The sequence below is a fragment of the Streptomyces beigongshangae genome, assembly GCF_019710745.1.
Lineage (GTDB): Bacteria > Actinomycetota > Actinomycetes > Streptomycetales > Streptomycetaceae > Streptomyces > Streptomyces beigongshangae.
In genome coordinates this window covers 1-56166 of sequence record NZ_JAHKJW010000030.1, presented here as the reverse complement: position 1 = coordinate 56166, position 56166 = coordinate 1, and the positions used below count along the sequence as shown (strand labels likewise).

The following is a 56166-nucleotide window of genomic DNA, read 5'->3' as shown; positions in this document are numbered from 1 at the left end:
CGATGGGTACCGGGCCCTTCGGTCATCCCGTACGACCGTGACCCGGTGTCCCCGTGACCCTCGTGCCCCCCGTGTTCCCCGTGTCCCTCACCAGTCCGGGTCGGGCTTCCCCCGGCCGGACTTCTCCTTGTCCCCCCGGCCGAAGAGGTTCGGCGAGAGGCGTGCGGCCTGGACCACGTTGACCCCGACGATGCCCGTCCAGGCGACCAGGAGGCCGGGCAGCTCGCCGATGCCGCCGCCGATCGCGGACAGGGGGATCGCGAGGACGAGGGAGACGATCCCGAACCCGAAGCGTTCGCCCCAGGAGTCCGAGGACCCCTGCGGGGAGCGCGCGTCGCGGGCCACCACCATCTGCTGCTCCGCGAGCTGGCGCCGTACCCGGCGGTCGATCGCGCCGTCCAGGCGCTGCTCGACCTTCTCCAGGAACGAGTCGACCAGCGCGGACTCGTACTCCTCGCCCAGTTCCTTGCGGATGTGCAAGGTGGCGTCGAGTTCCTTCTTGAGTTCGGCGTCGCGGGCTTCCATACCGGTCATGGGGACCACGGTAGGGAGGCGGAATGCGCTTGGCACGGGGGTTAGCCCCCCTGTCCGCACCGGGCCGTCCCCACCCGGCCCGGCGGCTCCGGGGCCGTCCCTTGCCCCGGCTGCATATCGTCATGCAGAGTTCTCCCTACTTGAATAACCCGGCAACGGTGCGGCGCCGGCCGCGGGCCTCCCGCGGCCCCGGCCGAGATCCCCTGCCCGGACCGAGGGGAGTTCGCGCTCCATGTCGCACCACACGTCGCATCACACGTCCCACCGCACGTCGCACCGCGTGTCCCGTTGCGCGTCGTACCAGGACGTGGACACGTCCGGTGCGGGGACACCCGGCCTCGTGGTGCTGGACGGCCACAGCACGGGGATCGCCGACGTCGTACGCCTCGCCGACGGGGCCGCCCGGCCCGTCCCCGGCACCGACGCGATGAAATGGGTCGAGGAGTCCTGGGACGCGGCCCGGCAGATCGCGGCGACCGGCAGGGTGTACGGCCGCTCCACCGGCGTCGGCGCCAACCGGAACGAGGACGTGCCCACCGAGGCCGCCGCCGAGCACGGCCTGCGCCTGCTGCGCAGCCACGCCGGGGCCGTCGGGGCGGAGCTGCCCGCCCGGGAGGTCCGGGCGATGCTCGCCGTGCGGGCGAACCAGCTCCTCGCGGGCGGGGCGGGCCTGCGCCCCTCCGTCGTCACGGCACTGTGCGAGGCGCTGGAGGCGGGGCCGCCCTCGGTGATCTGCGGGCCTTCTCCGCGCCCGCCTCGCTCGGCCACGCCGTGCTCTCCCGGGGTGTCGAGGAGCAGGCGAGTTTCGCCTCGCTCGCCGCCCGCCAGACCCTGCGCGCGTGCGACGCGTACCGTCTGGTGGTCGGCTGCGAACTGGTCGCCGCCGTACGGGCGCTGCGTCAGCGCGGCCTGCGTCCCGAGCCGGAGCTGCCGGTGGGCAGGGCACTGGAGACCGCCGAGTCGGTGCTCGACGCGGACCCGGCCGACCGGGCGCTCACGGACGACGTGACGGCCGCGGCCGCACTGCCCGACCGGTTCACGGACATCTGGAGTGGGAGCACGGCATGAGCGCGGACGGGAACCCGGACGTGAACGTGAACGTGGACACGGGCAGCGACAGCGGTAACGGCAGCGGCGGTTACAGGGACAGGGACAGGGATGTGGACAGGGACATGCACGGGGCCGGGGGCGGGGCCGGGGACGGGACCGGAGGGCCGGACGATCGGGCGGGTGCGGGTGCGGGTGCGGGTGCGGGTGCGGACGGCGGGGGCGGTGGTTCCGCCGGGCGGCTGCAGTCGCTCTTCGAGGGGCACCGGCTGACCCCCACCCAGCGGCGCATCGCCCACAGCATGGTGCGCCGGGCCGCCGACGTGCCCTTCCTGTCGAGCGTGGAACTCGCCGAACTCGCCGGGGTCAGCCAGCCCTCCGTCACCCGCTTCGCCGTCGCCCTCGGCTTCGACGGCTACCCGGCGCTGCGCAGGCACCTGCGCGAGATCGCCCCGGCCGAACCCACCGCGGACGCCGGCTCGTACAACGAGTACCAGCAGGCCGTCGAGGCCGAGATCGAGAACCTCCGCCATCTCGCCTCCGTGCTGGCCGACCCGCGCCCCGTCGAGCGGGCCGGCCGGCTCCTCGCCGCCTCGCGTCCGCTGCCGGTGCTCGGACTGCGGGCCGCCGCGTCCCAGGCGTACGGCTTCGCGTACTTCGCGGCCAAGGTCCACCCCGACGTACGGCTGCTGCACGAGGGCGGGACCATGGCGCACGACCGGATCGACGCGGCGGTGCGGGCCGGGGCGACGACCCTGCTGTGCTTCGCGCTGCCCCGCCACCCGCGGGAGGTCGTGGAGACCCTGGCGTACGCGAAGGAGGCCGGGCTGAACGTCGTCACCGTCGCGGACTCCGCGTTCGCGCCGGTCGCCAAGGTGTCCGATCTGCTGCTGCCCGCCGCGGTCGGGACGGGGCTCGCCTTCGACACGGCCTGTGCGCCGATGCTGCTGGGGCGGGTGCTGCTGGAGGCGATGTGCGACGGCCTGCCGGACGCGCAGGCGCGGCTGGAGGAGTTCGACGCGCGGGCCGCCGCACGGGGGCTGTTCGTGGAGTAGCGCGGTGCGGTTTCTCAGATTCATCTCACCTTCGGGCGCTAATCTCCCGCCGACCGCAGACATCTGGTGAGGAGGCGGATCGTGGCGCGCGGAGAACGCAGGGAGCGCGGAGAGCGCGGAGGGCAGGGCCTGGCTCGGGTGGCCGTCGTCGTACGGGCCGGAGCGGCACCGCTGGGCTGGCTCGGAGTCGTGGCGGCGGGCGTGGGCGTACTGGTGCCCGGGTTCACCGGGCGGCGGATCGGGGTACTGGCGGGCGCCGCGCTCTTCCTGATCGCGGCGGCGGTCGTCCTGCTGGCACGGCGGAAGCGGTACGTGGCGCTCGCCCGGGGAGCGGCCCGCGCGGGCAGGCACGACATGCTCCAGGACCGGGCCGTCTCCGTACGGAACTGGCGCCGGGGGCACCGGTGGTGGGTGCTGCTGGCCTTCGCGGCGGCGCTGGGGTCCGCGTTCGCCGTACCGGCCGCCGGCGGGATGCTGCTCGCCGGCGCCGGGGTGGGGCTCCGCCTCAAGGCGGCCTGGATCGGACGGCTCGAACAGAAGGCCGAGTCGCTGCTGTGGGTCCGCGTCGACTGGCTCGGCCGTGGTGCGGGCGCTCCCGTGGGCAGACGCGTCCTGGGCTACCGCGCCACCGGTGTCGCCGCGGGCGACGCCGCGCCCGGTGGGGCGCGGCGCCGGGCCGGGGTCCTGGTCTGATCAGCCTCGCGGACCCCTTTCCCGCTGGACCTCGCGGGTCTCGCGGGTCTCGCGGGGCGCTCGGGTTGCCCGGGTCGCTCAGACCTTTCAGACCTCCAGGTCGCTCTCGATCCTCTTCAGCTGGTGGCGGGCCATCGCCAGGTTGGAGCGCTTGGCGTCGAGCACCAGGTAGAGGAAGAGCCCGTTGCCGCCGCGGCCCTGGATCAGCCGGATCAGGTGGTACTGGTCGGACAGCGTGATCAGGATGTCCTCGATCTCGCCCTTGAGGCCCAGGTGCTCCATGGTGCGGAGCTTGGCGCGGACGACGTCGGTGTTGCCGGCCGCCGCGACCGTGAGGTCGAAGCCCTTGCTGCCGCCGATCGTGCCCAGTGCCATCCCGCTGGTGTAGTCGACGAGAGCGACTCCGGTCGCACCCTCGATGGAGGCCAGGGCCTCTTTCAGCGCGGTTTCGGTGTTGGCCATGGTCGTGCCTGTCCTTTCGGTTCGGTGAACCGTGCTCAACGGCTTTCGCCGGTCGGCCCGGTGACGGTGCGCGCGGTGCGCGCGGTTCTGGTGCGGGGCGCGGTGGGCTTCGGGGACGGCCGTGGCACCGGGGCCGGCGGGGCCTCCGCGGCGGCCTCGACGAGTTCGCCGATCCGGGTGCCGGCGCGGCGCCCTTCGAGGTGCAGCCGGCCGACGTTCGCCCGGTCGCCGGCCAGCAGCGTCAGCACGGCGGAGGGTCCCGCCGCGTAGGCCGCCACATAGCCGTGCTCGCCGCGCACCAGCAGTTCGCGGAAGGCGCCCCGCCCGGTGGCGTCCGCCATGCGCAGGGCGACCCCCAGCGCGGCGGCGGTGAGCGCGGCCAGCCCCTCCGGCTCCACGCCCGGAGTGTCCTGGGCCAGCACCAGACCGTCGACGCTGGCCGCGAGCGCACCGGTCAGCTGGGGCACCCGGGCCCGTAACCGGTGCAGTTCGTCGCGGACTTCGGCCTCGGCCGCCATCAGCTGTCTCCTCTCGGCACGCTGTCGGAGCGCGCGGATCACAGGGCCTCCAATGCGTCTCTGAGCCGGCGCAGCAGGACCACGTCGGGATCCGCCGACGCCTGCACGGCCCGTGCGGCCCGCGCCGCGTGCGCCCCCCGTGCGGTCGCGGCGGAGGCGGGGGAAGGGACCGCGGGCGGTCCGTCGGCGTCCGGCGTCCGGGGTCCGGCCGTCCGCGTGCGGGCCGCCACGATCCCGGCCGCCGCCAGCCGGCGGACGTCGACCAGGGTGTGGAACCCCGGACGGCCGAGGACCAGTGAGATGTCCGAGGCCGTCCGCACCCCGTCCACCTGGTCGAGAACCGTGCGCTGACGTGGGGGGAGGACCGCGTCGACGGCCCGGCCGGTCCGGACGAGTTCCGCGGTGTCCGTGCCCGGGTCCGGCCAGATGCGGTGCAGCAGCGCGCGGCGCCGCAGCGTCTCGCGCTCGACCGCGTCCACGGTCACCGGCCGTACGGGGCCGATCCAGTGCGCGACCCCGTACCTGAACCGCGCGGGACCGCTGCCCGTGCCGAGCGCGAAGAACGCCGCGTCGTACAGCGCCCCCAGGTGGCACAGCTCCAGGGCGCCCGCGGCGAGCCGCCCGCTGTCCACCAGGAACCGCCCGACGCGACGCTCGGCCCCCGCCTGCGAGACCGCTTCCCACCAGCCCTCGGAACCCAGCGCCCCGCGGCTGGTGAGCAGGACGTCGAGCCCCGGTGTCGCGGGACTCTCCGCGTGCACCACCTGACCCTCGACCAGATACAGCACCCCGCGCTCCCGCGTCAGGACACCGGTGGCCCGCTCCTCCGCCAGACGGCCGAGCATGGGGCTGGACACGGGCGGTACCCCGGCACGCTCACCCTTGCGGACCGCCCCGTCCGCCCCGTCCGTCCCGTCTGATCCGCCCGTCCCGTCTGCTCCGTTCGCCGGGCCGCGGCCGGATCCGTCCAGCCCCGGCAGGGAACGTGCTTCCGTCGTGGTCACCCCACCACCAGCCGCTCCGCCATCTCGCCCAGACGGATACGGGCCAGTGCGAGATTGCCGTCCGAACGCCCCAGCCACAGATGCAGGAACACACTGCTGTCGAAGGTCGTCCGGACGAAACGCAGGACGTGGTAGCTGTCCCTGTTGGAGACGATGAGGTCCTCCACCGGCGGCTGCCCGCCGGACCAGTCGGCTCCCTCCTCGGGGGCGAACGCCTTGTGCTCCGCGGCGAGCCGGGCGAGTTCCGCCGCCTCGGCCGCGCTGGCCTCGTGGTCCCCGTTGGGTGAGTCCCCGACCGTGCCCAGAGCCAGCCCGCTGGTCCAGTCGACCACCGAGGCTCCCCGGGCTCCGGGCAGCCTCATGGCCTCCAGCAGGCACTCGTCGATTCCGGGCACGGTGCTCCCTCCCGCCCGTCGGTTCAGCTGAGTGACGCCGAAGCTACGCACCGTGTGCGAGAGGAGTGAGGGATAGGGCGTTTTCCCGTGGAACGTGCCGCCTGCTGACTAATGTGGGTCGATTGCCCGGCCCGATCGTCGGATCTTCCGATCTCCGTCTCGGGGCGGGCCGGTCAACGCCACGTGAGTGCCTCCACGTGGGCCCCTCCCGACTCCGCCACGATCTCGTCCGGCGTCTGTGCCGTACGGACCACCGCGAACCGCACCCCGCCCGCCCCGTCGGGACCGAAGCCGTAGACGCCGGGCCGGGCGAGCGAGTTGTAGCCGTAGTGGTGGGCGAAGTAGTACGCCCCCGTGTCCAGCACGGCCGCGTGGTCGCCCTGTCCGAGCGATGGCATCGACCGGCCCTCCGCCAGCAGGTCGCCCGCGAAGCAGGCGGGCCCCGCCACGTCCTGCACGACGTCGGGCCCGGTCCTGGGCCGGCCCCCGGCGTCGTAGGCGGCCACCCGCAGCGGCCAGGACCGCGGCGCGTACACCGTGCGGGTCGCCACCTGCACCCCCGCGTGCGTCACCGCGATCGCCCGGCCGCCCGCCGACTTCGCGTACTCGACCCGCGCCAGCACGGTCCCGTGCTTGGCGAGCAGGGACCGCCCGAACTCCGTGACCAGCCCGTACCGCCCGTCGAAGAGCCCCGGCACGGTCGCCGCGAGGAGCCGCGCGTACTCCCCGTACGTCGGGGTGTGGGCGTCCGAGCCGAAGTTCACCGGCAGCCCGCCGCCGATGTCGAGCGTGTCGACCCGCCGGTGCCCGGCGCGCCCGTTGATCTCCTCCGCCAGCCCGTACACTTCGGCGACCCCGCGTGCCATCAGCTCCAGCGGCATCCCCTGCGAACCGGAGTGCGTGTGCAGCCGGGTCAGCCACGGCCGGTCCAGATACGCCCGCACGACCCACTCGCGCGCCCCCTCGTCCCGCAGCGCCACTCCGAACTTCGAGGTGGCCGTCGCCGTCGACAGCGCCCCGATGGATCCCCCGCCGATCTGCGGATTCACCCGCAGGCCCAGGGGTGAGCGGGTCGACGTGGAACGGACCAGCGCGTCGAGGCGCGTCAGCTCCTGCGGGTTGTCGGCGTTGACGGCGATCCCCAGCGCGAGCGCCTCCCGCAGTTCGGAAGGGGTCTTCGCGGGCGAGTCCAGGACCGTACGGGCCGGCGGTACCCCGGCCGCGCGGGCGAGGGCCAGCTCACCCGGACTCGCGACCTCCATTCCGATGCCCTCCCGGTGCAGCAGCCGCAGCACCGGCACGAGTGGGGTCGCCTTCACCGCGAAGGCGTGCAGCACGGCCGTGCCCGGTGCGGCCACCGCGTCGAAGGCCGCCCGCAGGGCCGCCGCGGAGGCCCGGATGCCGACGGTGTCGAGAAGCCCGACGAGGGGCGCGGCGGGACTCACGAGTCCTCGTTCCACGGCCGCGCGAACGGCGTCGTCACGCCGCGCGGCGCCGTCCGGCCGACCCTCTGCCGTGCCGTCCGCCATGTCGTCCGTATTCCCCGCGCCTGTGTGTGCAGCCATGCGCCCAGCCAAACACCCGTACGGCGGCCATGTCGGCCCAAGAGTATTGACTAGTTCTATTCAGAAGATCAGGATGTGAATATCCACTGTGCCGCTTCGCCAGGAGGCAGACCATGTCGGGACCCCGCCCCGTCCGAGCACCGCGCGGTACGGAACTGAGCGCTCTGGGATGGCAGCAGGAGGCCGCGCTGCGGATGCTGCAGAACAACCTCGACCCCGAGGTCGCCGAGCACCCCGACAAGCTCGTCGTCTACGGCGGCACCGGCAAGGCGGCCCGCGACTGGCGCTCCTTCGACGCCATGGTCCGCACGCTGCGGACGCTCAAGCAGGACGAGACGATGCTGGTCCAGTCCGGCCGGCCGGTCGGCGTCCTGCAGACCCACGAGTGGGCGCCGCGCGTCCTCATCGCCAACTCCAACCTGGTGGGCGACTGGGCGAACTGGGAGGAGTTCCGCCGCCTCGAAGCCCTCGGCCTCACCATGTACGGGCAGATGACCGCCGGTTCATGGATCTACATCGGCACCCAGGGCATCCTCCAGGGCACCTACGAGACCTTCTCCGCCGTCGCCGCGAAGAAGTTCGGCGGCACCCTCGCCGGGACCATCACCTTGACGGCCGGTCTCGGCGGCATGGGCGGTGCCCAGCCGCTCGCGGTGACGATGAACGACGGCGTCGCGATCTGTGTCGACGCCGACCCGCGCGCCATCGAGCGCCGCATCGAGCACCGGTACCTGGACGTGCGCGCCGACTCCCCGGAGCACGCCCTCCAGCTCGCCGTCGAGGCCCGTGACGCCCGCCGCCCGCTCTCCGTCGGCCTGCTGGGCAACGCCGCCGACCTGCTGCCCCGGATGCTCGCCGAGGGCGCCCCGATCGACATCGTGACCGACCAGACCTCGGCCCACGACCCGCTGTCCTACCTGCCCTCGGGCGTCGACTTCGACGACATGGCCGCGTACGCCGCCAAGGACCCGGCCGGCTTCACCACCAGGGCCCGCGAGTCCATGGCCCGGCACGTGGAGGCCATGGTCGGCTTCATGGACGCCGGCGCCGAGGTCTTCGACTACGGCAACTCCATCCGGGGTGAGGCGCAACTCGCCGGGTACGACCGGGCGTTCGCCTTCCCCGGATTCGTACCCGCCTACATCCGGCCGCTGTTCTCCGAGGGCAGGGGCCCCTTCCGCTGGGCCGCCCTGTCCGGCGAGGCGTCCGACATCCACAGGACCGACAGGGCGATCCTCGACCTCTTCCCGGAGGGCGACTCCGTCCAGAACGCCTCCCTGCACCGGTGGATCAAGCTGGCCGGCGAGCGGGTGCGCTTCCAGGGGCTGCCCGCGCGGATCTGCTGGCTCGGCTACGGGGAGCGCGACAGGGCGGGCGAGCGCTTCAACGACATGGTCGCCTCCGGGGAGCTGGCGGCCCCCCTGGCCATCGGCCGCGACCACCTCGACTGCGGTTCCGTCGCCTCCCCGTACCGGGAGACCGAGGCCATGCTCGACGGCTCGGACGCGATCGCCGACTGGCCGTTGCTGAACGCGATGGTGAACGTGGCGTCCGGCGCGTCCTGGGTGTCGATCCACCACGGCGGCGGCGTGGGCATGGGGCGCTCCCTCCACGCGGGGCAGGTGACGGTGGCCGACGGCACGGAGCTGGCGGGCGAGAAGATCCGCCGCGTGCTGACGAACGACCCCGGGACCGGAGTCATCCGGCATGTCGACGCCGGTTACGACATCGCGGAGTCGGTCGCGGCCGAGCGGGGCGTGCGCGTTCCCATGCGGGAGGGCGAGTGAGCCTGCCCCCGCCCGGCGGGGGCACCGCCCCCGGACCCCGCCGGGAGATCCGCCCGCAGGAGGCCCGGGCGGATGCGGCACCTCCCTCCTTCCAGGAGATGTGGCGGCAGCTGGGGTCCATCGGGCGCCACCCCGGTTCCGGCGGCTACCGCCGGTATGCCTGGACCGGGGCCGACACCGACTGCCGGGCCTGGTTCCAGGAGCAGGCCGAGGCGCGCGGCCTCGTCCACGAACTGGACCGCAACGGCAACCAGTGGGCCTGGCTGGGCGACCCCTCGGCGGGGGACGCCGTCGTCACCGGGTCGCACCTCGACTCGGTGCCCGACGGCGGCGCCTTCGACGGACCCCTCGGTGTGGTGTCCTCCTTCGCCGCGCTGGACGAACTGCGCGGCAGGGACGGGCGGTTCACCAGACCCTTCGCCATCGTGAACTTCGGCGACGAGGAAGGGGCGCGCTTCGGGCTGGCCTGCGTGGGCTCGCGGCTCGCCGCCGGACAGCTCACCGTCGAGCAGGCGCACCGGCTCACCGACGCCGACGGGACCACCCTCCCGCAGGCCATGGCGGCCGCGGGGCACGACCCGGACACCATCGGACCGGACCCCGGACGCCTGGCCCGCATCGGCGCCTTCGTCGAACTGCACGTCGAACAGGGCCGTGCCCTCGACCTGGCGGGTGACCGGGTCGGTGTCGCCAGCGCCATCTGGCCGCACGGGCGGTGGCGGTTCGACTTCAGGGGCGAGGCCAACCACGCCGGTACCACCCGTCTCGTGGACCGCCGCGACCCCATGCTGTCGTACGCGGAGACCGTGCTCGCGGCCCGCCGGGAGGCACAGCTCGCGGGCGCCGTGGCGACCTTCGGCAAGGTCTCCGTCGAGCCGAACGGCGTCAACGCCGTCCCCTCCCTCGTGCGCGGCTGGCTCGACTCCCGCGCCGAGGACCAGGCGACCCTCGACACGGTCGTCCGCGGCATCGAGGAGGCGGCCCGCGGGTACGCCGACGCGCACGGCATCCACCTCGACGTCGTCCGGGAGTCGTTCACCCCGGTGGTCGAGTTCGAGCACGCCCTGCGGGACGAGATCGTCCGCCTCCTGGGGAAGGAGGGCGAGGAGAGGGACGCGCGCCTGCGGGTCCCCGTCCTGGGGACCGGTGCGGGACACGACGCCGGGATCCTCTCCGCCTCCGTCCCGACCGCCATGCTGTTCGTACGCAACCCCACGGGCGTCTCGCATTCACCGGCCGAGTACGCCGCCGAAGACGACTGCGCGGCCGGGGTGACCGCACTCGCCGACGTACTGGAAGGGCTGGCCTGCACGTGAGCGCGCGAGGTACGACGTACTGGCTGGAGCACGCCTGGCTCGACTCCTGGGTGGAGCCGGGCGTGGCGCTGGAGGTGGGTGCGGACGGCCGGATCGCCGCCGTCCGCACCGGCGTCGCCGGCCCGCCGCCCGGAGCGGAGATCCTGCGCGGCCTGACCGTCCCGGGCCTCGCCGACACCCACAGCCACGCCTTCCACCGGGCCCTGCGCGGTACCGTCCAGGTCGGTTCCGGCACCTTCTGGACCTGGCGCGAGACCATGTACTCCGTCGCGGACCGGCTGACCCCGGACACGTACCACGCGCTCGCCCGCGCGGTGTACGCCGAGATGGCCCTGGCGGGCATCACGGCCGTCGGCGAGTTCCACTACGTGCACCACGCGCCCGGCGGTACCCCGTACGCCGACCCGAACGCCATGGGCGAGGCGCTCGTCGAGGCCGCCGCGGAGGCGGGCATCCGCATCACGCTCCTCGACACCGTCTACCTCGCCTCCGGCCTGCTCGACGCACGCAGGGGGCAGCCCCCGAACCGGCACCAGCTCCGCTTCTCCGACGGGACCGCCGAAGCCTGGGCAGCACGCTGTTCAGTTCTCAAGGACCGGGATCACGCGCGGATCGGGGCCGCCGTGCACTCCGTACGGGCGGTGCCGGCCGGGGAGCTGGCGACGGTGGCGCGGTGGGCCGGGGAGCGGCGGGCCCCGCTCCATGTGCACCTGTCCGAGCAGACGGCGGAGAACGATGCCTGCCTGGCGGTCCACGGCCGCACCCCCACCCGGCTGCTCGCCGACCACGGGGTGCTCGGCCCGCGCACCACGGCCGTGCACGCCACCCACCTCACGGGCGAGGACATCGCGCTGCTCGGCGGCTCGGGGACCGGCACCTGCATGTGCCCGACCACCGAGCGCGACCTCGCCGACGGCATCGGACCGGCCGTCGCGCTCCAGAGGGCGGGCTCCCCGCTGTCCCTCGGCTCCGACAGCCACGCCGTCGTCGACCTGCTCGAAGAGGCGCGCGCGATGGAGCTGAACGAGCGCCTGCGCAGCCGCACCCGGGGCCACTGGACGGCGGCGGCCCTCCTGCGCGCCGCCTCCGCGGACGGCCACGCGGCCCTCGGCTGGGCCGACGCGGGCACGCTCGAAGCGGGCGCGCTCGCCGACTTCACGACGATCGCGCTCGACTCGGTCAGAACAGCGGGGACGCTGCCGCGGCTCGGCGCCGAGACGGCCGTATTCGCCGCGACGGCCGCGGACGTGCGGCACACGGTCGTGGGCGGCCGGCACGTGGTGCGAGACGGGGCGCACGTCCTGGTCCCGGACGTGCCCCGCGCACTCGCGGACGCGATCGAAGCGCTGCGCGCCTGACCGCCGCCCCGGTCCCGGTCCCGGCTTTCGTTGCGGGTCCGGGTCCGGCTCCCGCCCCCGTCGCCCAGACAGCTCCGAAGGACGCCATGAGCAGCACGACCGGCCGTACGACCCTCATCACCAACATCGCCAGTCTGGTCACCAACGACCCCTCCCTAGGTGACGGCTCCCCCCTCGGCCTGATCCAGGACGCGGCCGTCGTCATCGACGGCGACCGCGTCGCGTGGACCGGTGACTCAAGAGAAGCACCCGCCACTGACAATCGCGTCGACGCCGGTGGCCGGGCGGTGATCCCCGGCTTCGTCGACTCCCACTCGCACCTGGTCTTCGCGGGCGACCGCACGCAGGAGTTCAACGCCCGCATGTCCGGCCGGGCCTACAGCGCCGGCGGCATCCGCACGACGGTCGCCGCGACCCGGGCGGCGGGCGACGAGGAGCTGGAGCGCAACCTCACCCGCTACCTCGACGAGGCCCTGCGCCAGGGCACCACCACGTTCGAGACCAAGTCCGGCTACGGGTTGACGGTCCAGGACGAGGCACGGGCCCTGCGCATCGCGTCCGCGCACACCGAAGAGGTCACCTTCCTCGGCGCGCACATCGTCCCCCCGGACCACGCGGACGACCCCGCCGCGTACGTCGCGCTCGTCACGGGCGAGATGCTCGACGCGTGTGCTCCGTACGCCCGTTGGATCGACGTCTTCTGCGAGAAGGGCGCCTTCGACGGGGACCAGGCCCGCGCGATCCTCACGGCGGGCATGGCGAAGGGGCTGCACCCGCGCATCCACGCCAACCAGCTCTCGTACGGCCCCGGTGTGCAACTGGCCGTCGAGCTGGACGCGGCCAGTGCCGACCACTGCACCCACCTGACCGACGCCGACGTCGACGCCCTCGCGAGCGGCGGCACGGTGGCGACGCTGCTGCCCGGCGCCGAGTTCTCCACCCGGGCGCAGTGGCCCGACGCCCGCCGCCTGCTCGACGCGGGCGTCACGGTCGCCCTCTCGACGGACTGCAACCCGGGCTCGTCCTTCACGTCGTCCGTGCCGTTCTGCGTCGCGCTCGCGGTACGGGACATGGGGATGACCCCGGACGAGGCGGTGTGGTCGGCCACGGCGGGCGGGGCGGCGGCCCTGCGCCGCGAGGACGTCGGCCGCCTCGCCCCGGGCGCTTACGCGGACCTGGCGGTCCTCGACGCCCCGAGCCACGTTCACCTGGCCTACCGGCCGGGGGTGCCGCTGGTCCGTGAGGTGTGGCGCAGGGGCGTACGGGTGTGATCAGGCGCCGGTGGGCACTGAGCCCGCTTTCACCTCACGTATCAGGAGGGCCAGCGGGCCGGTGGTGGTGACGAGTTCGGTGCCGGGGGTGTCGCTCTCGCGGAGGTGGAGGGCGGTGGGGGTGGCGGCGATCTCGACGCAGGTGTTGCCGTCGCCGCCACCCGAGAACGTGGACTTCTGCCAGTGCAGGCTTTCACTCATGGTGTGCCTCACGGTTCCTTCGTCAGGCAGTTGTTCGGACGGCGTCCGTCTTGAGGGCGCGTATCAGGTGGACCAAGGGTGTTGTGGTGGTGATGAGTTCGGTGCCGGGGGTGTCGCTCTCGCGGAGGTGGAGGGCGGTGGGGGTGGCGGCGATCTCGACGCAGGTGTTGCCTTCACCGCCGCCCGAGAAGGTGGACTTCTGCCAGCGCAGGGTGTGGTTCATGGCTCGCCTCACAGTTCCTTCGCCAAACGGTGGATGAAGTCCTGTGACGCCGTGAGGTCCAGCGACGCCGTCTCCACTTTACGGAAGAGCGTTCGGAGCCGTTTCAACTCCGCCTCTGCATCGACGAACATGGTTCCGGTGGGTGCGTCGAGAAGGCCGGTGTCCAGCAGAGGCAGTGGCCCACCCATGTACATCATCGACGCGTCGGCACCGCCGAAGCCGTTCTGTTCGGTCGGGATGACGCGTACGGCGACGTGCCCCTGTTCGATCCGGTCCAGGATTCGACGGAGTTGGAGGAGCGACGCCCGGCGGTCGGCTACACGGATGCGCAGCGCGAACTCGTGCAGGATCGTCTCGTACGGCGTGGGACTGCCTCCGTCGACGACCGCCTGACGTCTCATCCGGTGCTCCACCCGGAGTGTCAGTTCGCTCTCCGGCAGCTCCGGGCGCATGTACCGGAACACCGCTCGAGCGTAGTCGGGGGTCTGCAACAGGCCGGGAACGTGGGTGATGACGATCTCGCGCAGGTACGTCGCGTGGTGTTCCGCTTCAGCCACGTCAAGGTTCACCTGCGGGAGCACTCCCCGGTACTCGTCCCACCAGCCCCGTGTGCGGTCGGTCGCTATCGCGGTGAGGGCATCGATCAACGCCTCGTCCGTACACGCGTAGTGGACGGCGAGGCGCCGTACTCGTTCAGTGCTCACGCCCGCGATGCCCGCCTCCATCTGGCTCATCTGGGTCGAGGTGGAATCGAGGAACGCTGCGACATCGCGTGCCTTCATGCCAGAAGCCTCACGCAGCCTGCGTAATTCAGTTCCCAAACGCACCTGACGCGCCGTGGGATGACTCCTTGGCGGCATACGCCCTCCGTTTCCAACAACTATGCGGTCGCGCCACGTTCGGGTGTCAGATTACGCAATCAGTTGCAATGGCATAAATTAATGCCATACCGTCGGTGACGTAATGCACACGCTGCGGAAGCGCACCGTACCGTCCTGTAGCGACGGCTACGGCATGCCACCGCCAGTCATCCACCCAATGACCCCACCCCTGGAGCTGACGTATGCCCGAAACCGAGATCGAACCCTGGGAGTACTCCCTCTCCATCCCCAACGACCCCCGCGCGGTCACCGTCTGCCGCCGCACCCTCCGCCTCATCCTCACCCTGCACGGCCTGATCCGCCTCGCCGACACCGCCGAACTCCTCGCGGCGGAGCTGGTCGCCAACGCCGTGCTCCACACCAAGGGTCCCGCGACCCTCCGTGTCCGCTGGTCGACGGGGGTCCTCCAGGTCGGCGCATGGGACGCGGACCCCGAACCGCCCGAGCCTCCGGGAGGAGCGGAGTGCCTGGCGGACGGCGAGGGCGGCAGGGGTCTCCACCTGGTCCGCGCGTGCTCCGACGCCTGGGGCTGGCACCCGCTGTCCGGGTTCGGCAGCCGGGGCAAGTACGTGTGGTGTGACCTGGCCGCCGTGTAGCTCGTTGAGGCACAGCAGATGTGGAGGGACCTGATGACGGCGATCCAGTACTTCTGGCGACACCCGCTTGCCGAGCAGGTGCGCGAGGAAGGCCGGGAGGAAGGCCGAGAGGAAGGCCGGGAGGAAGGCCGTGAAGAGGGCCGGGCCCAGGAGAGGGCGGAGAGTGTTCTGCGCACTCTGCGGTGGCGTGGCATCGACGTACCGGACGCCGTCCGGGCGCGTGTTCTCTCCTCCGGCGACATGGACGAACTCGGCGTCTGGCTCGAACGCTCCTACCGGGTCGGTGACGCCGGGGAACTGTTCGCCGAGGTGTCCTGAGCCGTACCCGTACCCGTAGTACGGCCAGAAGTTCATCTGTGGGGCGCTCAGTCGATGCGGATGATTCCGCGGCCCAGCGCGGCGGTGACGGCGGCGGTGCGGTCGGCGACGTCGAGCTTGGCGTAGATGTGCAGCAGATGGGTCTTGACCGTCGCCTCGGACAGACGCAGGACGCGGGCGATCTGTTTGTTGCTCTGCCCGCGGGCCACGGCGGACAGGACTTCGAGTTCCCTGCCGGACAGACCGGCCCTCCGGTCACCGCGCATATGGGCGAGGACCTTGGCGGCCACCGTGGGGGACAGTGCCGCTCCGCCCCGGGCGGCGGTGCGCACGGCCTCGCACAGCTCGTGTCGTCCGGTGTCCTTGAGCAGGTAGCCGACCGCGCCGGCGTCGATGGACGCGGTGATGTCGGCGTCCGTGTCGTAGGTGGTCAGGACGAGGACCCGGACCCGGGGATGGGCGGCGCGGATGGCGGCGGTCGCGGTGGTGCCGTCCATGCCGGGCATCTGCAGGTCCATCAGGACGACATCGGGCGCGAGCGACGCGGTCTGGCGCACCGCCTCGGTACCGGTGGCGGCCTCGCCGACGACCGTGAGGTCGGGCTGGGTGGCCAGCATGGCGGCCAGCCCGTCGCGGACCACGGGGTGGTCGTCGGCGAGGAGGACCCGGATCGGGGGAGCGGCCGGAGTGCTCATGGCGCCGGGGCCATCCGCTGGGTACCGGCCGCGAGTGAGGGTGAGGGTGAGGGTGAGGGGGCGGAGACCTCGGCCGGGGCCGAAGGCCCGTCCGGGAGCGGCACCGTGACGGTGACGGTCGTACCCTCGCCCGCGGCGCTCTCCAGCGTGAACGTGCCGTCCAGGGCTACGACGCGCTCGCGCATGGTGGTCAGGCCGATCCCGGCATGCCGGGCGACGGGCGCGAAGCCGGTGCCGTCGTCCTGGACGTCGACGGCCAGGGCGTCGCCGAGGTAGGACAGCGTGACGGACACGCTCGCCGCACGGGCGTGCCGCCGGGCGTTGGTCAGCGCCTCCTGCACGACCCGCAGCAACTCGCCCTCGCCGCCGGCGGCCAGGGCGACCGGCCGGCCGGTCACGACCGTGTATGCCTCGATGCCGGTCTCCTCCGTCAGCCGGGCGGTGAGCTCGCGGACCGCTTCCGCCAGGTGCGTGCGGTCCAGCGGCGCCGGGCGGAGGGCCTGCACGAGGCGGCGGCTCTCGGCCAGGTTGTCCCGGGCCGTCCGCATGGCCTGCCCGACGCGGAGGGCCGCCGGAGAGCCGGGTGGCAGGTCGTCGCGTGCGGCGTCCAGCAGCATGCCGATGGACGCGAAGCCCTGGGTCAGGGTGTCGTGGACCTCGCGGGCCAGGCGCTGGCGTTCGGCCAGGGTGCCCGCCTGACGTTCCGCCGCCGCTCGTTCCGCCTGGGCGGCGGTGAGTTCGTCCAGGAGCCGCTGGCGCCTGTGGCTCTCGTGGTCGAGGGTGGCGACGTAGCAGGTGATGGTGACCGCCAGCGCGACGCCGAGCACGCAGCCCGTGAGTGTCTGCACGTCGACGGAACCGCCGGTGGTGAGACGCTGCCACGACCAGGCGCTGCCCAGCACCAGTACCCCGCCGGCCGACCACCAGGCCCGTCGCAGCCAGTACGGGGTCAGCACGGCCACGGCGACCGGGAGCAGCGCGAAGTCCACCACGGACATGGCCACCCACGCCGCCGACGCCCCGACGAGATAGGGCAGCGGAGGGCGGCCGACGCCGCCGCGCAGCGCGACCCAGTACGCGTACCAGACGGCGAGTGCCAGCGCCGGACCGATCCGCAGCAGTGCCGTGCCGGCCGTCAGGTCCGTTCCGGCCAGCGCACCCAGTACGGACAGAGTGAGCACGACGGCGAAGAGGGCGTGCTGTGCCACGGTCTTCCACCGTGCCCTCTCCCGTGCCTGTCGCGGTGCCATGGGCCTCAGCGTACGCGCGGCCGAGCACCCGGAGGATCAGCCGACCGGTGCGAACGGGGTCCACCGATCGGTGGACGGACGATGCGTCGACCGGTCGATGTGCCAGGCCCATGCGGGCGGCGAGGATCGGCACCGCACCCGGCCGCCGAGCCCCGCCGCACCCCGTGAGGAACCATCAGTGCCCCTGGCCTTCATTCCCAGCCCGCCCGTCGGCGAGATCCACCTGGGTCCGCTGCCGCTGCGCGGCTACTCGCTGATGCTGATCCTCGGAATCGCCGCGGCGGTATGGCTGGGCGGTCGGCGCTGGGCCGCCCGCGGCGGGGAGAAGACCGTCGTGGCGGATGTGGCCCTGTGGGCGGTCCCCTTCGGTGTGGTCGGCGCCCGCCTCTACCACGTGGTCACGTCCGGCGAGCCGTACTTCGGCAGGGGCGGCGATCCGCTCAAGGCCCTCTTCGTCTGGGACGGGGGCATCGGCATCTGGGGCGCCCTCGCGGGCGGTGCCGTCGGAGCCTGGATCGGCTGCCGCCGCCACGGTGTCCCGCTGCCCGCGTTCGCCGACGCGGTCGCCCCCGGCATCGCCCTGGGCCAGGCCGTCGGCCGCTGGGGCAACTGGTTCAACCAGGAACTCTACGGGCGGGCCACCACCCTCCCCTGGGCGTGGGAGATCGACCCCGCGCACCGGCCCGGAGGCACCCCCGGCCCGGCCACCTACCACCCCACCTTCCTGTACGAGTCGCTGTGGTGTCTCGGGGTGGCCGCCCTGGTCGTATGGGCGGACCGCCGCTTCCGCCTCGACCGGGGCCGCTCCTTCGCGCTGTACGCCGCTGCCTACTGCGCCGGCCGCTTCTGGATCGAGTACCTGCGGATCGACGAGGCCCACCACATCCTCGGCCTGCGCCTGAACGGCTGGACCGCTCTGCTGGTTCTCGCGGCTGCCCTCGCCCACCTCCTGGCTGCGACACGACATGCGGTCGACAGCCGCGGTGACGCCGGGGCCGGGGCCGACGCAGACTCCGACCGGCGCCGCGGCGGCTCCGGTTCCGGTTCCGACCATCTCCTTCCGCGCCTGGACGCGACCGGCGGTTCCAGGAACTGACCACCCCAGGAACTGACCACGTCCCCTTTCGGTCCCCTCCCGCACATTTCACGAGCCCACGAGTCTCACAAATTTCACGAACTGGAGTTGCCATGTCCGCTGTCTCCGAGACACTGCCCTCCCGGCGGAGCCCGCTGGTGGTGGCGGGAGGCGTTCTCGTCGCCTTCCTGCTCGCCTCCTCGGTGAACGCGCTGGTCGCCGTGCTGGCGCACACGATGGGCGCGCCGGACGACTTCGACGCGCTGGAGCCCGCGTCGTATGTCTTCGCGACCGCCTTGGGTGTACTGGCGGGAGCCGTCGGATGGGGCGTCGTCCGCAGGTTTTCCCAGGACCCCGGACGCCTGCTCCGCCGACTCGTCCCGTCGGTCGTCGTCATCTCCCTCGTCCCGGACTTCTTCCTGTTCGACGAGGGGGAAGTGACCGGTGTGGTGGCGCTGCTGGTGATGCACCTCGCGGTCGCGGTGATCGCGGTGGAGGTGTACCGCAGGGTCATGCCGCTGGGCTCGGTGCGGCGAACGGTGAACGGTGAACGGTGAACGGTGAATGCGCGCGGGGCCGAACCGGACTGTCCGGTTCGGCCCCGCGCGCATTCACCCGCGCATCACATGCGACGAAGGTGTCACTCCTCGACGGTCAGTCCCCTGCGCAGCCGCACCAGCGTCCGCGACAGCAGGCGTGACACGTGCATCTGCGAGATGCCCAGCTCCTCGCCGATCTCCGACTGGGTCATGTTGGCGACGAAGCGCAGGGACAGGATCTGCCGGTCGCGCTGGGGGAGTTCGGCGATCAGCGGCTTCAGGGACTCGACGTACTCGATGCCCTCGATCCCGTGGTCCTCGTAGCCGATGCGGTCCGCCAGCGCGCCCTCGGAGTCGTCCTCCTCGGGCTGGGCGTCCAGCGAGCTGGCCGTGTAGGCGTTCGACGCCGCCATGCCCTCGACGACCTCGTCGTTCGACAGCCCGAGGCGCTCCGCCAACTCTCCCACCGTCGGGGCGCGGTCCAGCTGCTGTGCGAGTTCGTCGCCCGCCTTGGCCAGGTCGAGGCGGAGTTCCTGAAGCCTGCGCGGCACGCGCACGGACCACGACGTGTCACGGAAGAAGCGCTTGACCTCGCCGACGATGGTCGGCATCGCGAAAGTCGGGAACTCGACGCCACGGCTGAGCTCGAAGCGGTCGATGGCCTTGATCAGGCCGATGGTGCCGACCTGGATGATGTCCTCCATCGGTTCGCTGCGGGAGCGGAACCGGGAGGCGGCGAACTTCACCAGGGCGAGATTGAGTTCGACGAGCGTGTTGCGGACGTACGAGTACTCGGTGGTGCCTTCCTCCAGCGACTCCAGCCGCTCGAAGAGAGTCTTGGACAGGGCCCGCGCGTCCACCGGCCCCACCTCGGCGAAGGGAGGGATCTCCGGAAGCCCCGCGAGGCCGGCGTTCTCGTGGACGCCCTCGTCGCCGGATGTGTCGCCGGACGCGTCGGCGATCTCGGCGGCGGTCTCGGCGGCGGTCTCGTCCTCCGGTTGTTCCAGGGGGAGTGTCGACGTCGCCCTCTGGGTATGCGATTCGTCGAGCCGGGGTGACATGATGTCCTCCATCGTTCTCGGCATATGGCTGCCGATGCCGATACGTGCACTGCGGTGTGCGGCGCCTCCAAAGCCGGCCATGTCGAAAACTGTCCCTACTAGCCCTACCTGCTTTCGTGACCGACTCGCAAGTGTGTTTTACGGGCAAATGTCCGATTCTTGGCGGTTGTTCGGGTGTCAGAGTGTGCGGGGAGGGCGTAGGGTTCGAGGGCGTCAATCAGTAATCACATTGGTCGGAAGAGAGACGGCATGGACCGCGGGACGGTCGGCAACACACAGTCGGGCCGGCTTCTGGTCGAGGTGCGAGAAGAGGGCACTAGTGCCGTCGTCACCCCGGCGGGTGAGCTGGATCACCACACGGCGGATCTTCTGCGTGAGCCGGTCGAGGGCTGCCTCGACCGCGGGTTCGCGCTTCTGGTCGTGGACTGCTCACGGCTGGAGTTCTGTGACTCCACGGGGCTGAATGTGCTGCTCGGTGCCCGTCTGCGGGCCGAGGAGGCGGGCGGCGGGGTCCATCTGGCGGGCATGCTGCCGGTGGTGGCCAGGGTCTTCGAGATCACCGGGGCGGAGGCCGTCTTCACCGTGCACGACACGCTCGAAGCGGCATTGGCCGCGCTGGCGGAAGGCGGCGGGACGGGCGGTTCCGGCGCGGCCGGTGCGGGAGCCGGTACCGCGGAGGCCGGGGGCAGTGCATCCGGTGCCGACCGGCCCGCGGCCGGTCGGGGTGAATAGCCGCCCCGGGGTGCCGTTGTGCGGCAGAGTTATGCTCAGGTTGCCTCTATGTGATCAACGCGTTATCAGAGTCACATCATCCGTACCGAATAAGTGGGTGTTCTGACGGTTCGGTCGGGCAGGAGTCATCCTGAATATGTCAACAGACCGAACGGCAAGCGCGCGGCAGTCCCGGACGACTCCCTGACCCCGAGTCTCCTGAGCTTTCCCGGCGTGCTGAGTGTGCTGGGAACTGTGTCTTGAATCGTGAACTGGTGAATCGGTGAGGTGAAGCGCTGATGAGCACCACCCGGCCTTACTCGCCGGGCGACCGCGGCCCGGAACCGGGTGACGGCGGCGCTTCCGGGGCCTCTCCGGGCGGTACACCCGCCGGGCGGCGGGCCCGCCGGCTGAACTTCGACGGGGAGAGCGGAGTCGTGCCCCTCGCTCGCGACTTCGCCCGGCAGGCGCTGTACGAGTGGGGCTGGCTGCCCGCCGACACCGCCGACCAGAGAGCCGCGGCGGAGGACGTCCTGCTGGTCGTCTCCGAACTCGTCACCAACGCCTGCCTGCACGCCGAGGGACCCGACGAGCTCTGGATCTCCTGCGACAAGAAGGTGTTCCGGGTGGAGGTCTCCGACCGGGGCGCGGGCCAGCCGGCTCCGCGGACCCCGCACAGAGCCGGGCGCCCCGGCGGCCACGGCATGTTCATCGTGCAGCGGCTGTGCCTGGACTGGGGTGTGATCCGTACGGCGGGGGTCGCCGGGAAGACGGTCTGGGCGGAGCTCGGAGCGCCCGCGTAGCGCTCCGCCGGATTCGGCGTCGCCCCGCCCGGTGTGTCGTCCGCCGGGATTCCGGCCGCGGGGCCGGTGGGGGCAGGTCGTGCGGTTCCCCGCGCCCCTTCAGGACGCTCCGTGGTCCTTCAGGGTGCTCCTCGTCCCTTCGGAGCGGTTGCCGCTCGCTCTCTGCGCGTCGGATCCTGTGGATCCGGCGCGCATTTTGTCTTCCCTCGGTAAGGCCCCGGGCGTACCTTGACGGCCGATCTGATGTGCCGTCAGGAACGCCTTCGGGAATGAGGGGACCGTGTCATACCGGACGTACCGGAAACGAACCGCCGCGCTGGCGTCCACCGCGGCCCTGGCCGGCTCCGCGGTGCTGATGGCCGCCCCCGCCGCCCTGGCCGACGTGGTGGACGTCAACTACCAGTGCAAGACCCCGATCGGGGACAAGGCCGCCGTCTCGCCCATCGACATCAAGAGCGTGCGGAGCGGCAGCGGCTACCGGCTCACGATGACCTTCGAGAAGGGCGTCTCGTCCAGCCCCGTCGAACTGGGCAAGGGCGCGATGAACCCGAGCGCGGTCATCCGGCTCGGCGGCGCCGACAGCGGCACCGTGGCGGTCGAGGGCCCCGCCAACCCGGAGGCCGTCCCCGCCAACACCCCCATCAAGATCACCGATCTGAGCGGGACGTACACCCCGGAGAAGACCGGCAGGGTCACCTTCACCGCGGGTGTGCTGACCATCGAGGCCCTCGGTACGACGACCACGTGCACGCCCTCCAACAACCCGAAGCCCTCGCTGGAGCTGGACGTCACGGCAGCCGGCGGCGGCACCACCGGCGGCGGCACCACCGGCAGCACCACCGGTTCCTCGCAGGACACTTCGGCGGGCGGAGAGGAACTGCCGCGGACCGGTCCCGAGGACTCGGCGATCGCGCTGGGCACGCTCGGTGGCAGCGTGCTGCTGGCGGGCGCGGTGGGCGTGCTGTGGCTGACCCGGAGGAACCGGGCTCGCGGCTGACCGCCCTGTCGCCCGGGGCCGCCCCTACCGCCCGGGGTCGCTGATGCCGCCCGGAGCTGCCGATGCCGCCCGGAGTCGTCGATGCCGTTCGTCGTCGTCCGTGCCCTTGGCGCGGCCCTCGCGGCCCTCGCGGCCCTCGCGGTCGCCGGGCTGCCGGGCTGCCGCGTACGGAAGTCGAGTCGACGGGAGCGGGGACGTGAACGGCGATGTGAACGGTGACGGAAGCGGTGCCGTGGACGGCACACCCGCGGGGGCGTGCCGGGGGCGGGCGGGCGCGGGAGTGCGGATTCCCGCGGTGGCGGCGCTGCTCGCGCTCGTCCTGTTCCCCCTTGCGGGGGCGGCCGGTACGGCTGCTTCCGCGGCGGGGAAACCGACGGTGGAGCTGTCCAGGTCCCAGGCGGGCACGGGCGGCTCGATCACGGTGCGCGGTACCGGATGGCGGGCGGACGCGCTGCTGATGATGCTCATCTGCGGCCGGTCCTCGACCGACCGCGGGGTGATCGGTGGCACCGGCTCCTGCGCCAACGCGGACGGACGGGCCGTCACCACCGACGCGAAGGGCCGGTTCAGGAGGGAACTGCCGGTCGCCGAACCGCCCCAGCCGTGCCCGTGCGTGGTGCACGTCGCGACGGTCACCGGGGCGAAAGCGGCGGCGGACGCCCCCTTCCTGGTCGCGGGCCACGACGTCGAACCCCTGCCGAAGGAGGACAGCGGCGAACGGCTCTCGGCGCTCTCCGGCACCCGGCTCGACGGGTCGAGCGGACTGCTCACCCGATTCGGCGCCCCGCCCTCCCGGAAGCTGGTCCTCACCGTCGGCAACGTCGGCACCAAGGCCGTGAAGGACCCGGTCTTCCAGGTCGGCACCTCGCACGGCGTGTTCGCCCCGCAGTGGGAGGAACGGCGGTGGCGCGGCACCATCGCCCCCGGCGAGAAGGAACGGATCACCCTGCCGGTGGAGCTGACGGGCGGTGCGCACGGCGACTACACGGTCTCCCTGAAGTACGGCGGCAAGGTGCTCGCCGAGCAGCCGTGGGACGTGGGCCGGCCCTGGGGGGTGACCCTCTTCTGGATCCTGGTCTGCGTCGTCGTACCGGCCGCGCTGTTCCGGATCGGGATGGCCGTGGTGGACCGGTTGAGGCCACGCGCGCCCGCCACCCGTGCCGGGCGCCTTGCGGAACGGGCCGAACGGCCGGGGCGGCCGGGGCGCGGCGCACACGGCGTCCGGCGCGGAGGGCTGCGGCTGCCCGAAGGCACCTTGCGGGTGTCGAAGCAGGCGCCGAAGAAGGCGCCGAATCGGGAGTCGCGCCCGACCCTGCCGCCGGACTCCACAGGATCCGCCGACACCGGCGCCGACACCGGCGCCCACTCCGACACCGGCGCCCACTCCGGCGCCGGCGTCGGCGCCGATCCCGGTACGCGTGCACCGGCCCGTACGGATTCGGCGCTGCCCTGGTTCACCCCCGACACCGATCCGGGCGCCACCGGGGCCCGACGGCTCTCCGCGCCGCACGAGAACACCTCGACGACCCCCACAGGAAAGAGAAACACGTGAGCACGCAACGGAGAGCCCGGCCGAGAGGCGGCCGGAGAGCGAGGGCGGCCGGAGTCGCGATGATGCTCGGCGGTGCGGGGATCCTGCTGGGTGCGGCGGCCACGCCCGCGCAGGCCGCCGAGGTGTCCTACGCGACCGACTGCGCACCGCCTCCGGTCTCCGGGCTGCCGACGGTCAAGGGGACGACGAAGGCGGAGATCACCGCGCCGGCCACGGCGAAGGTCGGTGACGAGGTCGAGGTCGTCTGGAACTTCACGCAGGCCGCGTCGCGGAATCCCGACCTCGTCGACCTGCCCGCGAACTCCGTCCAGCCCTCCGGCACGCTCAGGGCCGCCGGTGCGCAGACCGCGTCCGTGGCGATGCTGGGGCCGCGCGAGAACCCGCCCATTCCCAAGGGCGGGGCGATGGTCCTGTCCGACATGAAGGGCACGCTGAGACTGACGGCGGCGGGCAGGGTGACGCTGACGCCGGACGCGTACGCCGTCAACGTCATGTCGACCGACACGAAGTGCGCGCCCACGGAGACGGTGATGCCCGCGGCGACCATCGAGGTCGCGGCGGGGGAGGGGGATCCGCCGCCCGGATCGCCCGATCCCACCGATCCCACCGATCCGCCGGATCCCACTGGTCCGCCGGATCCCACCGGACCGCCGTCCACGAGCCCGCCACCCCCGAGCCCCCCACCCACCGGTGGTGACGGGCGGACCGACTTCACCGGCAAGGAGGTGGAGGTCCCCTACGCGTGCAAGACGCCGATCGGGGACAAGAACGCGACCTCTCCTGTGCGGATCGACGCCAGGAAGAGCGGTGGGAACTACGACCTCACCGTCCGGTTCGGGGGGTCCGTGATGGACAGTCCCGCCGACATCCCCGCCGACTCGGTCAAGCCGTCCATGGAGGTCGTGCTGGGCGGGGCCGACGAGGGCTCGGTCGCCGTGGAGGGGCCTACCAACGCCGAGCCGATCAAGGCGGGGGACCCGATGGTGATCCCCGACCTGACCGGTACGTACAAGCCGGGGGCGGACGGGAGGTCGACGCTGTCGCCGGGCGTGCTGACGGTCGAGGCGCTCGGGACGACGACCACGTGTACGCCCACGAAGTCATCGGTCTCGTTGACGCTGGACACGTCGGCGCAGCCGGGAGGCGCCGCGGGTGGGACCGGTTCAGGTGGCTCCACCGGCTCCAGCGGCTCCGGTGGCGCCGGTGGTACTGGCGGATCCAGTGGCTCCGGGGGAGAGCTGGCGGACACCGGAGCCGGTGACGACGGTGTGCTGAGGGCGCTCGGGTTCGTCGCCGGGACCGCGGTCCTGCTGGGCGGGGCCGTGTTCACGTTCATGCCGGGGGCCTCGCGGCGGGCCGCACGGCGGATCTCGTAGGACCGGGCGCTGTAAGGGCTGAGTGCTGTAGGGGCTGAGTGCTGTGGGGAACCGGGGTCCTCGGGCCGACGGCCATGCCGACCTGCCCGTGCCGGACACGATCGACCTGGGCGAGTACTCGGTGGTCGACGTGTCCGTCCAGCTCCTCGGCCCCGCGCCGCAGGACCCGGTCCCGCGAGCGGTCAGGGCCGTACGGGCCCGCGCGGTCGCCCGTTCCCCGCTACGGGTCGTGCCTGCCCGCACTCACCGGGTGCGCCGTGCCGACGTCAGGCCCCACAGGCCCAGGGCGATCACGAAGACGGACAGCACCAGCGCCAGGACGGGAAGGATGGCCGTGCCGTCGCGCAGCGATGTCGCCGAGCCGGTCAGGCCGATGACTCCGAGGCACAGGACGAGCACGGCCTGCACGCGGGTGGCCGGGATCAGCTTCGAGTGGGTCTGGCCGGTCATGACGGTCTCCTTGTCCGGGGGCTGTGGTCCCCCGCTGCCCCCGGAGAAAACAATCATGCTGACAACTCTCCCGCGAATGGAAGGAGTTGGCAGGCCGGGGGATCCGCGCCAGGGCGGACGCCCCCGGCCCGGCGGGCACCAGGTCGCGAGCCCGCAGGTCCTGCACACCCACCGCCAGGCCACTGACGACGAAGGCGGCGCCGTCCTCCTCATGGACCACGAGTTCCTGCGGGGCGGAGGGAGCCGGAGGAGACGGGGAGGAAGGCCGAGTGCAGGGCGGACGGTTCCACCATCACGCCTCAGGCCGCCGTCGGACGCGGTTCCCGTGCCGTGCGACGGTGTTCGGCGTTGATGCGCTGGGCTTCTTCGAGCTGGTCCTCAAGGATGACGATGCGGCAGGCCGCCTCGACGGGGATGCCCTGGTCGACGAGTTCACGGGCGCGGGCGGCGATGCGCAGCTGGTAGCGGGAGTAGCGGCGGTGGCCGCCCGGGGAGCGCAGCGGGGTGATGAGGCGGGCTTCTCCGATGGCGCGCAGGAAGCCGGGGGTGGTGCCGAGCATGTCTGCGGCCCGGCCCATCGTGTAGGCGGGGTAATCGTCGTCGTCGAGACGGCCGTATGCGTCGTCTGCTGTCACTTGCACCTCTCCGTGGAGCGTGTGCGGGCACGCATGGAGGGGCCCTGGTGCTCATGGCACCAGGGCCCCGAAGGAACTGCTACACCATCTGCCGGCCCTGGTAATGCGCCGGCCTTCTGTTTCCGCCCGTCCGACCCAGTCGCTGTCGGGGATGCGGGGATCGCGGTTGCTTGACCGGAGACCACCTCACTATCGATGTCCTGCGGTACCCGGACTCAAAAGTTCCGTCCGGGCGATCCTGATGGCGCCTCAACTCCTCCGTTCTTCCCTCGATGATCAACTGCTTGCCGAACGCGACACCGCGTCCTGCTGGTGGTGCGTACTGCTCGGCGGCCTGTACGAGCACCGCCCTTTCGGCAGCCAGCCCCGTCGCCCGTCCTGCACCTGCTCTGGCTTGGAACCCCACTGCCGAACCTCCCGGCACGCGCGCCCGCAGCCGACGCCTTTACCGAGGTACCGCTCTCTTGCCGCGCTGCTGGATCCTGCGAACTGCACTTGCGGGAATGCCACCGCATCAAGTGCGGTCCCGCTCGTGGCGGCCCCTGATCACTGCGGGCCACCCGATGCGGTCGTCAGTCCCGTCACCGTCCTGCAACCGCTCTGGCTTCGAAACTCCACCACCGCATCGTCCTGCGTCCTGCGTACTGCTTCCCGGCAGTTCATCTCTGCCGGGCCTGGTCGATCTCGGCTACAAGAGAAACCATAAACACTTCGCGCCCCAATGTCTACTCTGGCGAGCATAGATTTTCGTGTGGCCGGCGATGGGGTAATCCCCTTCGAGCAGACACGGGCGGCTGCGCTCCGCCGCCGGACCGATGGGCCGCAGGTCGGTGCTCCCCGGGGAGGGGGCACGGAGGGATCACGGTTCCGGCTGGTCGCAGCCACCAACGAGTGGCTGTGGCCGGCACGGTCGCAACGGGCTCTAGTTGACGTCGCCCATCAGGGACTTGACCTTGTTCCGGTACATGTGGACCGCGATGCCGGCGACCACCGCGAGGGTGGCCTCCAGGGCCACGACGCCCCTGCCGTTCAGGTCGACGCCCGCGATGGAGAGCAGGCCGGTCGTGGCGTCGCCCGCGGTCACGGCGAGGAACCAGACGCCCATCATCTGGGAGGCGTACTTCGCGGGAGCCATCTTCGTCGTGACGGAGAGGCCGACCGGTGAGATGGTCAGCTCGCCGACGGTCTGGACGAAGTAGATGGCGACCAGCCACATCGCGGCGGCCTTGTGACCGCCGTCGGCGATCGACAGCGGAGCCAGGAAGAGGAAGAACGAGGCGCCGACCAGGACCAGGCCCGACGCGAACTTCACGATCGTGCTCGGCTCCCGGCCGGCCCGGTTCAGCGCCAGCCACGCCCAGGCGAAGACCGGGGCGAGCGCCATGATCATGACCGGGTTGACCGACTGGTACCAGGAGACCGGGAACTCCCAGCCGAAGACGCTGTTCTCGGCCGACGACCCGGCGAAGATCGACAGCGTGGAGCCGCCCTGGTCGTAGATCATCCAGAAGACGGCCGCGGCCACGAAGAACCAGATGTACGCGGACATCCTCGACTGCTCGACGCGGTCGAGGGACTTGTCGCGCTTGATCCGGGCGATGACCCAGATCGGGACGATCAGGCCGATGAGCGTGAGCGGGACCAGGATCCAGTTCAGCGTGTAGTGGCCGGAGAGGCCGACGACGCCGTAGAAGACCGCGGCGACGGCCAGCCACAGCAGGCCCTTGCGCAGGGTCGAGGCCCTCTCCCCGGCGGACAGCGGCGTCGGGACGACCTCGGAGCGCGCGTCGAGGTGGCGGCGGCCCAGCAGGAACTGGATCAGGCCCAGCGCCATGCCGAGCGCGGCGAGCGCGAAGCCCAGGTGCCAGTTCACGTTCTCGCCGATGGTGCCGATCACCAGCGGGGCGGCGAACGCGCCCAGGTTGATGCCGATGTAGAAGACGGTGAAACCGCCGTCGCGGCGCGGGTCGTCCGGACCCTGGTACAGGTGGCCGACCATCGTCGAGATGTTGGCCTTCAGCAGGCCCGAGCCGATCGCCACGAGGCCGAGGCCCGCGTAGAAGGTGCCGGACGAGGGCAGGGCCAGCGTCAGGTGGCCGAGCATGATGACCAGTCCCGCGACGGCGACGGTCCTGCGGGGGCCGAGCACACGGTCCGCGAACCAGCCGCCGGGCAGGGTCAGCAGGTACACGAGCGACAGGTACACCGAGTAGATCGCGGTCGCGGTGGTGGCGCTCAGGTTCAGGCCGCCGGGTGCGACCAGGTAGAGCGGGAGCAGTGCCCTCATGCCGTAGTAGGAGAACCGCTCCCACATCTCGGTCATGAAGAGTGTGGCCAGTCCGCGGGGGTGGCCGAAGAAGGTCTTCCCGGAACCGGGGGTGCCCGGTGGGACCGAGTCCTTCGTCAGGCTGGACGCCATGGTCGTTCCTTGCTGGTCGGGACGCGCGCCGCTGGAGCGGAGGGGGTTGCGCGCCCGGTGGGGGAGGCGGCCGGCACCGGCGGGACGACCGTCCCGCCCCACGCCCACGGGGAGTCCGCCCCGGTCCGGATCCGATCTCGGATCCGGCCCCGGACCGGTGGACGACGACCACCGGGATCCACGCCCGTCGCGCGTCCTCGCGCTCGGGGCCCGGCCACAGGTCATGCCTTTCGAGGCTGGTGGGTACCAGCCCGCACACGGAAGGGACCTTCAGTGCGAAGTGCGCGCCGAAGGTCCCTGTGTGGTGCCACAGGCGTGTGGTCACCATAAGCCCACACTCCATGTCAATGCCGCATATGCCACGACTTGAGAGATGAATCACAGGTGAAGGGGTGTTTGTGCGGTTGAATCAAAGGTCGTTTGCGCATTCCACTCCTTGGCTCGGAGGGTCGTGCCGGCCGTGCGGTACGGGACCGCCACAGATGTCGATCACTCTCACTGCGCTGGTCCGCAGCGGACTACCATCGGTTCATGACCCGAGTACTGCTCGCCGAGGACGACGCGTCCATCTCGGAACCCCTGGCCCGCGCCCTGCGCCGGGAGGGGTACGAGGTCGAGGTACGCGAGGACGGACCCACCGCGCTCGACGCCGGCACCCAGAGCGGTATCGACCTGGTCGTGCTCGATCTCGGACTGCCCGGCATGGACGGTCTGGAGGTGGCCCGGCGGCTGCGCGCCGAGGGGCAGACCGTGCCGATCCTCATCCTCACCGCCCGCGCCGACGAGGTGGACACCGTCGTCGGCCTGGACGCGGGCGCCGACGACTACGTCACCAAGCCGTTCCGCCTCGCCGAGCTGCTGGCCCGGGTCCGGGCGCTGCTCCGGCGCGGCGCCGCCGAGCCCCAGCAGCCGCCCGCCACGCACGGGGTGCGCATCGACGTGGAGTCGCACCGGGCGTGGATGGGCGACGAGGAGCTGCAGCTCACCGCCAAGGAGTTCGACCTGCTCCGGGTACTGGTCCGGGACGCCGGCCGGGTCGTCACGCGCGACCAGCTGATGCGCGAGGTCTGGGACACCACGTGGTGGTCGTCCACCAAGACCCTCGACATGCACATCTCCTGGCTGCGGAAGAAACTGGGCGACGACGCCGCGAATCCGCGGTACATCGCGACGGTGCGGGGGGTCGGGTTCCGCTTCGAGAAGAGCTAGTTCCCTGCCATCGGGTTCCACGTCCTCGCGGTCGTGTCCTCGGACCGCAGGGCCGTAGGGTCGTCGGTGGTGCGCGGCCGCGGGCCGTGTGGGGGGCGGCCGCGCGGTTCCCGCGCCCCTCACGGGGCGCGGCTCCAGCCCGGACAGTCAGCCGCCCGGAGGGCCCAGTGCGTCGCCGTCTCATCAATTCCACGCTGGCCGTCGTGCTCGTCGTGATCGCCGTGTTCGGGGTCTCGCTCGTCATCGTCGAGACCCGCACGATCAGCAACAGCGCCCAGGAACGGGTCGACTCCGAAGTCGTACGGCTGATCAGCATCGTCGACAGCCGCATCCTCGGCGACGAGCAGATCAACGCCCGCGTCCTGGAGAACCAGGTCACGGGCGACCGGTTCGCACGGATTGAGATCCCGGGCCGCGCCCCGATCCGCATCGGCACCGAGCCCACCGGTGACGTCATCACCGCCAGCCGCAAGGGCGAGGAGGGCGAGACGGTCACGGTGGAGGAGGCCAGCTCGGCCGTCACCCGCGAGGTCGGCCGGACACTGCTGATCATCGCGGCGGTGGCCCTGCTGGCCGTGGTCGCCGCCGTGCTCCTCGCGGTGCGCCAGGCCAACCGGCTCACCTCCCCGCTCACCGACCTCGCGGAGACCGCCGAACGGCTCGGCTCGGGGGACCCGCGACCGCGGCACAAGCGGTACGGGGTTCCGGAGCTGGACCGGGTCGCGGACGTGCTGGACGGCTCGGCCGAGCGCATCGCCCGGATGCTGACGGCCGAGCGGCGCCTGGCGGCCGACGCCTCGCACCAGCTGCGCACACCGCTGACCGCGCTGTCCATGCGGCTGGAGGAGATCACGCTGACCGACGACCCGAGCACGGTCAAGGAGGAGGCGGCCATCGCGCTCGGGCAGGTCGAGCGCCTCACCGACGTGGTGGAACGGCTGCTGACGAACTCCCGCGATCCCCGTACCGGCTCCGCCGTCACCTTCGACCTGGACGAGGTCATCAAGCAGCAGCTCGCGGAGTGGCGCCCGGCCTACCGCAACGCGGGGCGCGCCATCGTCAGCTCGGGCAAGCACCATCTCCAGGCCGTCGGGACGCCCGGGGCCGTGGCCCAGGTCCTCGCCGCGCTGATCGAGAACTCGCTGATGCACGGCGGCGGCACGGTCGCCCTGCGCACACGTGTCACCGGAAATCAGGCCGTCATCGAGGTCACGGACGAAGGGCCGGGCGTGCCGGCCGACCTGGGCGCGCGGATCTTCGAGCGGGCCATCAGCGGGCGCAACTCCACGGGGATCGGTCTGGCCGTGGCGCGGGACCTGGCCGAGGCGGACGGAGGGCGTCTGGAGATGCTCCAGGCGCATCCGCCGGTCTTCGGGCTGTTCCTGTCGCGCACGCCTCTGCGGCGGCCGTCGGAGGGGGACGAACCGACCGTGCGGTAGCGCTCCGCTGGGTCTTGCGCCGGGTCTGCGCTGGATCTGCGCCGGGTCTGCGCCGGCTTGGGGCGTTGAGGGCGGCTGCTGGCCGGTGGGGGCTGGTCGCGCAGTTCCCCGCGCCCCTAAGAGGCGCCCCGCGCCCTCGGGGAGCCCGGCTAGCGGACGCGTTGGATCTGGCGGAGCCGGCTCGGGGGGCGGTCCTCGTCGCGGAGGTACGCCGCCGGGTCCTCCAGGAACGATTCGGCGCCGGCCACCGCCTCATGGGCCGGGGCGACCCGGAAGACCCAGGTGCGGTAGGACCAGAAGCGGAAGAGCGTCGCGACGCCGATGCCGACGAACTTGAAGACGTTGCTCGCGAGGGGGCTGTCGAAGCCCAGGCCGTACGTGGCGACGAAGAGGACGCCGTTCTCGATGACCAGGCCGATCGCGCTGAACAGCACGAACAGCGTCAGTTCCTTGGTCCGGCCGCTCTTGTCGCGGTCGCGGTACGTGAAGTAGCGGAAACCGATGTAGTTGGAGACGATCGCGACGACCGTGGCGATCACACTGGCCCGGACGACCTGGAGGTCGGTGGTGCTGCGGACCAGGTTGAACACGATCAGGTTGACGAGCAGACCGGCGCCGCCGACCGCGCCGAACTTGGCGATTTCCCTGGTCAGACGTTCGATGCGCATGCGGACGGCACTGGGTGGTCTGGCATGGGCCCTGCGTGTACCACCTTTTCCCATGGTGCCGCCCAGCCCCCGTCTCGTCGGATACGTCATTTTCGTCAACCTTCGTCGACACCGCCATGCTAACCAGCGGTTCCCCCGGTCGCCCGGCCCGGAGTCCAAGATGTGGCCGGGATGTGACGAGCACGCGGAGCCCGTGGTGATCACGCCCGCGGTGGTCACCTCCGGGCGGCCGGGCCCGCGGCGGCCGGTCCTGCGGCGGCCGGTCCTGCGGCGGCCGGGCCCGCGACGGGGGTGGCTCGATGTGGCCGATACCCTGGGGGCGTGACATTCCCGGTGGTCGGCATGGTCGGCGGGGGCCAGCTCGCTCGTATGACACACGAGGCGGGCATCCCTCTCGGCATCAGGTTCAAGCTTCTCAGTGACACGCCCCAGGATTCTGCGGCGCAGGTGGTCGGCGAGGTCGTCGTGGGCGACTATCGCGACCTCGCCACGCTGCGGGCCTTCGCGCGGGGCTGCGACGTGATCACTTTCGATCACGAACACGTGCCCACCGAGCATCTGCGGGCGCTGGAGGCGGACGGCATCCCCGTGCGCCCCGGACCCGACGCGCTCGTGCACGCCCAGGACAAGGGCGTGATGCGCACGAAGCTCACGAGCATCGGTGTGCCGTGCCCGCGGCACCGGATCGTGAGCGATCCCGCGGACGTGGCCGCGTTCGCCGCCGAGGGGGACGGCTTCCCGGTCGTCCTGAAGACCGTCCGCGGCGGCTACGACGGCAAGGGCGTGTGGGTCGTCCGGTCCGCGGCCGACGCCGGGGACCCCTTCCGGGCGGGCGTCCCGGTCCTCGCCGAGGAGAAGGTCGACTTCGCCCGCGAGCTGGCCGCCAACGTCGTACGGTCGCCGCACGGCCAGGCGGTGGCGTACCCGGTGGTCGAGTCCCAGCAGGTCGACGGGGTCTGCGACACCGTGATCGCGCCCGCGCCCGGCATCTCCGAGGAGCTCGCGCTGCGGGCCGAGGAGCTGGCCCTGCGCATCGCGAAGGAGCTCGGCGTCGTCGGCCACCTCGCCGTGGAGCTCTTCGAGACGCGCGACGGCCGCCTCCTCGTCAACGAGCTGGCGATGCGCCCGCACAACTCCGGCCACTGGACCCAGGACGGCGCGATCACCTCACAGTTCGCCAACCACGTCCGCGCGGTCCTCGACCTGCCGCTCGGCGACCCGCGCCCCCGCGCGCCCTGGACGGTCATGGTCAACGTCCTGGGCGGCGACTACCCCGACATGTACTCCGCGTACCTGCACTGCATGGCCCGCGACCCCCGGCTCAAGATCCACATGTACGGAAAGGACGTGAAGCCCGGCCGCAAGGTGGGCCACGTCAACACCTACGGCGACGACCTCGACGACGTGCTGGAACGCGCCCGTCACGCAGCCGGCTACCTCAGAGGAACGATCACCGAATGAGTCCTGTCGTAGGCATTGTCATGGGGTCGGACTCCGACTGGTCCGTCATGGAGGCGGCCGCGAAGGCCCTCGACGAGTTCGAGATCGCGTACGAGGTCGACGTGCTCTCCGCGCACCGGATGCCGCGCGAGATGATCGCGTACGGCGAGGAGGCGGCCGGACGCGGCCTGAAGGTGCTCGTCGCCGGTGCGGGCGGCGCGGCCCACCTGCCCGGCATGCTCGCCTCGGTCAGCCCGCTGCCCGTGATCGGCGTGCCGGTCCCGCTGAAGTACCTGGACGGCATGGACTCGCTGCTGTCGATCGTCCAGATGCCCGCGGGTGTCCCGGTCGCCACGGTCTCGGTGGGCGGTGCGCGCAACGCCGGCCTGCTCGCCGCCCGCATCCTGGCCACGCAGGACGGGGAACTGCTCGGCCGGATGCGCGAGTTCCAGCAGGACCTGAACGACCAGGCCACCGAGAAGGGCAGGCGGCTGCGCTCCAAGGTCGAGGGCGGCACGGGCAACGGCTTCGGCTTCGGGAAGTGACGGACATGGTCTCTCTCACGGACACGCCCTCCCTCGACGGCGCCCGCGCGTTCCTCGCCGAGTTCCCCGTGGTCGACGGGCACAACGACCTCCCCTGGGCGCTGCGCGAGCAGGTCCGCTACGACCTCGGTGCCCGCGACATCGCCCAGGACCAGAGCGCCCACCTGCACACCGACCTGGCGCGGCTGCGCGCGGGCGGTGTCGGCGCGCAGTACTGGTCGGTGTACGTGCGCTCGGACCTGCCCGGCGCGGTGACGGCGACCCTCGAACAGATCGACTGCGTACGGCAGCTCATCGAGCGCCACCCGGCGGACCTGCGCGCCGCCCTGACCGCCGCGGACATGGAGGCGGCCCGCGCCGAGGGCCGGATCGCCTCGCTGATGGGCGCCGAGGGCGGGCACTCGATCGACAACTCGCTCGCCACCCTGCGCGGCCTGTACGAGCTGGGGGTCCGGTACATGACCCTCACCCACAACGACAACATCGCGTGGGCGGACTCGGCGACGGACGAACCGGCCGCCGGCGGTCTGTCGCCCTTCGGCCACGAGGTCGTGCGCGAGATGAACCGCCTGGGCATGCTGGTGGACCTCTCCCACGTGGCCGCCACGACCATGCGGGACGCGCTGGACACGTCCGTCGCGCCGGTGATCTTCTCCCACTCGTCCGCGCGCGCGGTCTGCGACCACCCGCGCAACATCCCGGACGACGTGCTGGAGCGCCTGCCCGCGAACGGCGGTGTGGCGATGGTGACGTTCGTGCCGAAGTTCGTCCTGCAGGCCGCCGTCGACTGGACGGCCGCGGCGGACGAGAACATGCGTGCGCACGGCTTCCACCCCCTCGACTCGACCGCCGAGGCGATGAAGGTGCACCACGCGTTCGAGGAGTCCCGCCCCCGCCCCGTCGCGACCGTCTCGACGGTCGCCGACCACCTCGACCACATGCGCGAGGTGGCGGGTGTCGACCACCTCGGCATCGGCGGCGACTACGACGGCACGCCCTTCACGCCCGAGGGCCTCGGTGACGTCTCCGGGTACCCGAACCTGATCGCAGAGCTCCTGGACCGCGGCTGGTCCAGGGCCGACCTCGCCAAGCTGACCTGGCAGAACTCGGTGCGGGTGCTGTCCGCAGCGGAGGACGTGGCACGCGACGAGCAGTCCCGCAGGGGCCCGTCGAACGCCACGCCGGAGCAACTGGACGGCTGACGCACGCGGCCGGCGCACGCATGCCGCTGACGCACGCACGCCGCTGACACCCTGCACGGCTGTCATCAGCGGCGTCAGCGCCGTCAGCCGTCAGCCGTCGACTGACGGCCGCGGCTGGCCGCCGAGCGCGGCGGGGTGTCCCAGGAGCATGGTCGGGGCGCCCTGCACGCGCGTCAGGAACACGGTCGCGGAGTGCGGCCCCTGCGGCTTCACCTTGCGCCGCAGTTCCTCCGGCTCGACCGCCGATCCGCGCTTCTTGACGGTCAGGACGCCGACCTCGCGCTGCCGCAGGAGGGCCTTCAGCTTCTTGACGTTGAACGGCAGCCGGTCGGTGATCTCGTAGGCGGTGGCGTACGGGGTGGGCGTTGCGGAGTCCGCCGTGATGTAGGCGATGGTCTCGTCGACCAGTCCTCCGCCGTCCAGTTCCCCGGCGACCTCGGCGACGAGGTGCGCGCGGATGACGGCGCCGTCGGGCTCGTACAGGAACCTTCCCACGGGCCGCACCGCCGGATCGGGCAGGCCGCGGCCGAGGAGGGTGCGCGGTCCGGGCAGCAGGGTCGCGCGCACGGAGCCCGCCTCCCGCGTGGCCTCCCGCGTGCCGAACCACAGCACGGCCTCCTTCACGTCCCCCGAGTCCGAGATCCACTCGGCCCCGGCCTCGGCGGGAACGGCCTCGTGGGGGATGCCGGGGGCGACCTTCAGCGCGGCGACAGGCGCCTTGAGGGCCGCCCGGACGGCCCAGGACAGCGGCGGTGAGTATGCCTCGGGATCGAAGACGCGCCCCCGCCCGCCCCGGCGCCCGGGATCCACGAACACGGCGTCGTACCCGTCGGTGGAGACCTCGGTGACGTCCGCCTCGCGCACCTCGATCAGCCCGTCGAGGCCGAGCGCCTCGGCGTTGGCCCGCGCAACGGCCGCGGTCAGCGGGTCCCGGTCGACGGCCAGGACCCGGATGCCGGCCCGGGCCAGCGCGACGGCGTCACCGCCGATGCCGCAGCACAGGTCGGCCACGGACCGCACGCCGAGCTCGCGGAACCGCGCGGCGCGGTACGCGGCGACGCTCGCCCGGGTCGACTGCTCCACCCCGTTCGGCGTGAAGAACATCCGGTCCGCGTCGGCCGCGCCGAACTTCACGGCGGCCCGCTGCCGCAGCCGCGCCTGCCCGAGCGCGGCCGACACCAGCGCGGCGGGATGCTTCCGCCGCAGCCGCGTCGCCACGGCCAGCTCCCGCTCCGGTTCGGTACCGCGCACCTCGTCGAGGAGCCCGCGCCCCTCGGGGGTGAGCAGCGCGGCGAAGGAGGCGAGCGGGTCGAGCGGGTCGAGATCGTTCACGGCCCCATTGTGGGCCAGCCGGAGGACGGCATGCGTCCACCGGATGTGTCGGGGGCGTGCGGGGAGTGCGACCCGCGAGGATATGCCGCCATGCGACTCGTACGACAAAACGGTGATAATCCGGCGAATGGAGGTGGCGCGGATGCCCCCTCGGGGGCGCGGGGAGCCGCGCGGCAAGCCCTCGCGGGCCCGCGGCCGCGGATCCGGCCATGAGGAAGCGGAGGATCACCGCCCCCCGACGGGCGATCACCGTGAACGCCGGACGGGCGATCACCACGACCGCCGGGGGGACGATCGCCGCGACCGCCGGACGGGCGGTTGCCGCCGCCCTGCTCGCCGGAACGCTCTGCCTCTCCGGCTCCCTCTCCGGCTGCGCCCCTCCCGCCGATCCCGCTGATCCCGCCGATCCGGTCGCCTCCGCCGATCCGGTCGCCTCCGCCGATCCCGCCGACTCCGTCGGCCCCGTCGGACGGCTGGGCGGGAAGGCCGCGCGGGAGGCGGCCGCGCACGGGCCGCCCGAGGACGCGTACCGCCGCTGGGGTCTGGACGCCCCGCTCGCCCCGGCGCCGTCACCGCCCGCCCGGCGGCCTCCGGTACGTGCCGCCGGACCCGGTCTGCCGCCCGTCGTGGACCGCGTCCCGACCCGCGACAAGGTCGTCTTCCTGACCTTCGACGACGGAGCCGAGAAGGACCCGCGGTTCGTCGACCTGGTACGCGAACTGCGGCTGCCGGTCGGCATGTTCCTCACGGACAGCGTCGCCGGGCCGGGGTACGCCCACTTCGGCAGGTTGCGCGCGGTCGGCGCGAGCGTGCAGAACCACACCCTGCACCACCCGTACCTGCCGGGCCTGTCGTACGCGGGCCAGCGGGCCGAGATCTGCGGCCAGCAGGACAAGCTCAAGCAGCGCTTCGGTATCCGTCCCCGCCTCTTCCGGCCGCCCTACGGCGAGTACGACGCCGACACGCTGCGAGCGGCGGCCGGCTGCGGGATCACGGCGGTCGTCCTGTGGCGCGACGGGGACCCGCTCCGGCCGGGCGACATCCTCCACTGTCCCGAGGGCCGGAGCGGTACGAGTCTCACGGCGTCGACGACCGCGCTGCTGCGCCGCGTCCAGGAGGCGGGCCTCACGCCGGCCCGCCTGGAGGACTACCTCTAGTGGAGAGGTCTCGCCCGCGGCCATCCGGGGGCGCGGGGAACCGCGCGAGCAGCCCTCCACCGAGCCCGCGGACGGAATCGGCGGGGTTGCGGGGGCGCGGCCACAGGGCGTTCGCGCGGACCGGGTGAGCCCCGAATCTCCGCCATCCGCCGGAGGCAACTGGCACTCCGCTTGACCGAGTGCTAATCACAGTCATAGTCTCAGCTCTGGCACTCACCGCAGGAGAGTGCCAATAGCGACGGGCAGGTCCGGCACCCGCGACGACGGATCCACCTGGTCGCCACCTCAGACAGTTAACCCCGTGAGATCTCCGAAGGGGGAGGTCGGATCGTGACGACCACCAGCTCCAAGGTTGCCATCAAGCCGCTCGAGGACCGCATTGTGGTCCAGCCGCTCGACGCCGAGCAGACCACCGCCTCTGGCCTGGTCATCCCGGACACCGCGAAGGAGAAGCCCCAGGAGGGCGTCGTCCTTGCCGTGGGTCCGGGCCGCTTCGAGAACGGCGAGCGTCTTCCGCTCGACGTGAAGACCGGCGACATCGTGCTGTACAGCAAGTACGGCGGCACCGAAGTGAAGTACAACGGCGAGGAGTACCTCGTCCTCTCGGCTCGCGACGTGCTCGCGATCATCGAGAAGTAATTCACCCGGGTTTGCTCCGAACTGCGCCCCCGGCCCCCGCGAGTACTGCAGCACGAGTACGGAAAAGCCGGGTGCTGGGGGCGCCGTTCGTTTTTTTCGAGAGGACTGAATCAGCTCCATGGCGAAGATCCTGAAGTTCGACGAGGACGCCCGTCGTGCCCTCGAGCGCGGCGTCAACAAGCTTGCCGACACGGTCAAGGTGACGATCGGCCCCAAGGGCCGCAACGTCGTCATCGACAAGAAGTTCGGCGCCCCCACCATCACCAACGACGGTGTCACCATCGCCCGCGAGGTCGAGCTCGACGACCCGTACGAGAACCTCGGTGCCCAGCTGGTGAAGGAGGTGGCGACCAAGACCAACGACATCGCGGGTGACGGTACGACCACCGCCACCGTGCTCGCCCAGGCGCTCGTGCGCGAAGGCCTGAAGAACGTCGCCGCCGGCGCGTCCCCCGCCCTCCTGAAGAAGGGCATCGACGCCGCCGTCGCCGCGGTCTCCGAGGAGCTCCTCGCGACCGCGCGCCCGATCGACGAGAAGTCCGACATCGCCGCCGTCGCCGGTCTGTCCGCCCAGGACAGCCAGGTCGGCGAGCTCATCGCCGAGGCGATGGACAAGGTCGGCAAGGACGGTGTCATCACCGTCGAGGAGTCCAACACCTTCGGTCTGGAGCTCGACTTCACCGAGGGCATGGCCTTCGACAAGGGCTACCTGTCCCCGTACATGGTGTCCGACCAGGAGCGTATGGAGGCCGTCCTCGACGACCCGTACATCCTGATCCACCAGGGCAAGATCTCCTCGATCCAGGACCTGCTGCCCCTCCTTGAGAAGGTCATCCAGTCCAACGCCTCGAAGCCGCTGCTGATCATCGCCGAGGACGTCGAGGGCGAGGCCCTGTCGACCCTGGTCGTGAACAAGATCCGCGGCACCTTCAACGCGGTGGCCGTCAAGGCCCCGGGCTTCGGTGACCGCCGCAAGGCCATGCTCGGTGACATCGCCACGCTCACCGGCGCCACGGTCATCGCCGAGGAGGTCGGCCTCAAGCTCGACCAGGTCGGCCTGGACGTGCTGGGCTCCGCCCGCCGCGTGACCGTCACCAAGGACGACACGACCATCGTCGACGGCAGCGGCAACAGCGCCGACGTGGCCGGCCGCGTCAACCAGATCAAGGCCGAGATCGAGACCACGGACTCCGACTGGGACCGCGAGAAGCTCCAGGAGCGCCTCGCGAAGCTGGCCGGCGGCGTGTGCGTGATCAAGGTCGGTGCCGCCACCGAGGTGGAGCTGAAGGAGAAGAAGCACCGTCTGGAGGACGCCATCTCCGCGACCCGCGCCGCGGTCGAGGAGGGCATCGTCTCCGGTGGTGGCTCCGCGCTCGTCCACGCCGTGAAGGTCCTGGAGGACAACCTCGGCAAGACCGGCGACGAGGCGACCGGTGTCGCCGTCGTCCGCAAGGCCGCCGTCGAGCCGCTGCGCTGGATCGCCGAGAACGCCGGCCTGGAGGGCTACGTCATCACCTCCAAGGTCGCCGAGCTCGACAAGGGCCAGGGCTTCAACGCCGCGACCGGCGAGTACGGCGACCTGGTCAAGGCCGGCGTCATCGACCCGGTCAAGGTCACCCGCTCCGCCCTGGAGAACGCCGCCTCCATCGCCTCCCTGCTCCTCACGACCGAGACCCTGGTCGTCGAGAAGCCGGCCGAGGAAGAGGCCGAGGCGGGCCACGGCGGTCACGGCCACTCGCACTGACGCAGTCCGCTGATCCACACCTGAGGGCCCGGTGTCCTGTCACACGACAGGACACCGGGCCTTCGGACTGTCAGAAGCTCCCGCACACGCCCCCGGCCACCCCTGGGGCCGGCCCCGCCCTCTGGGACCGGACCCCCTTCCGGCTCGGAACGAGTCATGATCCAGGGCTTATCGGGGTGTATCGGTATGTGTCGGTATGTATCGGGGAGGGTTGATCAGGTAGCCGAGCCGACCTGGGTGAAAAGCAGTTGCAGCGCAGGAGACGGAGGGCAGTGCGCCGAGGTCGCTACGGCAGGGCCCACCGTGCACGTCCGAGACTCCAGGCGGCCGGACGTGGCGGGCATCGGTGTCCCCGCCACCCAGTGGACGGCGTTCGTGCGGACGGCCGTACGCGGTTGAGCGGAGGCGGTCGCCTCCTTGGACGGGGCGTGGCACCGGGCCGATGCGGCGGAGGCAGTGGTTCGCTGCGGCGGAGGCAGCGGTTCGGTTGGTGTGGTGGTCAGGTCTGCAGATGCTCCGGCACGATCTGCCGGACCAGCCGCCACATGCCGCTCGACGGGTTCACCTTGTGCTCCTCACCCGGCAGGGCGAGTTTTTCCGCTCGCTCGACCGCCGTCGGCCATCCCGCGCGGTAGCGCTCGAAGTCGAATTCACGGGCGATCTTGCTGTAGCCGGGATGGTGGGGGAGAAGGCGCTCCCTGGCCTGCCGGAAATCGGTCACGGCGGCCCGGTGGTCGCGGAAGTGGAGGAGCAGCCACAGCTCGAAGCAGGGGTTGGACAGGGCGACGTCGATGCGCTCGGATTCGGCGAGGCGGAGGGCTTCTTCGAGGTGGGCGAACTCGTCGACGTCCAGGACGCACCACGTCCACTTGTAGTGGCCGCGCGCCCTGTCCCGTTCGTCCTTGGCGTGCCGGACCACCGAGACCGGGTCCTTGTCACATATCTTGATCTTCACATCGACGGCCCGGTTGTCGACGTTCTTCAACAGCCCGCGCAAATAGGCCGGTTCGGTGTTCCTCGCGCCGCACACCACCAGGACGGGCGGTAACGGTTCACGGTGGGGAGGTCTGCGGCGCAGGCTCGACTCACGTCTCGGAGCCCTCCGGCCGTCCGGTTTCGGCTGCCTCGCCATCCGCTCCCCCTCGTCCGGCGACCGCGAACGCGAACGTGTCGTCGATCCGCGGCACCGCCCCATAACTTCCGTCCAGATAACGGCGCTCCCGGTTCTCCTCCTGCCGGGGCCGGAAATCCGAGAGCGGGTAGAGCGACGTCTCCCCGTACTCGTTCTTCGTCGCGAACCAGATCTGGTCGCGTTTCAGGATGTCCTCTCCGGCCCTGCGGCCGAGCAGGCTCGCGTCATGGCTGGTGAAGAGGAGCTGGGCGCCGAGCGGATTGCGCTCCGGATCCTGGAAGAGGCCGACGAGGAACGCGCTCAGGCGTGGGTGCAGACTGCTGTCCAGTTCGTCGACGACGAGGGTGCCGCCCGACCGGGTCACCTGGTCCAGCGCGAAGGCGTAGTCCACGAGCGTCTGGGTCCCGGCGGACTCCGCGGACAGCGGCAGTTCGAACGAACCGTTCCGACCGGTGTGCCGCAGCAGCAGCTCGTGGCGCATGCGCCGTGGTCTCGACGCCGGCATCTCGGACAGGAGATCCTGCTGTCTGCCGTCCGGAGGGGGCTGGGCCTTGAGCCGCGGCCTGGTGTCCGCGTACATGTCCTCCTCGACCGACTCCACCCGGTAGTCCTCGATGCCGAGGTCGGCGGCCCGCAGCAGTTCCCGCAGATGTGCCGGCTCGCCCAGGCTCTCCAGACGGCGCGCCAGATGCCGGGTGAAGAGGGGACGGCCGCGGAGAGCCGTGCTCACGGCGGGACCGCTGAAGATCACGTCGCGACGGAACCAGCGGTACACCCGAGCCACCGGACCGACCGACGCCCGGGACCGTGCCGCCATCGACAGGAAGAGGGCGTTCGGAGCGGTCACGTCCGCGACCGTGTGCAACTCCTTCTGCTCCTGCTGCGTGCTGCCGACGTGGAACTTCTCCCCGTCCCTCTCGAACACCACCCGCTTGCGGCCCTCGGGATAGGAGTAGAGCCACTCACCGGTCACGGACTCGTCGTCGAGTTCGAAGCCGTACACGTACCGCACCCCGCGCAGCAGCAGGTCGGCGGCGTACCAGGACGAGTCGGCGGGAGCCACGGTGTCCAGGAGGAAGGGGTGCCGCCCGACGCCCTCGCCGTCCTCCGCCAGCAGGTGGGAACGGCTGACCATGTCGGCCATGAAACGCAACGCGTCCACCACGTTCGACTTGCCCGCCGCGTTGGAACCGAAGATGCCCGCCACCGGGACGGCCCGCCAGGAGGTGCCCGCCGGCCGGTCGCTGTCGTACACCGGATGGAGCTGCCACTCCAGCTCATCCCGTATCGACCTGTGATTGGCCACCCGGAAGTTCAGCAGCATGAGCACCTCCCCTGTCGGCTTCCCGCCCGTCCTTGTCGGTCACCCCGTACGGTTCCGCGCCGACGGTTCCCCCACTACTAGTTTCACCGCACTTCGTGCAAGTGAATCGTTCGAGAGGGAGGCTGGCAAGCGAAACCGGGCAATCGGGCGGGCGAACGCGCCAGCGGTTGACGCGCTTCCGGGGCCGGCCGGACGGCGATCGTGGATCCCTGGTCCGGCTTCCGGCCGGCTAGCTGTCGTACCGGATGCACAGGAGCCGACGCGTTCGCCGCACGAGGAGCGGTGCCCGGGGGCGGTACCGACACCGATACCGCTCCCGCGCGCTCACTTCGGTCCGTACCTGCGGCCCGCCTTCGAGCTGATGCCGCCGAGCAGTCCCCGCGGAGCCACCTTCGCCACGCCCATCAGGGTCTTGTAGCGCGGGTCCGGAATGGACAGCACCTTGCCGCGCGCCAGGTCGGCCAGCGCGGCGGCGACCACCTTGTCGGCGTCCAGCCACATCCAGCCGGGGATGTTGTCCGTGCCCATCCCGGCCCGCTCGTGGAACTCGGTCCGCACGAACCCGGGACACAGCGCCATCAGCCGGACACCGCTGCCCGCCAGGTCCTTCGCCACGCCCTGGGTGAACTGCACCACCCACGCCTTCGACGCCCCGTACGTGCCGCGCGGCAGGAACGCCGCCGTCGAGGCGACGTTGACGACACCGCCGCGCCCGCGCTCGCGCATCGCTCCGGCCGCGGCCGACGTCAGCCGGAGCACCGCCTCGCAGTGCACCTTGAGCATCCTCAGCTCGTCCGCCATCGGTACGTCCAGATAGAGGCCCTTGTTGCCGAAGCCCGCGTTGTTGACGAGCAGGTCGATCGCGGCTCTGGGGTCCGAGAGGCGGGCGGCCACCGCCTCGATGCCCGCGTCCGTCGCCAGGTCCGCCGTCAGCACCTCCGCCTCGATGCCGTGCCGGTCGTGCAGTTCCGTCGCCTGCTCGCCGAGCCGCTCCGTGTCGCGCGCCACCAGCACGAGGTTGTGCCCGTCGGCGGCCAGCCGTCGTGCGAAGGCGGCGCCGATGCCCGCGGTCGATCCCGTAATCAGAGCCGTTGTCATGGGCCCAGGTTAGTGACCCGCCGCGCGCCCTCCGTGCCGTACGGGACCCGGGGGAACGCCCGTGGCCGGTGTTCCGTTCACACCTCGGCACCGTCGTGCTTCCCGGCGCCGTCGTGCTTCTCGACGCCGCCGTGCTTCTCGACGTACTTCCGCGCCATGTCCCGTATCTCCGGGTGCAGGGCGTCCCCCGCGGCCAGCACCCTTGGCAGCAGCGTCCGTTCGAGCGTGGCCGCGCGGAACGAGAAGGCGGCGGTGACCTCGTGGTCCGGCCGGTGCACGATCTCCACCGGATCGCCCGCCCGTATCTCCCCGGGCTCGATGACCCGCAGGTACGCGCCGGTCGCGCCCTTCCGGGTGAAGCGCCTGACCCAGCCCTGCTCGCCCAGGTGCCCCTGGAAGGTGAGGCAGGGGACCCGCCCCGACGTGACCTCCAGGACGACCTCGGGGCCGACGCGCCAGCGCTCCCCGATCCTGGCCCCGGACACGTCGATCCCCTCCGTCGTGAGGTTCTCCCCGAACGTCCCGCCGGCCAGCGGCCGCCCCAGCTCGCGCTCCCAGTCGTCCAGGTCCTCGCGCGCGAAGGCGTACACCGCCTGGTCGTTCCCGCCGTGGTGCCGCAGCTCGCACACCGCGTCCCCGGCGAGACCGCTCCCGCCGACACCCTTGGGCCCGGGCGCGCTCACCCGCACCGGCCCGTCCACCGGGCGCTTGTCGATCCCGGTCAGGCCCTCGGCCTGGCTCGTGTAGTCGACGGCCTCGGGCCTGCCCAGATTCACAGAGAGAAGCTTCATGACCGCACGCTAGGCGACAAGAGGCCAAAGCGTCGACGCGATATTCGTCCTCGTGTCCAAGATTCGCTTATGCTCGAAGGGTGATAGAGGCCCGTCATCTGCGCGTCCTGCGTGCCGTCGCCGCCACCGGCTCCTTCTCGGCGGCGGGGCGCGACCTGGGCTGCACCCAGCCCGCCGTGAGCCAGCAGATGAAGGCGCTCGAAGCCTCCGTCGGTACGCCGCTCCTGGTCCGTACGGGCCGTGAGATGCGGCTGACCCAGGCCGGCGAGGCCCTCGTCCGGCACGCCGCGGGGATCATCGCCGGCCTCACCGCCGCGGAGGAGGAGGTCGCCGCCATCGCGGGCCTGCGGGCGGGCCGGGTGCGCCTGGTCTCGTTCCCCAGCGGGAGTTCCACGCTCGTGCCGACCGCGCTCGCCGCCCTGCGCGCCGCGCACCCCGGCACACGGGTCTCCCTGGAGGAGGCCGAGCCGCCGCGTTCGGTGGAGATGCTGCGCGGGGGCGACTGCGACGTGACCCTCGCCTTCCGGTACGAGGGGGCGCCGGGCGCCGAGGAGTGGGACGACCTGGTGATCCGCCCGCTGCTCACGGACCGGCTCGTCGGCCTGGTCCCCGAGGGCCACCGGCTCGCCCGCGCGGGGGCGGTCGCCATCGGCGATCTCGCCGGTGAGCCGTGGATCGCCGGCTGTCCCCGCTGCCGGGGCCAGCTCGTCGAGGTCTGCGAGAGCGCGGGCTTCACCCCTCGCATCGACTTCGCGACCGACGACTATCCGGCCGTGGTCGGACTGGTGGGCGCGGGGCTCGGGGTCGCGGTCCTGCCCGAACTGGCCATCGAATCCGTACGCCCCAAGGGGGCACGCACAGTGACGGTGGAACCGGTGCTGCAGCGGGAGATCGTCGCTCTCACCCTGCCGGATCTGGCCCAGGTGCCTGCCGTGGCGGCCACGCTGGACCAGCTGGCCGGGGCCGCGGCCCGCTGAGCGCCCGGTCCTGCGGGACGGGTCGGGGTGCCGGGGGGACGGAAGAGGCGGGCACGCGCGTGCGTGCCGGTTTAGAGAAACGTTCCTTCATCGGGGTGGCGGGGTGCCCCCGCCCGAGGCCGGGACCAGGCGGTTGCGGGCCCGTCCCATGAGTTCCTCGCGCTCGTCCTCGGTCAGGCCGCCCCACACGCCGTACGGCTCGCGCACCGCCAGGGCGTGTGCCGCGCACTGCGCCCGCACAGGGCACCGCATGCAGACTTCTTTGGCCGAGTTCTCACGGGCGCTCCGTGCCGCACCGCGCTCACCCTCGGGATGGAAGAAGAGCGAGCTGTCGACCCCTCGGCAGGCCGCGAGGAGCTGCCAGTCCCACAGATCCGCGTTCGGTCCGGGAAGGCGGGAGAAATCTGCCATTGCTTTGTCCCCTTGTGGCCACTTCGATCGGTTACGCGCCTGACGCTGTACATCTGCGATCTAAGGAGATGAAAATATGACTCATTGCGAATCTATCTCCACACGCTGACAAATAGAAGCAAAAGCGTCTAAATGGGGCATTGGTTGTGATGAAACCTTGAGAGTCTGCCGTGGGTGTCTGCGCCGTGTCCGTCCCCTCACGTAGAGTGCCGAAGGTGGCTCACCGCCCCGTAACTCTTTCGAGTGACCGTCGTTGAGTGTGCGAGGCGGTTGAAAGAACAAGCGCTCGGGCAGGCGTCCGAGACGGTCGACCGCACAGGTGACGATTTCGTACCAGCCTGGAGGCCCAAGGTGACGCGCATCAGCTGCGGAGGACGGCCATGACATCCGTCCTCGTCTGCGACGACTCCCCGCTTGCCCGAGAGGCGCTCCGCCGCGCGGTGGCGACCGTGCCCGGCGTAGAGCGCGTGACCACGGCGGCCAACGGCGAGGAAGTCCTCCGCCGCTGGGGTGCCGACCGTTCGGACCTGATTCTGATGGACGTGCGCATGCCCGGTCTGGGCGGCGTGGAGACGGTTCGGCGGCTGCTGTCCGCCGACCCCGGTGCGCGCATCATCATGCTCACCGTCGCCGAGGACCTGGACGGCGTGGCCCTCGCGGTCGCCGCCGGTGCCCGCGGCTACCTCCACAAGGACGCCTCCCGCGCCGAGCTGCGGGCGACCGTCACCCAGGCCCTCGCCGACCCGACCTGGCGACTCGCCCCGCGCAGACTCCGGTCGGCCGAGATGGGTGCGGCGCCGACCCTCACCGCGCGGGAGATCCAGGTCCTGGAGGGCATGAGCCACGGCCGGTCGAACGCCGAGATCGGCCGTGAGCTGTTCCTCTCCGAGGACACCGTCAAGACGCACGCCCGCCGGCTCTTCAAGAAACTCGGCGCCTCGGACCGCGCGCACGCGGTGGCGCTCGGGTTCCGATGGGGCCTGGTCCGCTAGGTGTACCGCCACGGGGGTACGGGGCTCCCCGCCCGCCGGAAGGCGGGCGGGACCGGGCCCGACGGGGGATCGGAGGGTGCCCTCGGGGTACTCGATCCCCGTTTCCCGGCGGATGCCGCATCCTTGAGGTGTGGAGTTCCTCGGGAACGAGTCGGTCGAGCGGGAGGGGAGGGCGCAGGAGATGAGTTCCGGCGCACCTGCTCATAACGCTTCGGTGCACAACTACGGACGCGGTGCCACGGAGCGGACGACGCCAAGGCACCATGGACCGATGCATGACGACGAGGCGGCTCATGCCCAAGGGGCGATCGGTGCGCTCGTCCACCGCGCGGTCGAGGGCGACGAGCAGGCCACGCACGACCTCCTCGCGCATGTGCATCCGCTGGCCATCCGCTACTGCCGTACGCGGCTGTCCCGGCTCCCGGGCGACGCGCGGCACTTCGTGGAGGACCTGGCACAGGAGGTCTGCGTCGCGGTGCTGCTCGCACTGCCTCGTTACAAGGACACCGGGCGCCCCTTCGAGGCGTTCGTCTTCGCCATCGCCGGACACAAGGTGGCGGATCTGCAGCGGGCCGCGATGCGCCATCCCGGCTCGACGGCCGTGCCGTCGGACGAGATGCCCGAGCGGCCCGACGACTCGCTCGGCCCCGAGGAGCGTGCCCTCCTCAGCAGTGACGCGGCATGGGCGAAGAAGCTCATGGCCAACCTCCCCGAGAACCAGCGGGAACTGCTCCTGCTGAGGATCGCGGTGGGCCTCACGGCCGAGGAGACCGGACAGATGTTGGGAATGTCACCCGGCGCGGTCCGGGTCGCCCAGCACCGGGCGCTCAGCCGGCTGCGGGCACTGGCGGAGCAGTAGCCGCGGGCACCGGCGGAGCAGTGGACGGGACTGCCCGCGGGACCCGCGCCGGTACGGAGCGGCACCGGTCGGTACGCACCGGCACCGGTCGGTACGCACCGCCGCGGGCCGGCACGCACCGGCACCCGCCGGCGGGTGATGAACGGAGCGCCCACCCGGCCCGTACGGACCCACGGGGCGGACGGGCGCCGGGGCGTCCGTGAGCGTGGAATGAGACAGCCGTGCTTCCCGTTAGCATGGGCATCCGCACCGATCAAGGCCATTTGGGGAAGGTGTCATGACTGCAAACGTCGACGGAGTGCCCGAGAAATTCGCGACACTCGGGCTGACCTACGACGACGTGCTGCTGCTGCCGGGCGCTTCGGAAGTGCTGCCCAACGCGGTCGACACCTCGTCCCGCATCTCCCGCAACGTGCGCGTGAACATCCCGCTGCTCTCGGCGGCCATGGACAAGGTCACCGAGTCCCGGATGGCGATCGCCATGGCCCGCCAGGGCGGTGTCGGCGTACTGCACCGCAACCTCTCCATCGAGGACCAGGTCAACCAGGTCGACCTGGTGAAGCGCTCCGAGTCCGGCATGGTCACCGACCCGATCACGGTGCACCCGGACGCGACGCTCGCCGAGGCCGACGCCCTGTGCGCCAAGTTCCGCATCAGCGGCGTGCCGGTCACCGACGGCAACAAGAAGCTGCTCGGCATCGTCACCAACCGCGACATGGCCTTCGAGACCGACCGCTCCCGTCAGGTGCGCGAGGTCATGACCCCGATGCCGCTGGTCACCGGCAAGGTGGGCATCTCCGGGAACGACGCCATGGAGCTGCTGCGCCGCCACAAGATCGAGAAGCTGCCGCTGGTCGACGACGCGGGCGTCCTCAAGGGCCTCATCACGGTCAAGGACTTCGTCAAGGCCGAGAAGTACCCGAACGCCGCGAAGGACGCCGAGGGCCGCCTCCTGGTGGGCGCCGCCGTCGGTGCCAGCCCCGAGGCGCTGGAGCGGTCCCAGGCGCTCGCCGAGGCCGGTGTGGACTTCCTGATCGTCGACACCTCGCACGGGCACAACAGCAACGCCCTCGCCTGGATGGCGAAGATCAAGTCGAGCGTCGGCGTGGACGTCATCGGCGGCAACGTGGCGACCCGCGACGGCGCCCAGGCGCTGGTCGACGCCGGTGTGGACGGCGTCAAGGTGGGCGTGGGACCCGGCTCGATCTGTACGACGCGCGTGGTCGCCGGCATCGGCGTCCCGCAGGTCACCGCCATCTACGAGGCGGCCCTCGCGGCCCGCGCCGCGGGTGTGCCGGTCATCGGCGACGGCGGCCTGCAGTACTCCGGGGACATCGGAAAGGCGCTGGCCGCCGGCGCCGACACGGTGATGCTCGGCAGCCTCCTGGCCGGCTGCGAGGAGTCGCCCGGCGAGCTGCTCTTCATCAACGGCAAGCAGTTCAAGTCGTACCGCGGCATGGGCTCGCTCGGCGCCATGCAGTCCCGCGGCCAGGGCAGGTCGTACTCGAAGGACCGCTACTTCCAGGCCGAGGTGGCCTCCGACGACAAGCTCGTCCCCGAGGGCATCGAGGGCCAGGTGCCCTACCGCGGCCCCCTGGCGAACGTGCTGCACCAGCTCGTCGGTGGGCTGCGCCAGACCATGGGCTACGTCGGCGCCGCCTCCATCGACGAGATGGAGACCAAGGGCCGGTTCGTGCGGATCACGTCGGCGGGCCTCAAGGAGAGCCACCCGCACGACATCCAGATGACCGTCGAGGCACCGAACTACAGCCGCGGCCAGTAGCGGCGGCACGGCAGCGACACGTTCGAGGGCGGTCCCGGGGCTTCCGGGACCGCCCTCGCCGTATGTGCCGTATGTGTCGGGGATACTGGAACGCGCAGAACCGAAGAGGGAAAGGCCACACACGTGACTGAGATCGAGATCGGGCGCGGCAAGCGCGGCCGCCGGGCGTACGCCTTCGACGACATCGCCGTCGTCCCGAGCCGCCGTACGCGGGACCCGAAGGAGGTCTCGATCGCCTGGCAGATCGACGCCTACCGCTTCGAGCTGCCGTTCCTGGCCGCTCCCATGGACTCGGTCGTCTCGCCGGCGACCGCCATCCGCATCGGCGAGCTCGGCGGTCTGGGGGTCCTCAACCTCGAAGGACTGTGGACCAGGCACGAGGACCCGCAGTCGCTCCTCGACGAGATCGTGGAGCTGGACGCCGGGACCGCGACCCGCCGCCTCCAGGAGATCTACGCGGCTCCCATCAAGGAGGAGCTGATCGGGCGGCGCATCAAGGAGGTGCGCGACTCGGGCGTGGTCACCGCGGCCGCGCTCTCCCCGCAGCGCACCGTCCAGTTCTCCAAGGCCGTCGTGGACGCGGGCGTCGACCTCTTCGTCATCCGCGGTACGACGGTCTCGGCGGAGCACGTCTCGGGCGCCTCCGAGCCGCTGAACCTGAAGCAGTTCATCTACGAGCTGGACGTGCCGGTCATCGTCGGCGGCTGCGCCACGTACACGGCGGCCCTGCACCTGATGCGCACGGGCGCCGCCGGTGTGCTGGTGGGCTTCGGCGGCGGCGCCGCGCACACCACGCGCAACGTGCTGGGCATCCAGGTCCCGATGGCGACCGCGGTCGCCGACGTGGCCGCCGCCCGCCGCGACTACATGGACGAGTCCGGCGGCCGGTACGTGCACGTGATCGCGGACGGCGGCGTCGGCTGGTCCGGCGACCTGCCCAAGGCCATCGCCTGCGGTGCCGACTCGGTGATGATGGGCTCCCCGCTCGCCCGCGCGACGGACGCGCCCGGCCGCGGCAACCACTGGGGCATGGAGGCCGTCAACGAGGAGCTGCCGCGCGGCAAGAAGGTCGACCTCGGCACCGTCGGCACCATCGAGGAGGTCCTGCTGGGCCCCTCGCACACGCCCGACGGCTCGATGAACTTCTTCGGCGCCCTGCGCCGTGCGATGGCCACGACCGGCTACAGCGAGCTCAAGGAGTTCCAGCGGGTCGAGGTCACGGTGGCGGACGCCCAGCACAAGCGGTGACATGACGCCGCGCTCGGCCTGAGCCGGGACGTACGACATGAGTACGACATAGGAAGGGGCCCGGTCGCTCACAGGGGTGAGTGACCGGGCCCCTTCGCGTGCCCGGAGGACCGGGCGGAGGCGAGTTTCGTGGACGGGGGCGCACGGTTGCCTTCGGGGCGAATGCGCGGGAAACGACCGTGTCGGGGCGATAACGTCCGTGTTCGGCGCTCCAGTGGTGTGGGCGCCCCCTTCCAGGGACATCGTTCCGGACCCCGGCCCTCGGGACCCGGCCCGAGTTCGACGGACCGCCTGCCGGGTCGATGGGCGGCATCGTGGAAGGGGGCCGCCCATGGGCCGCCACCGCAAGCCCACCCGCTGGGACCGGATCCGTCTGCGGACGGTGAAGTGCCGGAGGAGGTGGGTTCTGCGGATTTTCGGATGGCGAGCGGCCGCCCCCAGAACAACTAGGGGCGGACACTCCGTGAACCATCCAGGAGCCTGCCGCAGTACCCGCTGCGGTGGGCTCCACCTGTTTCCGTACGGTACCGGCGGCGGGCGCCGTTCGACACCGGCGACAGGGGGTCCGGCCGTGTCGGGCGCCCCTCCTCACAACCTGTGCGCCGCCCCCGTGGGAGTCGCCCCGCGGGTGTCCAGCAGCAGCTGGGCCTTCACCGACAGGCCCTGGAGGTCGTACGTGCGGTGCTGCTGGAGCAGGATCGTCAGGTCCGCGCCGGCCGCCGCCTCGTAGAGGGAGTCCACGCGCGGGACCGGGCGGTCGAGGATGCTCCAGGACGGGACGTGCGGGTCGTGGTAGCTGACGGCGGCACCCAGTTCCATCAGGCGGGTCGCGATCTCCCGGGCGGGGGAGCCCTGCTGGTCCGCGTGGTCGGCCTTGTAGGTCACGCCGAGGAGCAGCACGCGCGCGCCGCGGGCCGACTTGCCGTGCTCGTTGAGGAGCGCGGCCGCGCGCTGGACGACGTACCGGGGCATGTGGTCGTTGACCTGCTGGGCCAGTTCGACCATGCGCAGGGAGCGCGTCCGCGGGCCCGCGAGGTCCCGTGGGACGGCGTGGCCGCCCACCCCGGGGCCGGGACGGAAGGCATGGAAGCCGAACGGCTTGGTCTCGGCGCAGCGGATGACGTCCCACAGGTCGACGCCCAGGTCGTGGCAGAGCAGGGCCATCTCGTTGACCAGGGCGATGTTCACGTGCCGGTAGTGGGTCTCCAGGAGCTGCACGGTCTCCGCCTCGCGGGGGCCGCGCGCGCGGACGACCTTGTCGGTGAGGCGGCCGTAGAACGCGGCGGCCGACTCGGTGCAGGCGGGGGTGAGCCCGCCGATGACCTTCGGCGTGTTGGCGAGGCCGTGGTCGCGGTTGCCCGGGTCGACCCGGCTGGGCGAATACGCCAGGTGGAAGTCGCGGCCCGCCCGGAGCCCGGACCCCTCTTCCAGGAGCGGCCGGAGGTACTCCTCCGTGGTCCCCGGATACACGGGGGACTCCAGGATCACCGTGGTGTGCGGGCGCAGCTGCGCGGCCAGGGTGCGGGCGGCGGTCGCCACCTGCCCCAGGTCGAGCGCCCCGTCCGCGCCGGGCGGGGTGGGAGCGCAGATGACGGCCGTGCGTACGCGGCCGAGTTCGGCCGGGTCGCCGGTCGGCCGGAATCCCGTCGAGAGCATCCGGCGCAGGTCGGCGGCGGCCAGCGGCGCGGGGTCGCCGCACTCGTAACCGAGGGTGGGGATGCCGGTGGAGGCGGCGGCCCGGGCCAGGGGCAGGCCGAGCTGGCCGAGGCCGATGACGGCGAGATCTGCGGGCACGGCGGTGGGCCGTCCTTCCCTGTAGCCGGAGTGGGACGCGGGCGCCAGCCCTGTGGACAGAACGGGCGAGTGCAATGTCAGACTAGGAGTAAATATGACCGATATGCGGGATTGTCCGGCTGTGTTTCTCCGGAAATCGCCGAAGCCGCCGGGAGTTGTCCACAGGCGGATCGCCGGTGGTGGCCGTCGATGGCCGGCGCGGTCACTATGGGGGCATGGGGCACGGAGCACGAGGCGCAGAGCAGGGGGCGGGTGAGCAGGTCCTCGCCGGACGGGTGACGGGCCCGGCGCGGCGGACGGCGCGGCAGACAGCGGGAGGCAACTGTGCGGAAGGCGACACTGGGACCGGCGGAGCGCGCCGGGTCACTCGCGGCGATGGCCGAGCGCGAACTGGACGTACTGGTCGTGGGAGCGGGCGTGGTCGGCGCGGGCACCGCCCTGGACGCCGTGACCCGCGGCCTCGCCACCGGCCTGGTCGAGGCGCGCGACTGGGCGTCCGGCACGTCGAGCCGGTCGAGCAAGCTCGTCCACGGCGGCCTGCGCTATCTGGAGATGCTCGACTTCGCGCTCGTACGGGAGGCGCTCAAGGAGCGCGGACTGCTGCTGGAGCGGCTCGCGCCGCACCTCGTGAAGCCCGTTCCGTTCCTGTACCCCCTGCGGCACAAGGGGTGGGAGAGGCTGTACGCCGGTTCGGGCGTCGCGCTCTACGACGCGATGTCGATGGCGCGCGGCCACGGGCGCGGCCTGCCGGTGCACCGCCACCTCTCCCGGCGGCACGCGCTGCGCGTCGCCCCCGCGCTGAAGAAGGACGCCCTGGTCGGCGCCCTGCAGTACTACGACGCCCAGATGGACGACGCCCGCTACGTGACGACCCTGGTGCGCACGGCGGCGGCGTACGGGGCGCAGGTCGCCAACCACGCGCGGGTGACCGGCTTCCTGCGCGAGGGCGAGCGGGTCGTCGGGGCCCGGGTGCAGGACCGCGAGGGCGGCGGCGAGTACGAGGTCCGCGCCAGACAGGTGGTCAACGCCACCGGGGTGTGGACGGACGACACCCAGGCCATGGTCGGGGAGCGGGGCCAGTTCCACGTCCGGGCCTCCAAGGGCATCCACCTGGTCGTGCCGAAGGACCGGATCCACTCGACGAGCGGGCTGATCCTGCGCACCGAGAAGTCCGTGCTGTTCGTGATCCCCTGGGGCCGGCACTGGATCGTCGGGACGACGGACACCGAGTGGGACCTGGACAAGGCGCACCCGGCGGCGTCCAGCGCCGACATCGACTACCTGCTGGAACACGTGAACGCGGTACTCGCGGTACCGCTGACACGCGACGACGTGCAGGGTGTGTACGCGGGACTGCGGCCGCTGCTCGCCGGTGAGTCGGACGCCACGAGCAAGCTGTCGCGCGAGCACACCGTGGCGCATCCGGTACCGGGGCTCGTGGTCGTGGCGGGCGGCAAGTACACGACCTACCGGGTGATGGCCAAGGACGCGGTGGACGAGGCGGTGCACGGCCTCGACCAGCGGGTCGCGGAGTGCGTCACCGAGGACGTCCCGCTGATCGGCGCCGAGGGCTACCGGGCCCTGTGGAACGCGCGGGCGCGCATCGCCGCGCGGACCGGCCTGCACGTGGTGCGCGTGGAACACCTGCTGAACCGGTACGGGTCGCTCGCCGAGGAGGTGCTCGACCTCATCGCCGCGGACGCCCCGCTGGGCGAACCGCTGCCCGCCGCCGAGAACTACCTGCGGGCCGAGATCGTCTACGCCGCCTCGCATGAGGGGGCGCGCCATCTGGACGACGTACTGACGCGGCGGACGCGCATCTCGATCGAGACCTTCGACCGGGGCACGCGCAGCGCGCGGGAGGCCGCGGAGCTGATGGCACCGGTGCTGGGCTGGGACGAGGACCAGAAGGGACGCGAGGTCGAGCACTACCGGAAGCGGGTGGAGGCGGAGCGGGAGTCGCAGCGCCAGCCGGACGACCTGACGGCCGACGCGGCCCGGCTGGGGGCACCGGACATCGTGCCGCTGTAGCAGGGGCGGGAGTTCGGGAACCGGGAGGGTGAACTCCGTGGGAGAGGCATCCGGTTGAGGCCGGGGCGTCGTCGGACGGGGCGTCCGCGGTGCCGGCTGCGGCGCTGACCGTGCTGCCGGCTGCGGCGCTGACCGTGGTGCCGGCTGTGGTGCCGTTCGTCGTGCGGGGCGCGGTGGCGGTCGCCGGCGCGGCTTTCGCGGGGGCTTCCGATTCCGCGTGGCCGAACGGGGTACGCGAACCTTCGGCGGAGGGAGGAGGACCAGGGACGGCGGAAGGGCCGGAAGTGCCCTCGGCGACGGCATCCAGACCCTCCCCCGGCGCAGCTCATGGCGGGGGACGGCCCGTACCGTACGGCAGGTGGGGGCCGGATGGGGGACACCTCGGGGAAGCATTGCCTCCGCGAGGGGCACCCGGGGCGTCGGGCGGTGTCCGAGTGGGGGACAATGAAGGCTCTGTCAGGGCGGGTTGCATGAGGGGACGCATGTCGGAGGCGGAGCAGGCGGGAGCATCCCGTCAGGACGATGGTGAACGTCTCCTCGCCGGGCGGTACCGGTTGGGAGGAGTCCTCGGCCGCGGCGGCATGGGCACCGTGTGGCGGGCGGAGGACGAGACACTGGGCCGTACGGTCGCGGTGAAGGAGCTGCGGCTGCCGCCGCGCATCGACGAGGACGAGAAGCGGCGGCTGATCACACGGACCTTCCGCGAGGCCAAGGCGATCGCGCGGATCCGCAACAACAGCGCGGTGACCGTCTACGACGTGGTCGACGAGGACAACCGGCCCTGGATCGTGATGGAGCTGGTCGAGGGCAAGTCCCTGGCCGAGGTCATCCGTGAGGACGGGCTGCTCACGCCGAAGCGCGCGGCGGAGGTGGGACTCGCCATCCTCGACGTGCTGCGCTCCGCGCACCGCGAGGGCATCCTGCACCGCGACGTGAAGCCGTCGAACGTGCTCATCGCCGAGGACGGCCGGGTCGTGCTCACGGACTTCGGCATCGCCCAGGTCGAGGGCGACCCGTCCATCACCTCGACCGGCATGCTGGTCGGCGCGCCCTCGTACATCTCGCCGGAGCGGGCCCGGGGGCACAAGCCGGGCCCGGCGGCCGACCTGTGGTCGCTCGGCGGCCTGCTGTACGCGGCGGTGGAAGGCGTGCCGCCGTACGACAAGGGCTCCGCCATAGCGACGCTCACCGCGGTGATGACCGAACCGGTGGAGCAGCCGAAGAACGCGGGGCCGCTGGAGAAGGTCATCTACGGGCTGCTCGCCAAGGACCCCGAGCAGCGCCTCGACGACGCCGGGGCACGGGCGTTGCTCACCGAGGTGATCCACACGCCCGAGCCCGGGGACGAACCGGCGGACGCGACGAAGGCCGTGCCGCTGCCGGACGTCCCCCCGGCCCCGGAGAGCCCTTCGAAGAAGGGGAGTCCGGGGAGCGGCAGGAAGAGTGAGGAGCCCGGCGAGCGGCTGCGCGGGGCACTGCGCTCCGTACGGAAACCCAAGGGCGCCACGGCGGCCGCGGCGGCGGGGGCCGCCGCGGCCGGTGCCGGGACCGCCGCCGGCCGGTC

54 protein-coding genes and 1 pseudogene are annotated in these 56166 nt (G+C 71.8%); 32 read left to right on the top strand and 23 right to left on the bottom strand.

Annotated features, from left to right (window positions below):
• Positions 1-87 precede the first annotated feature (87 nt).
• Positions 88-534 (bottom strand): hypothetical protein, encoded by a 447-nt coding sequence (locus KM933_RS23175; protein ID WP_221355209.1) that lies wholly within the window; start codon positions 532-534, stop codon positions 88-90.
• Between the two features lie 232 nt (positions 535-766).
• Here KM933_RS23175 and KM933_RS23170 point away from each other — a divergent pair.
• From KM933_RS23170 to KM933_RS23160, 3 genes and pseudogenes are all read left to right on the top strand, one after another.
• Positions 767-1602, top strand: a pseudogene (locus KM933_RS23170) (aromatic amino acid lyase).
• Positions 1599-2636, top strand: a complete 1038-nt coding sequence (locus KM933_RS23165; RefSeq protein ID WP_430727358.1) for a MurR/RpiR family transcriptional regulator — start codon at positions 1599-1601, stop codon at positions 2634-2636. The pseudogene KM933_RS23170 and the gene KM933_RS23165 overlap by 4 nt, the downstream one beginning before the upstream one ends.
• 81 nt (positions 2637-2717) lie before the next feature.
• The gene (locus tag KM933_RS23160; protein ID WP_308013514.1) at positions 2718-3329 is read left to right on the top strand and encodes a hypothetical protein; all 612 of its coding nucleotides are present in this window, start codon (positions 2718-2720) and stop codon (positions 3327-3329) included.
• 87 nt (positions 3330-3416) lie between these two features.
• Here the strand turns inward: KM933_RS23160 and KM933_RS23155 are convergent, their stop codons facing one another.
• From KM933_RS23155 to KM933_RS23135, 5 genes are all read right to left on the bottom strand, one after another.
• The gene (locus tag KM933_RS23155; RefSeq protein ID WP_221355208.1) at positions 3417-3791 is read right to left on the bottom strand and encodes a roadblock/LC7 domain-containing protein; all 375 of its coding nucleotides are present in this window, start codon (positions 3789-3791) and stop codon (positions 3417-3419) included.
• Positions 3792-3826: 35 nt separating this feature from the next.
• Positions 3827-4309 (bottom strand): roadblock/LC7 domain-containing protein, encoded by a 483-nt coding sequence (locus KM933_RS23150; protein ID WP_221355205.1) that lies wholly within the window; start codon positions 4307-4309, stop codon positions 3827-3829.
• Between the two features lie 38 nt (positions 4310-4347).
• Entirely contained in the window at positions 4348-5154 is an 807-nt protein-coding gene (locus KM933_RS23145; RefSeq protein WP_260334043.1) for a transcriptional regulator, read from the bottom strand.
• A 155-nt stretch (positions 5155-5309) separates the two neighbouring features.
• Complete coding sequence (locus tag KM933_RS23140) at positions 5310-5708, bottom strand: hypothetical protein (RefSeq protein WP_221355200.1); 399 nt, start codon at positions 5706-5708, stop codon at positions 5310-5312.
• A gap of 173 nt (positions 5709-5881) precedes the next feature.
• Positions 5882-7273, bottom strand: a complete 1392-nt coding sequence (locus KM933_RS23135) for a type III PLP-dependent enzyme domain-containing protein (RefSeq protein ID WP_430727357.1) — start codon at positions 7271-7273, stop codon at positions 5882-5884.
• A gap of 113 nt (positions 7274-7386) precedes the next feature.
• Here KM933_RS23135 and hutU point away from each other — a divergent pair, with 113 nt between their 5' ends.
• From hutU to hutI, 4 genes are all read left to right on the top strand, one after another.
• Entirely contained in the window at positions 7387-9060 is a 1674-nt protein-coding gene (gene hutU, locus KM933_RS23130) for a urocanate hydratase (protein WP_221355198.1), read from the top strand.
• Positions 9061-9158: 98 nt separating this feature from the next.
• Positions 9159-10376, top strand: a complete 1218-nt coding sequence (locus tag KM933_RS23125; protein WP_221355283.1) for an allantoate amidohydrolase — start codon at positions 9159-9161, stop codon at positions 10374-10376.
• Positions 10373-11734 carry a formimidoylglutamate deiminase gene (locus KM933_RS23120; protein ID WP_221355196.1) on the top strand — a complete coding sequence of 454 codons (1362 nt, stop codon included), beginning with the start codon at positions 10373-10375 and terminating at the stop codon, positions 11732-11734. Before KM933_RS23125 ends, KM933_RS23120 begins: the two co-directional genes overlap by 4 nt.
• A gap of 86 nt (positions 11735-11820) precedes the next feature.
• A complete protein-coding gene (gene hutI / locus KM933_RS23115) occupies positions 11821-13005 on the top strand; it encodes an imidazolonepropionase (RefSeq protein WP_260334028.1) in 1185 nt (394 codons plus the stop codon).
• Here the strand turns inward: hutI and KM933_RS23110 are convergent, their stop codons facing one another.
• The 3 genes from KM933_RS23110 to KM933_RS23100 are packed head-to-tail and all read right to left on the bottom strand — an operon-like array spanning position 13006 to position 14289.
• A complete protein-coding gene (locus KM933_RS23110; protein WP_221355194.1) occupies positions 13006-13206 on the bottom strand; it encodes a DUF397 domain-containing protein in 201 nt (66 codons plus the stop codon).
• 22 nt (positions 13207-13228) lie between these two features.
• Positions 13229-13429: a DUF397 domain-containing protein gene (locus tag KM933_RS23105; RefSeq protein WP_221355192.1), complete on the bottom strand. Its 201-nt coding sequence runs from the start codon at positions 13427-13429 to the stop codon at positions 13229-13231.
• Positions 13430-13437: 8 nt separating this feature from the next.
• Positions 13438-14289: a helix-turn-helix domain-containing protein gene (locus KM933_RS23100; protein WP_221355190.1), complete on the bottom strand. Its 852-nt coding sequence runs from the start codon at positions 14287-14289 to the stop codon at positions 13438-13440.
• A 203-nt stretch (positions 14290-14492) separates the two neighbouring features.
• Between KM933_RS23100 and KM933_RS23095 the strand changes: the two genes are divergently transcribed.
• Complete coding sequence (locus KM933_RS23095; protein ID WP_221355189.1) at positions 14493-14906, top strand: ATP-binding protein; 414 nt, start codon at positions 14493-14495, stop codon at positions 14904-14906.
• A 33-nt stretch (positions 14907-14939) separates the two neighbouring features.
• Positions 14940-15224 (top strand): hypothetical protein, encoded by a 285-nt coding sequence (locus KM933_RS23090; protein WP_221355186.1) that lies wholly within the window; start codon positions 14940-14942, stop codon positions 15222-15224.
• A 47-nt stretch (positions 15225-15271) separates the two neighbouring features.
• Here KM933_RS23090 and KM933_RS23085 read toward each other — a convergent pair whose 3' ends face one another.
• Together KM933_RS23085 and KM933_RS23080 are read right to left on the bottom strand one after the other, a co-directional pair.
• Positions 15272-15919 carry a response regulator gene (locus KM933_RS23085; RefSeq protein ID WP_221355184.1) on the bottom strand — a complete coding sequence of 216 codons (648 nt, stop codon included), beginning with the start codon at positions 15917-15919 and terminating at the stop codon, positions 15272-15274.
• Entirely contained in the window at positions 15916-17169 is a 1254-nt protein-coding gene (locus KM933_RS23080) for a sensor histidine kinase (RefSeq protein WP_221355182.1), read from the bottom strand. Before KM933_RS23080 ends, KM933_RS23085 begins: the two co-directional genes overlap by 4 nt.
• A gap of 178 nt (positions 17170-17347) precedes the next feature.
• On the opposite strand from KM933_RS23080, the gene lgt reads away from it, so the two are divergent.
• Both lgt and KM933_RS23070 read left to right on the top strand, forming a co-directional pair.
• The gene (gene lgt, locus KM933_RS23075; protein WP_221355180.1) at positions 17348-18265 is read left to right on the top strand and encodes a prolipoprotein diacylglyceryl transferase; all 918 of its coding nucleotides are present in this window, start codon (positions 17348-17350) and stop codon (positions 18263-18265) included.
• Between the two features lie 92 nt (positions 18266-18357).
• Entirely contained in the window at positions 18358-18801 is a 444-nt protein-coding gene (locus KM933_RS23070) for a DUF6069 family protein (protein ID WP_221355178.1), read from the top strand.
• Positions 18802-18884: 83 nt separating this feature from the next.
• Here KM933_RS23070 and KM933_RS23065 read toward each other — a convergent pair whose 3' ends face one another.
• A complete protein-coding gene (locus KM933_RS23065) occupies positions 18885-19856 on the bottom strand; it encodes an RNA polymerase sigma factor SigF (RefSeq protein WP_221355279.1) in 972 nt (323 codons plus the stop codon).
• A gap of 237 nt (positions 19857-20093) precedes the next feature.
• On the opposite strand from KM933_RS23065, the gene KM933_RS23060 reads away from it, so the two are divergent.
• From KM933_RS23060 to KM933_RS23040, 5 genes are all read left to right on the top strand, one after another.
• Positions 20094-20576 (top strand): STAS domain-containing protein, encoded by a 483-nt coding sequence (locus KM933_RS23060; protein ID WP_221355176.1) that lies wholly within the window; start codon positions 20094-20096, stop codon positions 20574-20576.
• 278 nt (positions 20577-20854) lie between these two features.
• Positions 20855-21358, top strand: coding sequence for an ATP-binding protein (locus tag KM933_RS23055; RefSeq protein ID WP_221355174.1), 504 nt, complete (start codon positions 20855-20857; stop codon positions 21356-21358).
• A 280-nt stretch (positions 21359-21638) separates the two neighbouring features.
• A complete protein-coding gene (locus KM933_RS23050; RefSeq protein WP_221355172.1) occupies positions 21639-22355 on the top strand; it encodes an LPXTG cell wall anchor domain-containing protein in 717 nt (238 codons plus the stop codon).
• 280 nt (positions 22356-22635) lie between these two features.
• Positions 22636-23907 carry a hypothetical protein gene (locus KM933_RS23045; protein WP_221355278.1) on the top strand — a complete coding sequence of 424 codons (1272 nt, stop codon included), beginning with the start codon at positions 22636-22638 and terminating at the stop codon, positions 23905-23907.
• 62 nt (positions 23908-23969) lie between these two features.
• The gene (locus KM933_RS23040; RefSeq protein ID WP_221355276.1) at positions 23970-25283 is read left to right on the top strand and encodes a hypothetical protein; all 1314 of its coding nucleotides are present in this window, start codon (positions 23970-23972) and stop codon (positions 25281-25283) included.
• A 243-nt stretch (positions 25284-25526) separates the two neighbouring features.
• Here the strand turns inward: KM933_RS23040 and KM933_RS23035 are convergent, their stop codons facing one another.
• The 3 genes from KM933_RS23035 to KM933_RS23025 all read right to left on the bottom strand — a co-directional run bounded on the left by KM933_RS23035 (position 25527) and on the right by KM933_RS23025 (position 28787).
• Entirely contained in the window at positions 25527-25733 is a 207-nt protein-coding gene (locus KM933_RS23035) for a hypothetical protein (RefSeq protein ID WP_221355171.1), read from the bottom strand.
• A 299-nt stretch (positions 25734-26032) separates the two neighbouring features.
• Positions 26033-26368, bottom strand: coding sequence for a MerR family transcriptional regulator (locus KM933_RS23030; protein WP_221355169.1), 336 nt, complete (start codon positions 26366-26368; stop codon positions 26033-26035).
• Positions 26369-27290: 922 nt separating this feature from the next.
• Positions 27291-28787 carry an oligopeptide:H+ symporter gene (locus KM933_RS23025; RefSeq protein WP_221355167.1) on the bottom strand — a complete coding sequence of 499 codons (1497 nt, stop codon included), beginning with the start codon at positions 28785-28787 and terminating at the stop codon, positions 27291-27293.
• A 531-nt stretch (positions 28788-29318) separates the two neighbouring features.
• Between KM933_RS23025 and KM933_RS23020 the strand changes: the two genes are divergently transcribed.
• A complete protein-coding gene (locus KM933_RS23020) occupies positions 29319-29996 on the top strand; it encodes a response regulator transcription factor (protein WP_221355165.1) in 678 nt (225 codons plus the stop codon).
• Positions 29997-30163: 167 nt separating this feature from the next.
• The gene (locus KM933_RS23015) at positions 30164-31435 is read left to right on the top strand and encodes an ATP-binding protein (protein ID WP_221355163.1); all 1272 of its coding nucleotides are present in this window, start codon (positions 30164-30166) and stop codon (positions 31433-31435) included.
• Between the two features lie 149 nt (positions 31436-31584).
• Here KM933_RS23015 and KM933_RS23010 read toward each other — a convergent pair whose 3' ends face one another.
• Complete coding sequence (locus tag KM933_RS23010; RefSeq protein WP_221355274.1) at positions 31585-32157, bottom strand: GtrA family protein; 573 nt, start codon at positions 32155-32157, stop codon at positions 31585-31587.
• Positions 32158-32424: 267 nt separating this feature from the next.
• On the opposite strand from KM933_RS23010, the gene KM933_RS23005 reads away from it, so the two are divergent.
• Genes KM933_RS23005 through KM933_RS22995 form a run of 3 tightly spaced genes read left to right on the top strand, consistent with a single transcriptional unit; the run spans position 32425 to position 35290 of the window.
• Positions 32425-33564 carry a 5-(carboxyamino)imidazole ribonucleotide synthase gene (locus tag KM933_RS23005; RefSeq protein WP_221355161.1) on the top strand — a complete coding sequence of 380 codons (1140 nt, stop codon included), beginning with the start codon at positions 32425-32427 and terminating at the stop codon, positions 33562-33564.
• Positions 33561-34088 (top strand): 5-(carboxyamino)imidazole ribonucleotide mutase, encoded by a 528-nt coding sequence (gene purE / locus KM933_RS23000; protein ID WP_221355159.1) that lies wholly within the window; start codon positions 33561-33563, stop codon positions 34086-34088. Before KM933_RS23005 ends, purE begins: the two co-directional genes overlap by 4 nt.
• Before the next feature lie 5 nt (positions 34089-34093).
• On the top strand, positions 34094-35290 hold the full coding sequence (locus KM933_RS22995; RefSeq protein WP_221355157.1) for a dipeptidase: 1197 nt from the start codon (positions 34094-34096) through the stop codon (positions 35288-35290).
• Positions 35291-35380: 90 nt separating this feature from the next.
• Here KM933_RS22995 and KM933_RS22990 read toward each other — a convergent pair whose 3' ends face one another.
• The gene (locus tag KM933_RS22990) at positions 35381-36622 is read right to left on the bottom strand and encodes a class I SAM-dependent methyltransferase (protein ID WP_308013513.1); all 1242 of its coding nucleotides are present in this window, start codon (positions 36620-36622) and stop codon (positions 35381-35383) included.
• Between the two features lie 209 nt (positions 36623-36831).
• Here KM933_RS22990 and KM933_RS22985 point away from each other — a divergent pair, with 209 nt between their 5' ends.
• The 4 genes from KM933_RS22985 to KM933_RS22970 all read left to right on the top strand — a co-directional run bounded on the left by KM933_RS22985 (position 36832) and on the right by KM933_RS22970 (position 40561).
• Entirely contained in the window at positions 36832-37779 is a 948-nt protein-coding gene (locus KM933_RS22985; RefSeq protein ID WP_221355153.1) for a polysaccharide deacetylase family protein, read from the top strand.
• 330 nt (positions 37780-38109) lie between these two features.
• On the top strand, positions 38110-38418 hold the full coding sequence (gene groES / locus KM933_RS22980; protein WP_003998759.1) for a co-chaperone GroES: 309 nt from the start codon (positions 38110-38112) through the stop codon (positions 38416-38418).
• A 118-nt stretch (positions 38419-38536) separates the two neighbouring features.
• Entirely contained in the window at positions 38537-40162 is a 1626-nt protein-coding gene (gene groL / locus KM933_RS22975) for a chaperonin GroEL (RefSeq protein WP_221355151.1), read from the top strand.
• Between the two features lie 156 nt (positions 40163-40318).
• Positions 40319-40561, top strand: a complete 243-nt coding sequence (locus KM933_RS22970) for a DUF397 domain-containing protein (protein WP_308013512.1) — start codon at positions 40319-40321, stop codon at positions 40559-40561.
• 100 nt (positions 40562-40661) lie between these two features.
• On the opposite strand, the gene KM933_RS22965 is transcribed toward KM933_RS22970, so the two are convergent.
• The 4 genes from KM933_RS22965 to KM933_RS22950 form a co-directional block, all read right to left on the bottom strand.
• Positions 40662-41294: an RloB family protein gene (locus KM933_RS22965; RefSeq protein WP_221355149.1), complete on the bottom strand. Its 633-nt coding sequence runs from the start codon at positions 41292-41294 to the stop codon at positions 40662-40664.
• Positions 41248-42618, bottom strand: coding sequence for an AAA family ATPase (locus tag KM933_RS22960; RefSeq protein ID WP_221355147.1), 1371 nt, complete (start codon positions 42616-42618; stop codon positions 41248-41250). Before KM933_RS22960 ends, KM933_RS22965 begins: the two co-directional genes overlap by 47 nt.
• Positions 42619-42942: 324 nt before the next feature.
• Entirely contained in the window at positions 42943-43716 is a 774-nt protein-coding gene (locus tag KM933_RS22955) for an SDR family NAD(P)-dependent oxidoreductase (RefSeq protein WP_221355146.1), read from the bottom strand.
• A 77-nt stretch (positions 43717-43793) separates the two neighbouring features.
• Positions 43794-44507 (bottom strand): MOSC domain-containing protein, encoded by a 714-nt coding sequence (locus tag KM933_RS22950; protein WP_221355144.1) that lies wholly within the window; start codon positions 44505-44507, stop codon positions 43794-43796.
• Between the two features lie 80 nt (positions 44508-44587).
• Between KM933_RS22950 and KM933_RS22945 the strand changes: the two genes are divergently transcribed.
• Positions 44588-45484, top strand: coding sequence for a LysR family transcriptional regulator (locus KM933_RS22945; protein ID WP_221355142.1), 897 nt, complete (start codon positions 44588-44590; stop codon positions 45482-45484).
• A gap of 87 nt (positions 45485-45571) precedes the next feature.
• Here the strand turns inward: KM933_RS22945 and KM933_RS22940 are convergent, their stop codons facing one another.
• Positions 45572-45895 carry a WhiB family transcriptional regulator gene (locus tag KM933_RS22940; protein ID WP_221355140.1) on the bottom strand — a complete coding sequence of 108 codons (324 nt, stop codon included), beginning with the start codon at positions 45893-45895 and terminating at the stop codon, positions 45572-45574.
• 380 nt (positions 45896-46275) lie between these two features.
• Here KM933_RS22940 and KM933_RS22935 point away from each other — a divergent pair, with 380 nt between their 5' ends.
• From KM933_RS22935 to KM933_RS22920, 4 genes are all read left to right on the top strand, one after another.
• Positions 46276-46887: a response regulator transcription factor gene (locus tag KM933_RS22935; RefSeq protein WP_003948568.1), complete on the top strand. Its 612-nt coding sequence runs from the start codon at positions 46276-46278 to the stop codon at positions 46885-46887.
• A gap of 271 nt (positions 46888-47158) precedes the next feature.
• Positions 47159-47746: a sigma-70 family RNA polymerase sigma factor gene (locus KM933_RS22930; RefSeq protein WP_221355138.1), complete on the top strand. Its 588-nt coding sequence runs from the start codon at positions 47159-47161 to the stop codon at positions 47744-47746.
• A 277-nt stretch (positions 47747-48023) separates the two neighbouring features.
• Positions 48024-49529 carry an IMP dehydrogenase gene (gene guaB / locus KM933_RS22925; RefSeq protein ID WP_221355135.1) on the top strand — a complete coding sequence of 502 codons (1506 nt, stop codon included), beginning with the start codon at positions 48024-48026 and terminating at the stop codon, positions 49527-49529.
• Positions 49530-49652: 123 nt separating this feature from the next.
• Positions 49653-50777 carry a GuaB3 family IMP dehydrogenase-related protein gene (locus tag KM933_RS22920; protein WP_221355133.1) on the top strand — a complete coding sequence of 375 codons (1125 nt, stop codon included), beginning with the start codon at positions 49653-49655 and terminating at the stop codon, positions 50775-50777.
• Between the two features lie 588 nt (positions 50778-51365).
• Here KM933_RS22920 and KM933_RS22915 read toward each other — a convergent pair.
• On the bottom strand, positions 51366-52571 hold the full coding sequence (locus tag KM933_RS22915) for a nucleotide sugar dehydrogenase (protein ID WP_221355131.1): 1206 nt from the start codon (positions 52569-52571) through the stop codon (positions 51366-51368).
• 324 nt (positions 52572-52895) lie between these two features.
• Here KM933_RS22915 and KM933_RS22910 point away from each other — a divergent pair, with 324 nt between their 5' ends.
• Positions 52896-54602, top strand: a complete 1707-nt coding sequence (locus KM933_RS22910) for a glycerol-3-phosphate dehydrogenase/oxidase (protein WP_221355129.1) — start codon at positions 52896-52898, stop codon at positions 54600-54602.
• 482 nt (positions 54603-55084) lie between these two features.
• Positions 55085-56166: serine/threonine-protein kinase (locus KM933_RS22905; RefSeq protein ID WP_221355127.1), on the top strand; the 1082-nt coding region annotated here is incomplete at its 3' end.

Bases quoted from the DNA above. Each gene is read 5' to 3' on its own strand.
- KM933_RS23150 (WP_221355205.1), bottom strand. From the start codon at position 4,309: ATGGCGGCCGAGGCCGAAGTCCGCGACGAACTGCACCGGTTACGGGCC.
- KM933_RS23065 (WP_221355279.1), bottom strand. From the start codon at position 19,856: ATGGAGGACATCATGTCACCCCGGCTCGACGAATCGCATACCCAGAGG.
- KM933_RS22935 (WP_003948568.1), top strand. From the start codon at position 46,276: ATGACATCCGTCCTCGTCTGCGACGACTCCCCGCTTGCCCGAGAGGCG.
- KM933_RS23055 (WP_221355174.1), top strand. From the start codon at position 20,855: ATGAGCACCACCCGGCCTTACTCGCCGGGCGACCGCGGCCCGGAACCG.
- KM933_RS23070 (WP_221355178.1), top strand. From the start codon at position 18,358: ATGTCCGCTGTCTCCGAGACACTGCCCTCCCGGCGGAGCCCGCTGGTG.
- KM933_RS23135 (WP_430727357.1), bottom strand. From the start codon at position 7,273: ATGGCTGCACACACAGGCGCGGGGAATACGGACGACATGGCGGACGGC.
- KM933_RS23090 (WP_221355186.1), top strand. From the start codon at position 14,940: ATGACGGCGATCCAGTACTTCTGGCGACACCCGCTTGCCGAGCAGGTG.
- hutU (WP_221355198.1), top strand. From the start codon at position 7,387: ATGTCGGGACCCCGCCCCGTCCGAGCACCGCGCGGTACGGAACTGAGC.
- KM933_RS23155 (WP_221355208.1), bottom strand. From the start codon at position 3,791: ATGGCCAACACCGAAACCGCGCTGAAAGAGGCCCTGGCCTCCATCGAG.
- KM933_RS23025 (WP_221355167.1), bottom strand. From the start codon at position 28,787: ATGGCGTCCAGCCTGACGAAGGACTCGGTCCCACCGGGCACCCCCGGT.
- KM933_RS22970 (WP_308013512.1), top strand. From the start codon at position 40,319: ATGATCCAGGGCTTATCGGGGTGTATCGGTATGTGTCGGTATGTATCG.
- KM933_RS23060 (WP_221355176.1), top strand. From the start codon at position 20,094: ATGGACCGCGGGACGGTCGGCAACACACAGTCGGGCCGGCTTCTGGTC.
- KM933_RS22995 (WP_221355157.1), top strand. From the start codon at position 34,094: ATGGTCTCTCTCACGGACACGCCCTCCCTCGACGGCGCCCGCGCGTTC.
- KM933_RS22940 (WP_221355140.1), bottom strand. From the start codon at position 45,895: ATGGCAGATTTCTCCCGCCTTCCCGGACCGAACGCGGATCTGTGGGAC.
- KM933_RS22960 (WP_221355147.1), bottom strand. From the start codon at position 42,618: ATGCTGCTGAACTTCCGGGTGGCCAATCACAGGTCGATACGGGATGAG.
- KM933_RS23040 (WP_221355276.1), top strand. From the start codon at position 23,970: ATGCTCGGCGGTGCGGGGATCCTGCTGGGTGCGGCGGCCACGCCCGCG.
- KM933_RS23165 (WP_430727358.1), top strand. From the start codon at position 1,599: ATGAGCGCGGACGGGAACCCGGACGTGAACGTGAACGTGGACACGGGC.
- KM933_RS22965 (WP_221355149.1), bottom strand. From the start codon at position 41,294: ATGGCGAGGCAGCCGAAACCGGACGGCCGGAGGGCTCCGAGACGTGAG.
- KM933_RS23020 (WP_221355165.1), top strand. From the start codon at position 29,319: ATGACCCGAGTACTGCTCGCCGAGGACGACGCGTCCATCTCGGAACCC.
- KM933_RS23125 (WP_221355283.1), top strand. From the start codon at position 9,159: ATGTGGCGGCAGCTGGGGTCCATCGGGCGCCACCCCGGTTCCGGCGGC.
- groL (WP_221355151.1), top strand. From the start codon at position 38,537: ATGGCGAAGATCCTGAAGTTCGACGAGGACGCCCGTCGTGCCCTCGAG.
- KM933_RS23145 (WP_260334043.1), bottom strand. From the start codon at position 5,154: ATGCTCGGCCGTCTGGCGGAGGAGCGGGCCACCGGTGTCCTGACGCGG.
- KM933_RS22930 (WP_221355138.1), top strand. From the start codon at position 47,159: ATGCATGACGACGAGGCGGCTCATGCCCAAGGGGCGATCGGTGCGCTC.
- purE (WP_221355159.1), top strand. From the start codon at position 33,561: ATGAGTCCTGTCGTAGGCATTGTCATGGGGTCGGACTCCGACTGGTCC.
- KM933_RS23110 (WP_221355194.1), bottom strand. From the start codon at position 13,206: ATGAGTGAAAGCCTGCACTGGCAGAAGTCCACGTTCTCGGGTGGCGGC.
- KM933_RS23175 (WP_221355209.1), bottom strand. From the start codon at position 534: ATGACCGGTATGGAAGCCCGCGACGCCGAACTCAAGAAGGAACTCGAC.
- KM933_RS22955 (WP_221355146.1), bottom strand. From the start codon at position 43,716: ATGACAACGGCTCTGATTACGGGATCGACCGCGGGCATCGGCGCCGCC.
- KM933_RS22985 (WP_221355153.1), top strand. From the start codon at position 36,832: ATGAGGAAGCGGAGGATCACCGCCCCCCGACGGGCGATCACCGTGAAC.
- KM933_RS23035 (WP_221355171.1), bottom strand. From the start codon at position 25,733: ATGACCGGCCAGACCCACTCGAAGCTGATCCCGGCCACCCGCGTGCAG.
- hutI (WP_260334028.1), top strand. From the start codon at position 11,821: ATGAGCAGCACGACCGGCCGTACGACCCTCATCACCAACATCGCCAGT.
- KM933_RS23085 (WP_221355184.1), bottom strand. From the start codon at position 15,919: ATGAGCACTCCGGCCGCTCCCCCGATCCGGGTCCTCCTCGCCGACGAC.
- KM933_RS23105 (WP_221355192.1), bottom strand. From the start codon at position 13,429: ATGAACCACACCCTGCGCTGGCAGAAGTCCACCTTCTCGGGCGGCGGT.
- KM933_RS23100 (WP_221355190.1), bottom strand. From the start codon at position 14,289: ATGCCGCCAAGGAGTCATCCCACGGCGCGTCAGGTGCGTTTGGGAACT.
- KM933_RS23010 (WP_221355274.1), bottom strand. From the start codon at position 32,157: ATGGGAAAAGGTGGTACACGCAGGGCCCATGCCAGACCACCCAGTGCC.
- KM933_RS22950 (WP_221355144.1), bottom strand. From the start codon at position 44,507: ATGAAGCTTCTCTCTGTGAATCTGGGCAGGCCCGAGGCCGTCGACTAC.
- KM933_RS23095 (WP_221355189.1), top strand. From the start codon at position 14,493: ATGCCCGAAACCGAGATCGAACCCTGGGAGTACTCCCTCTCCATCCCC.
- KM933_RS23080 (WP_221355182.1), bottom strand. From the start codon at position 17,169: ATGGCACCGCGACAGGCACGGGAGAGGGCACGGTGGAAGACCGTGGCA.
- guaB (WP_221355135.1), top strand. From the start codon at position 48,024: ATGACTGCAAACGTCGACGGAGTGCCCGAGAAATTCGCGACACTCGGG.